Here is a 53,548-nt window from a genome sequence, read left to right as displayed (position 1 = left end):
CGTTTTATTATGCACACATGCGTGGGGCTGATATTCGCGTGGAATGCCTGCTAAACGGCGTCTACGACATGGCGGTGGTTTCTCGTCTGGCGGCGGAAAGTTACCTTGCTCAGGACGGGCTGCGCATCACGTTGGCGCTGGGACCGCATACCTACGTTGGCGAGCATCAGCTAATTTGTCGCAAGGGCGAATCTGCAGTTGTAAAACGTGTCGGGCTCGATAACCGTTCGGCGGATCAGAAAATCATGACCGAGGCCTGTTTTGGCAACCGTAACGTTGAATTGATCGATATGCCTTATCACGAAAGCTTGCAGCGCATCGCGAAAGGGGATGTGGATGCGGTTATCTGGAACGTGGTTGCAGAGGCCGAGCTGGCGGTACTGGGGTTAGAAGCCACGCCGCTCACCAACGACCCGCGATTTCTGCAGGCCACGGAGGCCGTGGTACTTACCCGCGCAGAGGATTATGCGATGCAGCAGCTACTGCGCGCCGTTGTTAACAAAGAGGCGCTGCTTGCCCACCAACAACGTGTGGCGAACGGTGAACAGGAACCCAGTTATTAAGTGAAGGCAAACGACATGGAAAACAGGCTTAACCTGCTGTGTGAAGCAGGCGTTATCGACAAGGATATTTGTAGCGGCATGCTGCAAGTGGTCAGGCGGTTGGATGAAGAGTGGCGTTTGCCGATTCACAGCGAGCAAGGAACCATGGCGATGACCCATATGGCGAGTGCGTTAATGCGCAGCCGCCAGGGCGAAGTGATTGAAGCGCTGGATGGCGAGTTGCTGGAGGAGTTGGCGCAATCTCATCTCTGGCCAACTATTTTGCTGGTACATCAGGCGCTGATGAAAGAGTTTACGGTGGCGCTGCACGCGAATGAAGAAGGCTATATGCTGGCGAACTTGTATGGATTGTGGATGGCGGCGAACGAAGGCGTCTGAAATCAATGGGGAATGAGCTTATTGCATCTTAAATATTCAAAAAAATGAATATTTAACTGAAGGATTAGAAACGAGGCAGAGAAATGTTTATAGACGCATTGAAACGCCAGAACCCCGCGCTAATCTCCGCCGCTATCGCGTTATGGCAGCAGGGAAAGATCGCCCCTGACAGTTGGGTCATTGATGTTGACCAGGTCATTGAGAATGGCAAACGTCTGCTGGATGTCGCGGGGCAACATGGTATCTCGCTGTATCTGATGACCAAACAGGTTGGACGTAACCCGTGGCTGGCGGAGAAACTGTTGCAGCTTGGCTATGAAGGCATCGTGGTTGTCGATTACAAGGAGAGTCGCGTCATGCGCCGTGCCGGGTTGCCGGTTGCGCATCAGGGACATCTGGTGCAGATCCCGTCGCGGCTGGTCAATGAGGCTGTAGCGCAAGGTACTGAAGTCATCACATTGTTCTCACTGGAGAAAGCGCGCGAAGTTTCCGCTGCTGCGGTGAAGGCCGGCTGTGAACAGAACGTGATGCTGAAGGTGTACGACAAAGATGATTTTCTCTACCCGGGGCAGGAAAGCGGATTTCCGCTGATGTATCTGACGGATGTGGTCAATGAAATCCGCAGGCTGCCGGGCCTGCGCCTGAGCGGCCTCACCCATTTCCCCTGCCTGTTATGGGATGAAAACTCCGCGCAGACGATGCCGACGCCTAATCTGCATACGCTGGTAAATGCCCGACGTCAGTTGGTTGAGGCCGGGATTGCCATTGAGCAGCTTAATGCGCCGTCAGCCAGTAGCTGTTCGTCACTCCCCCTGCTGGCGGAATATGGCGTCACCCATGCGGAGCCGGGTCATGCGTTGACCGGCACCATTCCTTCCAATCAAAAAGGCGACCAGCCGGAACGCATTGCGATGCTGTGGTTGAGCGAGATATCGCACAATTTTCGCGGAGACAGTTATTGCTACGGCGGGGGCTATTATCGTCGCGGCCATGCGCAAAATGCGCTGGTCTTTACGCCAGAAAATGACGCGCCTATAGCCGCGAAACTAAAACCCGTGGACGACAGCAGCATTGACTACTACCTGCCTGTGGCCGGTGAGTTTCCGGTGAGCAGCGTGGTGATCTTCTGTTTTCGCACCCAGATCTTCGTGACGCGTAGCGACGTGGTGCTGGTGTCGGGCATTCAGCGCGGCGTAGCTGAAATCGTCGCGCGATACGACAGTCTCGGCAATATTCTGGAGGACTAATGGCCCGATTTGTGGTGTTGGTAATCGACAGTTTTGGCGTTGGCGCAATGAAAGACGTCACGCGGGTCAGGCCGCAGGATGCCGGAGCGAATACCTGTGGTCATATCCTGGGCGAACTCCCGCATTTACGGCTGCCAACGCTTGAGAAGTTGGGGCTGATTAACGCTCTGGGCTTTGCGCCGGGCGTGATGAAACCTTCGGAATCGGCAGTCTGGGGCGTTGCGGAGCTGCAGCATGAAGGGGGAGATACCTTTATGGGCCATCAGGAAATTTTAGGCACGCGGCCTCAGGCACCGCTGCGGATGCCATTTAGCGACGTCATTGATCGCATTGAGCAAGCGCTGAAAGTCGCGGGCTGGCAGGTGGAACGTCGCGGTGGTGAGCTGGCGTTTCTGTGGGTCAACGATGCGGTTGCAGTGGGCGATAACCTCGAAGCGGATTTAGGTCAGGTCTACAACGTCACTGCCAACCTGTCCGCCATTGCGTTTGATGAGGTGCTAAAGATTGGCCGCGTAGTGCGTGAACAGGTTCAGGTCGGGCGCGTCATAACCTTTGGCGGCCAGCTTGCGAACAGCCAGCGCATTCTGGATGCCGCCGAAACGATGGAAGGGCGCTTTGTCGGCATTAATGCCCCACGCTCCGGCGCGTATGAAAGCGGTTTTCAGGTCAGGCATATGGGCTTTGGCGTAGATGAGCAGGTACAGGTACCGCAAAAACTGCATGACGCCGGAATCCCTACCGTGCTGGTCGGTAAAGTGGCGGACATCGTTGGCAATCCGCACGGGTGCAGCTGGCAAAACCTGGTAGATAGCCAGCAGATTATGGATATCACGCTTAACGAATTTAACGCGGAGTCGACGGTATTTATCTGTACCAACATTCAGGAAACCGATCTCGCCGGACACGCTGAAGACGTCGCACGTTATGCCGAACGGCTGCAGCTTGTTGATCTTAATCTTTCACGCCTTCTGACCGCTATGGAGCCAAATGACTGTCTGGTGGTCATGGCCGATCACGGCAACGATCCGACCATAGGGCACAGCCACCATACCCGGGAAGTTGTGCCGGTATTGGTGTATCAACAGGGGCTGGAGCCTGCGCAATTAGGTATCCGGGCGACGTTATCCGATGTTGGCGCTACGGTGTGTGAATTTTTCGGCGCGGCGGCGCCACAAAACGGCTGTTCTTTTCTCTCGGCATTGCGCCTTACAGGAGACACCTTATGAACTTTGATCCGACGGGCTACACCTGGGTCCACGAACATCTGCATATCGATCTCTCCGGATTTAAGAATAACCTCGACTGCCGGTTAGATCAGTACGATCTCATTTGTCAGGAAATGAAGGATCTCCGGGCGTTAGGCGTCAGCAACATTATTGAGATGACCAACCGCTATATGGGACGTAATCCGCAATTCATGCTCGACCTGATGCGCGATACCGGAATTAACGTCGTGGCCTGCACAGGCTATTACCAGGATGCGTTCTTCCCTGAACATGTTGCGGCCCGAAGCGTGGAACAGCTCGCGCAGGAGATGGTCGATGAGATAGTCATCGGTATTGATGGTACTGAATTGAAGGCCGGAATTATCGCGGAAATCGGCTCTAGTGAAGGCGTGATTACGCCGCTTGAAGAGAAGGTGTTTATCGCCGCGGCGCGGGCACACATCGAAACTGGACGCCCCATCTCAACCCATACCTCTTTTAGCACGATGGGAGTGGAACAGCTGGTGTTGCTACAGGCGCACGGCGTCGACCTTTCCCGCGTAACCGTTGGTCACTGCGACCTGAAAGATAATCTCGACAATATCTTACGCATGATCGAGCTCGGCGCGTATGTGCAATTCGATACCATCGGAAAAAACAACTATTACCCGGACGAGAAACGCATCGCCATGCTGCACGCGATACGCGATTGCGGACTGCTTAGCCACGTCATGCTCTCTATGGACATTACCCGCCGCTCGCATTTAAAAGCCAATGGCGGCAATGGCTACGACTATCTGTTAACCACCTTTATCCCACAGCTGCGCCAGTCAGGATTCAGTCAGGCCGATGTGGACACGATGTTACGTGATAACCCCTCAAAATTTTTCCAATAAGGACAGAATCATGAAAAAGATTGGCGTTGCTGGCTTACAGCGTGAGCAGATTAAAAAAACCATCGAAACCGCAGCACCGGGCTGCTTTGAAGTCTCCATTCATAACGATATGGAAGCGGCGATGAAGGTGAAATCCGGACAACTGGATTACTACATCGGCGCTTGTAACACCGGTGCGGGTGCAGCACTGTCGATTGCCATCGCGGTGATTGGCTACAACAAGAGTTGCACTATCGCCAAGCCGGGTATTAAGGCGAAAGACGAACATATCGCAAAAATGGTTGCGGAAGGGAAAGTGGCGTTTGGTCTCTCCGTCGAACATGTTGAACATGCGATTCCGATGCTGGTTAACCACCTGAAATAAAAGGCATGACTATGGATCTGTATATTCAGATTGTGGTGGTGGCCTGCCTGACCGGCATGACGTCACTTCTGGCACACCGCTCGGCGGCCGTCTTTCATGACGGCATCCGCCCGATTCTGCCGCAGCTGATCGAGGGGTACATGAACCGCCGGGAGGCGGGAAGTATCGCGTTTGGTCTGAGTATCGGCTTTGTCGCGTCAGTGGGGATCTCCTTTACCCTGAAAACTGGCTTGCTCAACGCCTGGCTGCTGTTCCTGCCGACGGATATTCTCGGCGTGCTGGCAATGAACAGCCTGCTGGCGTTCGGTCTGGGCGCTATCTGGGGCATATTGATTCTGACCTGCCTGCTTCCGGTGAACCATTTGCTCACGGCGCTGCCGGTTGATGTACTGGGCAGCCTCGGTGAGCTGAGTTCTCCGGTGGTTTCCGCATTCGCACTCTTCCCGCTGGTGGCGATTTTCTACCAGTTTGGCTGGAAGCACAGCATTATCGCGGCGGTGGTAGTACTGATGACCCGCGTGGTGGTGGTGCGTTACTTCCCGCATCTGAACCCGGAATCAATTGAGATTTTTGTGGGGATGATGATGCTGCTGGCGATCGCCATTACGCATGATATTCGCCATCGCGGTGATGAGGAGATGGATGCCAGCGGGCTATCGGTCTTTGAAGAACGAACCTCACGGATTATTAAAAACCTGCCGTACATCGCGATTGTCGGCTCGCTGATTGCCGCCGTTGCCAGTATGAAAATTTTTGCTGGTAGCGAGGTCTCAATTTTTACGCTGGAAAAAGCCTATTCAGCGGGGATTACGCCTGAGCAATCGCAGACGCTGGTTAACCAGGCGGCGCTGGCGGAATTTATGCGTGGGTTGGGTTTTGTGCCGTTGATTGCCACCACCGCGCTGGCAACCGGTGTATACGCGGTAGCGGGCTTCACCTTTGTTTATTCCGTTGGTTATCTGGCTCCGAACCCGTGGATAGCGGCAATCCTTGGCGCTATCGTGATTTCCGCGGAAGTGCTGCTGCTGCGCTCAATTGGCAAATGGCTTGGGCGTTATCCGTCAGTGCGTAACGCATCGGACAATATTCGTAATGCGATGAATATGCTGATGGAAATGGCGCTGCTGATAGGCTCGATTTTTGCCGCCATCAAGATGGCGGGCTACACCGGCTTCTCGATTGCGGTAGCGATTTACTTCCTTAACGAATCGATAGGGCGTCCGGTGCAGAAGATGGCGGCCCCGGTCGTGGCGGTGATGATTACGGGTATTGTGCTGAATATTCTCTACTGGTTTGGTCTGTTTGTTCCGGCCTGAGGAGGCGTAAAACATGAAGACGTTCCCTCTGCAAAGTCTTACGCTCGCGCAAGCACAACAAAAGCAGTTTGCGCTGGTGGATTCGCTCTGCCGTCACTTTCCTGGCGCTGACTTTCTGGCCGGTGGCGATTTGGGGCTGGCCCCTGGGCTGAATCAGCCCCGGGTCACGCAGCGTGTGGAAAAAGTGTTGGCAGATGTCTTTCATGCCGAGGCGGCTGTGCTGGTTCAGGGGGCTGGCACCGGGGCTATTCGCGCCGGGCTGGCCGCACTGCTCAAACCCGGGCAGCGGCTGCTGGTACACGACGCACCTGTGTATCCTACAACACAGGTGATCATTGAGCAGATGGGCATCACCCTTGTCAGAGCTGATTTCAACAGCGCCTCGGCAATCATGCGGGCTATTACGCAGTATCGCCCTGATGCCGCGCTGGTACAGCATACGCGGCAGCAACCGCAGGACCATTACGTTTTAGCGGATGTGTTGGCTGAATTAACACAATGCGGCGTACCGACATTAACCGATGATAACTACGCGGTGATGAAAGTAGAGGGTATCGGCTGCGAGTGTGGGGCGACGCTGTCCACCTTTTCCTGCTTTAAGCTCTTCGGCCCGGAAGGCGTAGGGGCGGTTGTCGGCAAGGCAGAGGTCATCGCTAAAATTCGTAGCACCCTCTATTCCGGCGGCAGCCAGATCCAGGGAGCGCAGGCGCTCGAGGTACTTCGCGGTCTGGTTTTCGCTCCGGTGATGCATGCGGTGCAGGCTGGCGTTTCTGAGCGTCTGCTGAATCTGCTCGATAGTGGAGCGATACCTGAGGTGAAAAAAGCGGTTATTGCTAATGCCCAGTCGAAGGTGCTGATCGTGGAGTTTCACCAGCCGATTGCCGCCCGTGTGCTGAAAGCGGCGCAAGAGAGAGGTGCGCTACCGTATCCGGTAGGAGCGGAGTCGAAATATGAAATCCCGCCGCTGTTTTATCGCCTCTCCGGGACCTTCCGTGAAGCGAATCCAGAGCTGAGCGACTATGCGATTCGTATTAATCCCAATCGCAGTGGCGAGGACACGGTGCTGCGGATTTTGCGGGAAAGCGTGAGTGCATGTGAGTGAGCGTAAATCTAAAATGAAAAAACCGGGAAATTCCCGGTTTTTTGTATCTGCGCAATCGCGTATATTATTGATTTGCAGCCGGGCCGCAGCCACCAATAATTTTAGAAATTGAAATCGCCGGATGGAATAAATAATCGTAGCTACAGTTGTTTTTTGTGTTTTCAATATGACCAGTACATGCGGTCAGCGTAGCCAGTACACCTGCCACGATGGTGATTTTTGCAAATTTAAACATGATAAAATCCTTGTAAGATATCTATTTTTTAAATGGATGAAATCCATTTCTCGGCGGTTAAGATATCAACTAAGGAAGATTTTAAATAGTCCGAATAAGGACGTGATAATGTTAGGGTAAATTATATTTTTAATGAATTAAAATGCTATGAAATGTATCTATTATTAATAAATTGATGAATGATATTTTATTTAGATTAAATATTAACTTTTGTGAATCATAAATAAATGCCCTGAATATCAGGGCATTTATTAGCATTCAATTAATGATTCGAGAACCAGTTCAGCTTATCGCGTAGTCCAACCACGCGACCGACGATAATCAGCGCCGGACTTTCAACCTGTTGCGCCAGTTCACCGAGTTGTGTAAGAACCCCGTTGACGACGCGTTGCTTCACGGAAGTCCCGTTTTCTACCAGCGCGACGGTCATATCAGGCTGCATGCCAAATTCAATCAGTTTTTCCTGGATGGTGGCTGCCTGATTCAGTCCCATGTAGAACACCAGCGTCTGTTTCTCGGCCGCCAGGTTTTCCCAGTCCAGCTCACCGCCGGTTTTCAGGTGTCCGGTAACCAGACGCACGCTCTGAGCGTAATCACGATGGGTCAGTGGAATGCCGGAATAGGCAGAACAACCGGATGCTGCGGTAATACCAGGCACTACAGAGAATGGAATACCGGCATGGCACAGCGTTTCCAGCTCTTCGCCACCACGGCCAAAGATGAACGGGTCGCCACCTTTCAGTCGTACCACGCGCTTGCCCTGTTGTGCTTCACGCAGCAGGATCTGATTGATCTCTTCCTGCGGTACGCAGTGATAGCCCGCACGTTTGCCGACGAACACCCGGTCTGCATCGCGGCGTACAAGGTTCATGATGTCGTCGGAAACCAGGCGGTCATAGACCACGACATCCGCTTGCTGGATCTGCTGTAGCCCTTTCAGCGTCAGCAGGCCGGCATCGCCAGGACCGGCGCCAACCAGCACCACTTCACCACGGTGATCCAGCGGTTCGCTGAGCATTTGCTCGGTGGTTTCCTCGACGGCTTTCAGGTCATTGTTCGCCAGCGACTGCGCCAGGCGGTCATTCACGAACAATTTTTCCCAGAAGCGGCGACGTTCACCCATGCTGGCAAACTGTTTCTTCACCCGGGAGCGCAACTTGCCGGCATATTGTGCGACCTGGCCCAAATGCTGAGGCAGTACGGATTCAAGCCTTTCACGCAGCAGACGGGCAAGCACCGGCGATGTCCCGCCGGAGGAGACCGCCACCATCAGCGGCGAGCGGTCGATAATGGAGGGCATGATAAAACTGGCTGCTTTTGGCGCGTCGACCACGTTGCAGAAGATACGACGTGACTCCGCGGCGGTGCTGACGCTTTGGTTGACGGCATCGTCATCGGTGGCGGCAATAGCCAGCCAGCAGGTGTTGAGCAGGGACTCATCGAACGGTCCCTCAACCAGCGTCAGCATGCCTTCATCTGCCCATACTTTGAACTGCGGAATAAACGCCAGTGCATTAACCGTTAAACGGGCGCCCGCTTCCAGCAGTAACCGCGCTTTGCGTTCTGCGACATCACCACCGCCGACGATCAAGCAGTCGCGGTCACGTAGTTGACAAAATATAGGCAAATGGTCCACGACATTACCCCTTAATTAATTATTAGCAGCCGCCTCTGGCTGGTTGATTTTTGCCGGAGCCGGACGCTCCGATTTTGGCGTAGCATACCAATAACCTAATCCCATGAATACGACACCGGACAAAGTATTACCGAGTGTCACCCACAGCAGGTTATGACCAATTCCTGACAGGGTATAAGCTTCGCTGTGATGACCGAACCAGGAGAGGGCAAACAGCGTCATGTTGGCCACCGAGTGCTCGTAGCCGGAAGCGATAAACGCCAGCAGACACCACCAGATAGCGAGGAATTTTGCCGCGCCTTCGGTACGGATTGCCATCCATATTGCCAGACAAACCAACCAGTTACACAGTGCGCCTTTAAAGAACAGCACCGTTGCAGGCGCGGTGGTTTTCGCCAGCGCGACCGAATGGACGATGCTGGTATCGACCGGCAGCAGACTGCCGCCTCCCCAGCTATAAAGCAGGGCGACAAACACGGATCCGACCAGATTTCCCAGCCAGGTTTGCGGCAGGATAGCCCACATTTGGCCGTGGCTGATGGTGCCCGCTTTGACGCCGAGCGTCAGGAACATGGTGTGACCGGTAAACAGTTCTGAACCGGCAATAATAACCAGCGTTAAGGCGATACCAAAGGTTGCACCCATCACCAGCGGACGTACGGACGGGTCGAGCAGGTTACCGAGGGTAAAAATAAGGATGATGCCGAGGCCAACGTAGGCCCCTGCCATTGCCGAACTGACCCAGAACCCGAGCGGGTTATTTGCCGACAGGCGTGCGATGCGCGCAGCGTTAGCCGCACACTTATTGATAGTGTCTGTGAACATGTGTTGATTATCCTTGAAGTACAAAAATAAAAAGAAATCGTAACCGTAGGCCGGATAAGGCATTTATGCCGCCATCCGGCAATGTGCTTTTGCAATTGCCTGATGGCGCTACGCTTATCAGGCCTACCAATAAAAGACCTACAAATACGTCAAAAAAGGGGAGGCGTTGCGCCTCCCAAAAATTTATTAACCGCGCAGTTGCACCGTGCCGTCTTTCACTCGCGCTTCGTAATGTTTCACGGAGAACTGTTCGTCTTCCATGCACAGTCCGTCACTTAAACGAAAACGCTGTTTTTTCAGCGGGCTGGCAACCCACAATTCGCCCTGATGTTCAGCAATAAGCCCACGAGAAAGCACGCTGGACTCAAAGAACGGGTCGATGTTGCTGATCGCAAACACCTGGTCGCTGTGATACGGGCGGAAAATTGCAACCTGCTCGTTACCTAACAGGGCGCAGACGCCTGTTGCAGGCAGAATGTCATCGATTTTGCAGATGTTTTTCCACTGGCTCATGCGTTTTCCTCCACCAGAGTCACCGGGATACGCTCATAAGGCGTGGCCGGACGATGTTGTTCACGTTCAGGCACAACCTGGACATTCGGATCGCGTTTATCGCTGTTGATAAAGTGTTTGAAGCGAACCTGCGCGGATGGAGTGTTAACGGTTTCTGTCCACTCGCAGACCACCGCTTCACGCAGACGGGCCATCTCTTCTTCAAGATGCTGGTTCAGGCCCAGCTTGTCGTCGATGATGACGGACTTCAGATACTCGATGCCGCCTTCCAGATTGTCTAACCACGGTGCGGTACGGGTCAGTTTGTCGGCGGTACGGATGTAGAACATCATGAAACGATCAAGGTACTTGAGCAGCGTTTCGCGATCGATATCTGCTGCCAGCAGGTCTGCATGGCGAGGTTTCATCCCGCCGTTACCGCAAACGTACAGGTTCCAGCCTTTCTCAGTGGCGATGATACCCACGTCTTTGCCCTGAGCTTCCGCACATTCGCGGGTACAACCGGAGACGCCGAATTTCATTTTGTGCGGGGTACGAATGCCTTTGTAGCGATTTTCCAGCTCCACGCCGAAGCCGACGCTATCGCCGACGCCATAACGACACCAGGTGCTACCTACGCAGGTTTTCGCCATACGCAGCGCTTTGGCATACGCGTGGCCAGTTTCAAAACCAGCTTCAATCAGCTGACGCCAGATTTCCGGCAGGTCATCTTTCTGCGCGCCGAACAGACCGATACGCTGAGAACCGGTAATTTTGGTGTACAGGTTAAATTCACGCGCGATACGGCCCACGGCCACCAGGCCTTCAGGGGTAATTTCGCCACCCGCAGAGCGCGGGATCACGGAGTAAGTACCGTCTTTCTGGATGTTAGCCAGGAAGTTGTCGTTGGTGTCCTGCAACGGCGTGTGCTGCGGTTTGAGGATGTACTCATTCCAGCAGGAAGCCAGCAGAGAACCCACGGTAGGTTTACACACTTCGCAGCCGTAGCCTTTCCCGTGTTTGGCCAGCAGCTCTTCGAAGGTTTTGATGCCTTCTACACGGATGAGATGGAACAGTTCCTGACGTGAGTACGGGAAGTGTTCGCACAGGTTGTTGTTAACTTCGATACCCTGTTTCGCCAGTTCGGCGTTCAGGACCTGCGTTACCAGCGGGATACACCCGCCACAGCCGGTACCGGCTTTGGTTTCCGCTTTCAGCGCCGCAACGGTATGGCAGCCTTTGTTGATAGCGGCAACCAGCATGCCTTTGGTGACGTCAAAGCAGGAGCAAATCTGCGCGCTGTCCGGCAGTTTGTCGACACCGATAGATGGCTTACCGCTGCCCGCGTGTGCTGGCAGAATCAGTGAATCTGGATTTTCCGGCAGTTCAATGGCGTTCAGCACCAACTGCAGCAGATTGCCGTAATCGCTGGTGTCGCCAACCAGAACCGCGCCGAGCAGGGTTTTGTTATCTTCGCTAACGATCAGGCGTTTGTAGACTTCTTTGCTTTCGTCGAGATAGACATAGCTACGTGCACCCGGCGTGCGAGCATGCGCGTCACCAATACCGCCGACGTCAACGCCGAGCAGCTTCAGCTTGGCGCTCAGGTCCGCACCTTCAAAGGCGTTTTCAGTTTCGAGAATATGGTCAACGGCAACCTGCGCCATTTTGTAGCCAGGAGCGACCAGACCATACACGCGGTTGTTCCAGCTTGCGCATTCGCCGATGGCATAGATGTCCGGGTCAGAAGTCTGGCAGGTGTCGTTAATGACGATACCGCCGCGTGGCGCGACGTCAAGGCCGCACTGGGTAGCCAGTTTGTCGCGTGGACGAATACCGGTAGAGAAGACGATGAAATCGACTTCCAGTTCGCTACCGTCGGCAAAACGCATGGTTTTGCGCGCTTCGGTGCCTTCCTGAACGATCTCTTTAGTGTTTTTGCTGGTGTGCACACGCACGCCCATGCTTTCAATTTTGCGACGTAACTGCTCGCCACCCATATGATCCAGCTGTTCAGCCATCAGCATTGGGGCGAATTCAATCACGTGGGTTTCAACGCCGAGGCTTTTCAGCGCACCAGCGGCTTCCAGGCCCAGCAGGCCACCGCCTACCACGGCACCGCGTTTGCTACGGCGCGCGCAAGACTCAATCGCGTTGAGGTCTTCGATGGTGCGGTAAACGAAGCAGTCCTGGGTTTCCGAACCTTTAATCGGTGGGATCCACGGGTAAGAGCCCGTCGCCATGATTAGCTTATCGTAGTAAACCGTACGACCTGCGCTGGAGTGGATTACTTTCTCCTGGCGGTTAATGGTAATTGCGCGCTCGCCCACTAACACCTTAACGCCATGCTTCTCGTAGAATCCTTCACGCACCAGAGAAAGCTCTTCGGCGGTGTGGTGGGAGAAGTAGGAAGACAGGTGTACGCGGTCGTATGCTTTGCGGGGTTCTTCACAGAAGACGGTAATATCAAAATTGGCAGCGTCGGATTTATCAAGAAGATCCTCAATAAAGCGATGGCCGACCATACCATTACCGATAATAGCGAGTCTGACTTTGCTCATTTTTGCCTCGATTTCTTTTCTATTACTGCCTACCTTAACGATTCAGCAACCGCACTTATTGATGCAAATCAAATTCGCCCTTATATACTCCTTAAGAGGTATATAACTGATTTGTCAGCATTTTTATAAGTGACGGAATTATTTGAGTTTTCGTGTTTGTATAAATAGCGTACAAATTAAGGGGTTTTTGTAAGAATTGGCCTACATGACCAGTGAAAGAAGAGAGGAGGCGAAAATATGCCGGATGATGTGGATACCATCCGGCAGTGTGTAGACCGGGCTAGCGAAGCGCCCCCAGCACTGAGATTAATGCGTTGCTGGCGCGTTATGCTGGCGATGACGCGTGACGAAGCCAAGAATAAAGCACATTACGAATACAACCGCATACAAGCCGTTAGCCGTCTGCAATGCCGCCTGCGGGCCGCTATGTGCCACAATAGGGCCGGTTACCACGAAGGTGAGCATAGTACCAATGGTGCCGCAGGTCAGAACGAAGTTAACTAGTTTGGGTGAGGCGACCTTCGTCTGCTGGGAGCCAAGGGTAATGATGGTGGTATAAATCGCGCTGGAGAAGAAGCCCAGCGTCAGAATGAACCACGGCATATGTTCCGGCGTACCCGTGATAAACAGATACATCAGTACGGTGGCCAGACCCGCCAGTACGGTCAGGATGCGTTGCAAATCGAAGAAGCGCAGAATGAAGCTAAACGCCCACATGCCAACCATGTAAGACATCCAGAAGTCGCTGACCAGTTTACCTGCGTCGTTCAGGCTCATACCCAGGCTTTTGGCGTATTCCGGAACCCAGGAGATAAAGCCCAACTGACCGAGGATGTAGCACAGCGCGGCGATCGCCAGAAACAGCACGCCAATCCCCCATTTTTCTTTTACTACCGGCGCGTCTGACTGCTGAGCGTGTTTACCCAGTGCCGGAAATTCACAACCAAAGGTCAGCAGGAAAATAGCGACGTATACCAGGCCGATGCAGGCATAGACCCAATACCATTCGATGCTGCGCGCTAACAGGAACGCGGCAACCATCGGGAAAATCATACCGGCCATGCTGAAGAAGGAGTCAGTAAACAGCAGGCGGGAACCGCGCTGGCGACCTTCGTACATTTGAGTTACCAGGAACGTACCAATCGACATGGTTATACCGCTCACAAGACCCAATACAAACATGGCGGCAGAGAACAAGGCCAGGCTATGGCTGAGCATCAGTCCGGCGACTGCCAGTACCATCAGGATAAAGCCAAAGCGCAACTGGGTTTTCAGGGGCACGATTTCCATTAACCATGCATTCAGAAAGATAGAGATCAGAATGCCGGCATTCAGGAAGGTGAAGGTGTTACTCATGCTGGAAACGGGCAAATGGAAGTAATCTGCGATGTTTCCCATCACCATCCCGGTGACAATTACCAACGCACCTGTCAGGGCGTAGGAGAGAAAGCTAATCCATGTGAGCTTGATGCGATTGCTGTTAGTCATGACTGGCCTGTATAGAAGTGTAAGGCGCATTGACTGCGCCGTGAGCGGGCAGATTTTAGGCGCTTTTGTGATGTATTTAAATATTTATTGGTAATGAGTTTGTTTATTACATTTTTGGATGTGATCTAAATCACATTGATCCATGCGGCAGTAAGGTTACATTTGTTTCAAGTACGTAAAATTAGGTAAAGGGATGGCCTTGTCCTTGAAGGCTCTTTAGAATCAATTCACTTGCTTCATTTCTGCTCTTGTTAAGGAATTCTCATGCTCAAATCGACTCTGGCGGCTGTTGCAGCTGTTCTCGCTCTTTCTGCTCTCTCTCCCGCAGCACTGGCAGCAAAAGGTGACCCTCATGTTCTGCTGACAACCTCTGCTGGTAACATTGAGCTGGAGCTGAACAGTCAGAAAGCCCCGGTTTCAGTGCAAAACTTTGTCGATTATGTCAACAGCGGTTTCTATAACAACACTACGTTCCACCGTGTGATCCCTGGCTTCATGGTGCAGGGCGGCGGTTTTACCGAGCAGATGCAGCAGAAGAAACCTAACCCGCCAATCAAGAATGAAGCCGATAACGGACTGCGTAACACCCGCGGCACGATTGCTATGGCGCGTACAGCGGATAAAGACAGCGCGACCAGCCAGTTCTTTATCAACATTGCAGACAACGCTTTCCTCGATCACGGCCAGCGCGACTTTGGCTATGCTGTCTTCGGAAAAGTTGTGAAAGGTATGGATGTCGCGGATAAGATCTCTCAGGTACAGACCCATGATGTCGGTCCATACCAGAATGTTCCGTCAAAACCGATTGTTATCCTTTCTGCTAAAGTTCTGCCGTAATCGTATCTAGCGCGGGTAGTTCTTGCCCGCGTTCCCCCCTCTCTCTGCGTAACCCGAAATTGCTGCTTATACTTGTGGCAAGTGTCGGCTCATTCAGGGAGGTCACGTGAAAAAACTCACCGATAAACAAAAGTCCAGGCTGTGGGAACAGCGGCGAAACGCCAATTTCCAGGCCAGTCGACGGCTGGAAGGCGTAGATATTCTACGGGTTACTCTGAGTGCTGAAGACGCTCTGGCGCGTCTTGAAGAGCTGAGGAGGCACTATGAGCGATAAATTCGGTGATGGTCGAGACCCGTATTTATATCCGGGCCTGAATGTCATGCGTAACCGTCTGGGGATTCATCAGGCGCAGCGTTTGGCGCAGGCGGCTTATGAACTGACGGCGCTGCGTGCGGCGACTATCGAATTGGGGCCGCTTAAACGAGGCTTACCGCACCTGTGCGCCATTCATCGCCAGCTGTATCAAGATATTTTTGACTGGGCGGGACACCTGCGCGAAGTCGATATTTACCAGGGCGATACTCGCTTTTGCCATTTCGCCTATATCGAGAAAGAGGGCAATGCACTGATGCAGGACCTGGAAGATGAGTCCTGGCTGGTGGGATTACCGGAAGACAAGTTTGTCGATCGTCTTGCGCACTATTATTGCGAAATCAATGTGCTGCATCCGTTTCGCATTGGTAGCGGTCTGGCGCAGCGTATTTTCTTCGAACAGTTAGCGATTCATGCAGGGTATGTGCTGAGCTGGGATGGCATTCCGGTTGAGGAGTGGAATCAGGCTAATCAGAGCGGGGCGATGGGTGACCTGTCTGCACTGCGGGCGATATTTCGTAAAGTGGTAAGCGAAGCACCGGAAACTGAGTAGAATAGCGCGGTTCTTATGTACCGGAGCCGCCATGATCCTGCTTATCGATAACTATGATTCTTTCACCTGGAACCTGTACCAATACTTCTGCGAACTGGGGGCAGATGTCCTTGTCAGGCGCAACGACGAGTTGACGCTGGCGCAAATTGACGCGCTGAGCCCGCAAAAAATCGTCATTTCCCCGGGACCCTGTACGCCGGATGACGCCGGTATTTCGCTGGAGGTTATTCGCTATTTCTCAGGGAAGATCCCACTGCTGGGCGTTTGTCTGGGGCACCAGGCGATGGCGCAGGCCTTTGGCGCGACCGTGGTTCGGGCGGCGAAAGTGATGCATGGTAAAACGTCGCCGATTACGCATAACGGGCAGGGCGTTTTTCAGGGGCTCGCCAATCCATTAACGGTAACGCGCTACCATTCTCTGGTGGTCGCTCCCGAAACCCTTCCTGACTGCTTTGAGGTGACCGCCTGGAGTGAAACACAGGAGATCATGGGTATTCGCCACCGGGAGTGGGATATGGAAGGGGTGCAGTTTCACCCGGAGAGCATTCTCAGCGAACAGGGGCATCAGCTGCTGGCTAATTTCCTCAACCGGTGATTTGTGGTTGCTATTCAGTGATTTTTTATTCATATTTTGTGATTATAATTTCACTAGCATTTCTGCTTAACAGGGTGGTAATGACATGGCAACTGAACAAACTGCAATTACACGCGCGACATTCGATGAAGTGATTCTGCCGATTTATGCACCGGCTGAGTTTATCCCGGTAAAAGGGAAAGGGAGTCGAGTATGGGATCAACAGGGTAAAGAGTATGTTGATTTCGCGGGCGGCATTGCAGTTACCGCGTTAGGGCATTGCCATCCTGCGCTGGTTGAGGCGTTAAAAACCCAGGGTGAAACCCTGTGGCATACCAGCAACGTTTTCACCAACGAACCGGCGTTACGCTTAGGTCGTAAACTCATTGATGCGACTTTCGCCGAGCGCGTACTGTTCATGAACTCCGGTACCGAAGCTAACGAAACCGCCTTTAAACTGGCGCGCCACTATGCCTGCGTGCGTCATAGCCCGTTCAAAACCAAAATCATTGCCTTCCATAACGCGTTTCATGGTCGCTCGCTGTTTACCGTATCCGTCGGCGGGCAGCCGAAATATTCCGACGGCTTTGGACCAAAGCCGGCAGATATCATCCATGTCCCGTTTAACGATCTGCATGCGGTCAAAGCGGTGATGGACGATCACACCTGCGCGGTGGTGATCGAGCCTATTCAGGGCGAGGGTGGTGTTACTGCGGCAACGCCGGCATTCCTGCATGGCTTGCGTGAACTTTGTGATCAGCACCAGGCGCTGTTGGTATTTGATGAAGTACAGAGCGGGATGGGGCGTACTGGCTCACTGTTTGCCTATATGCACTACGGCGTGACGCCGGATATCCTCACCAGCGCCAAGGCGCTCGGTGGCGGTTTCCCGGTGAGCGCGGTGCTGACCACCCAGGAGATTGCCTCCGCGTTCCACGTGGGTTCACACGGCTCCACATACGGCGGTAACCCGCTGGCCTGCGCGGTTGCGGGAGCTGCGTTTGATATCATCAACACGCCGGAAGTGCTGGAAGGTATTCAGGCCAAACGCCAGGCGTTTGTTCAGCATTTGCAGAAAATTGACCAGCAGTTTGACATTTTCAGCGACATTCGCGGTATGGGACTGCTGATTGGCGCCGAACTGAAGCCGCAATTTAAAGGCCGGGCGCGTGATTTCTTGTACGCCGCGGCGAATGAAGGCGTGATGGTATTGAACGCCGGACCGGACGTGATGCGTTTCGCGCCGTCGCTGGTGGTGGAGCAGACTGATATCGATGAAGGGATGCAGCGCTTCGCGCAGGCCGTGGCGAAAGTGATGGGTTGACGGATTGCCGGATGGCGCTACGCTTATCCGGCCTACGAATCACACCTTACTCTGTAGGCCGGATAAGGCGTTTACGCCGCCATCCGGCAACTCTCTTAACCTTTCATGTCCCGCAACCGGCGGCTCAGCCAGATCCCATGGTGCGGTCGCTGACGCCACGCTACCGACGAAATGGTGTGCATGGTGTTCAGATGCCCCAAAACCCGCTGCAGATGCTGCTCAAGGGTGCTTAAAGGCCCATGGGACAGCATCTCTGGCGCTTCGAGAATATTCACATCGCCGGAGCTTCCGGGACCGTCATATTCTAGCCGCTGCTGACAGCGCTGGATCGCAATTTCACAGGACTCCAGATACCGCTGCGCCAAATCCGGCGTCAGCATCGTATGTTCCCTTGCCAGCGTAGTCATTGCGTTGATGTGTTCGACGATGAACTGGCTATGCGTAACCCACAGTTTCATGTCCGCCAGGTAGTGCGAGTTGAACCCTGGCTCCTGCATCGCCTGGTTCAGCGAGTTGAACAGCGTGTTATGCGCCTGGTTGACCCGCATGCGTTGATACGCCAGCGGTGTGGCCTGGGGATCGTGGCTAAGAATCAGGCGAATGGCCTCCTGATCGGCTTCTAACGCATCGTGGGCGTTTTTACGCAGTAAACCGCTCTGCCACTGCGGCCACAGCCAGAGCATCCCGCCAAAAGCGATCAGGCAGCCAGTGATCGTATCGATAAACCGCGGCACGATAAACTGTTCCCCGTTCAGCGTCAGCAGTTGCAGGGTATATACCGCGGTGACCGTAAAGCCGACGGTAGCCCAGCCGTAGTTTTTGCGGATGGTCAGATAACTCACCAGGGTTATCAGCAGCATGCCTGCCAGCGTGTAACCTTCCTGGATATGAAAGTGCAGCGTGACGCCAGCGATCACCAGACCGACGAGCGTCCCTACTGAACGGTGTAAAATACGTACCCGGGTTGCCCCGTAGCCATTTTGCGTGACGAACAGGATTGTCATCAAAATCCAGTAAGGTTTTGGCAGGTGTAAGGCGCTGCCCATCAGGCTGGCAATGCTCAACATGACGCTGATGCGTCCGGCATTACGCAGCGCCGGGGATTTCAACGACAGATAGCTTTTCAGGGCAGGGATCAGCGGCAGCCGACGCTGCTTGTCAGCCATTAAATCACGGGCATACAGTGGTCGCTGGGTGCGTAGCACACGGGCAATACGGCTGAAGTGCCAGTAGCAAAATTGACCTACCGGATTGTCCGGATGCTGGTTGGCGATTTTCTCCAGCGTGCCAATCTGCTTTTCCATTGAGAAACGGGTCGGTAAGCGGTGATACAAAATATCATCGGCCAGTACGCGAAGGCGTTCGGCGACAGTGCGCGCGTTCCAGCGAATCACTTGTTCGGCGTGGCTACGTTCGACCAGCTTTTGCACCTCTTCCGGCTGGTGGAGGCTAACGGAAATATGTTCCTGTAAATCGAGCGCCTCCTGAAAGGCACGTAGCAGGCGCTTATAATCGTTGTTGCGATGCGCCGACAACATATGCATTTGCTGATAGCACTGGGTAATTAAATCCACCGCTTTTTGCTGGCGCACCAGCAGGGGAGGCAGCGCTTTTTCTGGATCGGCATGCTGGGTCAGCATGCTGTACTTGGCCTCACAGTAATCGGCTAATTCGCGGTACAACAAGCTGAGCGACTCACGCAGCGGCTGCTCGCGCCACATCCAGAACCAGAACCAGTTGAACAGACCGTACCACAATGTGCCCAGCGCGTAGATTAGCAGCGGCTCCCAGACGGGCATGTTACCTGCCAGACTGAGTGTGAAAATTGCCGCAATAAGCGAGGCAGGTAGTAGTCGCGCATGCAGAGGGCCTAATTCTGCGGTTACACCAAGAATCAGCGTCAGGCCGGTGAGGATCAGCGGTAGCGGTATAGTCTGTGCCAGCAGTAATTGCATGATCAGACTGCATCCGGCAAACAAAGACGCGCCAATCACTAAGCGTTTGAAAAAGCGCTTATGCGGGGTATCAAGACCGGCAATATTGCAGCAGGCAGGGACGAGGGAAAAGAGGAGTCCCAGATGAAGCTGACCGATGATCAGACCGACGGCCACAGGTAAACATAGCACCAGCGTTTGTCGTAGTGCGTAGTTGATCTCTGGGTGGTATATCAGTCTTCGCCACATCGGAGCAAACAAAAGTGGCGCATTACGGGGTAACGCGCCACTTCGATGGGGTTAACGTGTGCCGTAGACGACGATGGTCTTACCGTGTGCGGAGATCAGGTTCTGATCTTCCAGCATCTTCAGAATACGACCGACGGTCTCACGGGAGCAGCCAACGATCTGGCCGATTTCCTGACGGGTGATTTTAATCTGCATGCCGTCCGGGTGGGTCATCGCATCAGGCTGTTTCGCCAGATTCAGCAGAGTCTGCGCGATACGACCGGTAACGTCGAGGAAGGCAAGGTTGCCCACTTTTTCAGACGTGACCTGCAGACGGCGAGCCATCTGAGAGGACAGGCGCATCAGAATATCTGGATTGACCTGGATTAATTGGCGAAATTTTTTGTAGGAAATTTCAGCGACTTCACATGCAGTTTTAGCACGGACCCAGGCGCTGCGTTCCTGACCTTCTTCGAAGAGGCCTAATTCACCAATAAAATCGCCCTGATTCAGATAAGAAAGGATCATTTCTTTCCCTTCTTCATCTTTGATCAGCACTGCCACTGAGCCTTTAACGATGTAGTACAACGTTTCCGCTTTTTCACCCTGGTGAATCAGCGTGCTCTTCGATGGGTACTTATGAATATGGCAATGAGACAAGAACCATTCGAGAGTCGGGTCTGTTTGCGGTTTGCCAAGCACCATGCGCGGTTATCCTCTGTTATAAGCTGTCTCCAGAGCCAAAAAACATCCTGTCTCTGGGTTTGCAAAAATGTGCTTCCCGCTACCTGGGAAGGGGGCTGTCAATACGTGCGACGGCCTGTAATGTGATGTCCTCTGCATACATGCAGTACGTCAATGTATTACTGTAGCATCCCGACTGTTTTAGCATAGCTTTCGCCGTGTGTCTCCTGGTGTCTCGCTTCAGCATGACGCAGGTCGCCTTCCGTTGCGAGATTTGTTGTGTGCGCGTAATCTGTCAGGAAAATTGATGCATCGGAGTAATAAAATATGCAAGCACGTGTTAAGTGGGTTGAAGGGCTGACCTTCCTCGGTGAGTCCGCCTCTGGCCACCAGATTTTGATGGACGGTAACTCCGGTGATAAAGCGCCGAGCCCGATGGAAATGGTCTTAATGGCTGCGGGTGGTTGCAGCGCAATTGATGTGGTGTCGATCCTGCAAAAGGGTCGTCAGGATGTGACCAACTGCGAAGTGAAGCTGACCTCCGAGCGTCGTGATGAAGCGCCGCGCCTGTTTACCCATATCAACCTGCATTTCATCGTAACGGGTAACGATCTGAAAGATGCGTCCGTCGCACGTGCGGTCGATCTTTCGGCGGAAAAATATTGCTCCGTGGCGCTGATGCTGGAAAAGGCGGTGAATATTACCCACTCCTATGAAGTGGTTGCCGCGTAATTGCTGATGCCGGATGGCGGCGTTGCCTTATCCGGCCTATAGGGTGATGTTGAGTCGTAGGCCCGATAAGCGAAGCGCCATCGGGCGCTTTCCACATATCACTCTATCTTTTTGCCTTCCATCAGTCGCTGCACCAGCGGCAGCATAATCAATTCCATCGCCAGACCCATTTTTCCGCCCGGTACGACCAACGTATTGATATGAGAAATGAATGAGCCCTGCAGCATGGCCAGCAGCCACGGGAAGTCGATCCCTTCCAGATTACGAAAATGAATCACGACAAAGCTTTCATCGAGTGACGGAATGCTCTTGGCGGCAAAGGGATTAGAGGTATCGACGGTTGGTACGCGTTGGAAGTTGATATGCGTACGGGAAAACTGTGGTGTGATGTAATTGATGTAATCGTCCATTGAGCGCACCACCGAGTCCATCACCGCTTCACGCGAGTGTCCACGCTCGCTGGTATCGCGGGTCAGCTTCTGGATCCACTCCAGGTTCACGATCGGCACCACGCCAACCAGCAGATCGACATGCCGGGCCACATTTTGCTGAGGGGTGACAACGCCGCCGTGAAGTCCCTCATAGAACAGGACATCCGTCGGTTCAGGCAGCGGCTGCCAGGGCGTAAATGTCCCCGGAACCTGATTCCACGGTACGGCCTCATCGTAGGTGTGCAGGTATTTACGCGACTGACCTTTGCCCGTCTGGCCGTATTCAATGAAGGTTTGCTCCAGCAGACCAAAGTCGTTAGCTTCGGGGCCGAAATAGCTGATATGCCGCCCGGCATCGCGTGCTTTGCGAATCGCCATGTCCATTTCCGGACGGGTATAGCGGTGAAAACTGTCACCTTCCACCTCGGCGGCGCGCAGGTTTAACTGCGCGAAAATTTTACGAAACGCGAGGCTGGTGGTGGTGGTCCCCGCGCCGCTGGATCCTGTTACCGCAATCACCGGATGTTTGGCAGACATAACAACTCCATGAAATGGTTGTAATTATAGTAAAGTCGGCCGGCGGCTACGGATTACTCGTGAATCTGCTTCCTCGGCATAATGTTGACCGTTTCATGCAGTTCGGACCACACCAGCACGGCTTCACCTGATTGTAGTTGGCGTTTGACGTCGGCGACTTTTTGTTCGAGCGAGCGTTCATGTTCACCGTAATCGGTGCCTTCACGCAAGACAAAGCTTTCAATCAGATTGTCCAGCGCGTCCGGAGAGATATCTTGCCATGGGATAATCATGATGACGCCTCCAGATACGTTGTCAGCCAGTCCGGGATTCTTGATTCCAGCCACATCTCAGGACGGCGCACTGTGCCACCAATAAATCCGACGTGGCCGCCATGTTCAGTCAGCTGATATTCCACCTGCGAAGGCAGATTTTCCGGTTTCGGGATCACGTGATGATCCATAAACGGATCGTCTTTAGCATGGATAATCAGCGTTGGTTTGGCGATCCGATTGAGCAACGGCATGGCGCTGCACTGGCGGTAATAGTCTATAGCATCGGCGAAACCGTGGATTTTGGCGGTGATCAGATCGTCAAAATCGCGAATGCGGCGCAAAGATTTCAACTGGGCCAGGCTTACCGGCAGCGAACCGGGATACGCCTCAAGCTTACGCGAGGCGTTGGCTTTCAATAAATTGAGCAGGTAGCGCTGATAGACACGGGAAAAGCCCTTGTCCATATGGTAGCTACAGGCTTCGAGCACGAAAGGCGCAGAAACGATAACCGCTGCATCTATCGGAATATTGTTGCCTTCTTTTGCCAGCAGACAAGCCAGCATGTTTCCACCGAGTGAATAACCTACCGCGGCGGTCGGTGCGCGACCGAACTCACGTTCCAGCCAGTGTAAAAACCAGGTGCCATCTTCTGTTTCACCGGAGTGATAAATACGGTTCAAACGATTGGGCTCACCACTGCAACCGCGAAAATGCATTACCACGCCCAGCCAGCCGCGCTTTTGTGCTGCTTCAATCAGGCCATGTGCGTAGGGGCTGTTCAGACTACCTTCCAGACCGTGAAAAACCACCAGGCGCGGTTTGTGTTTCGCCTGTTGTGGATCTTCACTCCACGCCAGATCGACGAAATCACCGTCGGGCAATTCCAGACGCTGCCAGTGGGCGTCGAACTTCACCTTACGGCGAATTAATCGCGGCAGCATCGTCTGCAGATGGCGGTTACTGATACCGCGCATCGGGCGGAATTCTCGCGAATCGTCGGTAGGTGGGGTCATTTCTGTGGACGTGATTTCAACCATAACACCGGAGCAATTAATAATCGGAAAGAATAACTATACCGCGCACAGCGCGTGCGGGTTAGCCAATATGTGATTTTGTCGCTAGTCAGTCAGCAGGTTACGCGAGAAAAAATGAAAATCGACGTTAGGTTTACGTCGCCACAGGCGGGCTTTACGCGTCCCTGTCGCCACGCTTTCTCCAGTATCTTCAAACATTCCTGACGCTTCAAAGCGACGAATCAGACTTTTACGCTGGATCGACTGACCGAGGATCACCTCAGTGGCTTCGAGTAGTTGCCCATGGGTAAATGTTTCCGGCAAGCAGTACACTGGCAGGAGCGAGTACATCGTTTTTTGCCGCAAGCGATGCAGCGCCGCTGTAATGATTTTCTCGTGATCAAACGCGAGTGAATAGTTTTTCAACTCATCAACCGGCACCCAACGGGCATTGCTGACGCTGGCGATATGGGGCGCGCAGTCTACCCAGGCGATTAGTGCAAACCAGGTGACCGTCAGGCTCCAGCCGCGCGGGTCACGATCAGGCCCGGAAAAGGTATCCATTTGTTCCAGCCACGAAGGCGAAACACCCGTTTTTTCAGTGAGCTTGCGCAGCGCGGTGGCACGGGTTGAATCATCGTTTTCGATATCAATAAAGCCGCCGGGTAATCCCCAACGTCCTTTTTGCGGCTGCATTGCCCGCTCGACCAGTAATACGCACAGCGTCTGCTGATGCAGGGTAAATAACGCACTATCTACCGTCACCAGAGGTGAAGGGAAGCGGCTGGCGTCGTACTGATTCAGGTAGTCGGCTTCGGTGGTCATAAGGTACTCACGATGATTTGTAACGCTGATAAGTGTACCAGCCCGGCACCGGGGGGCAAGGTTCGTTTTTTCTCATTACTTATCAGTGGATTAACTAACAGCTTAAAAATAATTCATTTTCTGCTTGCTTAATATGTGTCTTAGGGACATTATTAATTGTGTCGAAGGGACATAATTAAGGGGTGAGCGCGATGAACATAAAATTGACACTAACTTTGGACGACCAGGTCTATGCCGTTGCCAGCGGTGTTTTTCCTGATGGTGCTGTCTGGTTAAAAGTCACCGATGCGTTGCCAACCTTTGCTCGCCTGATGCGCATCCGTGCCACGGCTATGCGCGATATGAACGATTTTATGCTGCTGGCGCAACTGGTTGAGGCGGTCCGTCATCAGACCGATGTACTGGTCAGCCATCTCGACCTTCCCTGGCTGCCGTGGGCGCGTCAGGACAGACATATGGTATCGGGTGACAGCTTTGCGCTGAAAGTCTTCGCCAGTCAGCTCAATACGTTGAAATTTGACAAGGTCAACGTGCTCGACCCGCACAGTGACGCGGCGGCGGCGGCAATCGACAACTTTGTGGCGATCCCCCAGGAGGTTTGCCTGATGCAAAGCGCGTCATTATCGCGGCTGTTTCAGCAAAACGCGCTGATGTTGGTTGCTCCCGATGCAGGATCGCTGAAGAAGATTGATGCCGTAGCCAGAGCGGCCGGTGTGGAGCAGTACGCCATCCTGAGCAAAAAACGTGATGTGGCAAGCGGCAGCCTGACGGGATTTACGTTATTGGCCGGAGACGTCAGGGGGAGGGATCTGCTGATTGTCGACGACCTGTGTGATGCTGGCGGCACCTTCATAGGTTCTGCGCAGGTGCTACGTGATGCCGGTGCCCGCAGCGTTAGCCTGTACGTCACCCACGGGATCTTTTCTAAGGGCGTTGAACACCTGTTTGCTAACGGTATTGACGCCATCTACACCACCACTTCTTTAGCTGCCCCGACGCTGGAACATCCGCAGCTTGAACTTATCGATATTGACGCGATTTACCGCGCCTGAGGGAGAGACCTGTTATGAAAATGAATCCAATTTTAGCTATCGACGGCTACAAAGTGTCTCACCGCGTTCAGTATCCGCAGGGCACCCGTCGCGTATATTCCAACTTTACCCCACGCAGCGATCGCTTTTTCTCCTCGCCGTTGGCGGATGGCAAACTGGTATTTTTCGGCCTGCAGGGGTTTATGCAGTGGTTTTTAGTCGACCTGTTTAATGAGGCGTTCTTTGCCCGCCCGGAAGATGAGGTTGTGAGTGAATACAAACAGGTCATGGATAGCTATCTCGGCAAAGATGCAGTGGCGGTGGACCATATTCGTGCATTGCATCAGTTGGGCTATCTGCCGCTGCACATCAAGGCGCTGGATGAAGGTAGCAAAGTCCCAATGACTGTGCCGGTTTTAACCATTATCAACACCAAACCCGAATTTTTCTGGCTGGTGAATTACCTGGAGACCGTCCTGTCGGCGGAATTGTGGAAAGCGTCGACAAACGCCACGATTGCTCACCATTACCGCAAAATCTGCGCACGCTGGGCACAGAAAACCTGTAGCGACCAGACGCATCTTGACTTCCAGTGCCATGACTTTTCATTTCGCGGTATGTCCGGATTACAGGACACCATGCAGGCGGGCAGTGGGCATTTGTTGAGCTTTAAAGGGACCGACAGTATTCCATCTCTGTTGTACGCCCGCGATTACTACACCGACGGCGAGCCCTATTTTATCGGCGCCAGCATTCCAGCTACTGAACACAGCGTGATGTGTATGGGCGAGCGCGAGCATGAGATTGAAACCTTCCGCCGCCTGATTGCCGATCTCTACCCGCAAGGATTTGTATCGATAGTATCTGATACCTGGGACTACTGGCAGGTGCTGACGGAATATACCCGCGAACTGAAGAGCATCATTCTGGCGCGTGAAGGTCGTGTGGTATTCCGTCCGGATAGCGGCAACCCGGTAGAGATTCTGTGCGGTACTGGCGAAGATAACGATACAAGCAGCGATCGTACCGCTCAGGAGAAAGGGTCCGTGGAAGTGCTGTGGGAGATTTTTGGCGGCACGATTAACGCCAAAGGTTACAAGGTGCTCGACCCGCATGTTGGACTGATTTATGGCGACTCTATCACCCTTGAGCGGGCGAATGAGATCCTGCGTCGTCTGGAAGCGAAAGGATTTGCCAGTTCAAACGTCGTGTTTGGCGTCGGTTCCTTTACCTATCAGTACAACACGCGTGACACCTTCGGTTTTGCGATGAAAGCGACGTGGGGAGAAGTCGACGGCAAAGGCCGGACGATTTTCAAAGAGCCGAAAACCGATAATGGCCTGAAGCGTTCAGCCCGTGGTCTGCTTCGCGTCACGCGTGATGAGCAAGGGGAACTGCGTCTGCATGATGAACAAACCTGGAAACAAGAGCAGGAAGGGGAGCTGAAAACTCGTTTTCTCAACGGCAAGCTGTTTAACCGCGAGCATTTCGAAGAAATCCGCCAGCGTCTGGCGATGCAACGCTAAGCTGGGCTTTTGCCGGATGGCGGCTTTGCCTTATCCGGCCTACGGGCAGCAGGCCGCACGCTTTATGTAGGCCGGATCAGACGCGCCAGCGTCGCCATCCGGCAAAACCTTACTCACCCAACATCTGCTCAAGTTGTTCCTGAGCGTCCAGCCAGGCCATTTCACACTCTTCCAGCCCGGATTTCGCACTGGCCTGCTGCTGCAGACAAGCGGTGAGTTCGGCTTTGCGGCTTTGGTCGTACAGTTCGCTGTCGCCGAGTTTCTCTTCCGCCTGAGCTAACTGCGCGTGCAGTTTCTCCATCTCTTTTTCCAGACGGATGATCTCTTTGCGCAGCGGTTGCGTCAGAGTGCGCAGTTCCGCTTCACGACGCTTCTGGTCTTTACGTGCCTGGGCGCTGTTAACGCTCTCTTTCGCTGGTTCGTCGCTCTGATTTTCCTGTTTCTGGACATCGCTCAGCCACTGCTGATAATCCTCCAGATCGCCATCAAACGGCTCGACTTTCTTGTCGTGTACCAGATAGAGGTCGTCGGTGGTGGAGCGGATCAGGTGACGGTCGTGCGAGACGACAACCAGCGCGCCTTCAAAATCGATCAGCGCTTCGGTCAGCGCCTGACGCATATCTAAGTCCAGGTGGTTGGTCGGTTCATCGAGCAGCAGCAGGTTCGGGCGCTGCCAGACGATCAATGCAAGCACCAGACGCGCTTTTTCGCCACCGGAGAAGCGGCGAGTCTCTTCGCTGACTTTATCGCCCTGGAAGCCGAATCCACCCAGGTAGTCTCGCAGTTTCTGCTCCAGCTCCTGCGGCGCCATGCGCGCCAGATGTTGAATTGGTGATTCATCAGCGCGTAAAAACTCCAGCTGGTGCTGCGCGAAGTAGCCCAGCTTGATGCCTTTCGCCAGGCCAATCTCGCCGCTGATGGGGGCCAGTTCGCCGGCCAGCAGCTTAATCAGCGTCGATTTACCCGCGCCGTTGCGACCGAGCAGACCGATGCGGGAACCCGGCACCAGGTTCAGTTTGATCGAATCGAGAATGACGCGATCGCCGTAGCCAGCGCTGACCTTTTCCATCTTCAGCAGCGGGTTTGGCAGGCTTTCCGGTTCACGGAAGCTGAAGTGGAACGGGTTGTCCACGTGCGCTGGGGCAATCAGCTCCATGCGTTCCAGCATTTTGATACGACTCTGCGCCTGTTTTGCTTTCGTTGCTTTAGCGCGGAAACGATCGATATAGCTTTGCAGATGTGCCACGCGCTCCTGCTGGCTTTCGTACATGGCCTGTTGCTGCGCGAGGCGGGTCGCACGCTGGATTTCAAACGCGCTGTAGTTGCCGGTGTACTCGAACATGGTTTGCTGTTCGATATGAATAATTTTATCCACCACCGGATCGAGGAAGTCGCGGTCGTGGGAGATCAAGATCAGCGTGCCCTGATAGCTTTTCAACCATCTTTCCAGCCAGATCACCGCGTCGAGATCGAGGTGGTTGGTAGGTTCATCGAGCAGTAGTAGGTCTGAACGGCAAATCAGCGCCTGGGCCAGGTTGAGGCGCATACGCCAGCCACCGGAGAAGTCGCTGACCGGCCGTTCAAGCTGTTCGTTGGAGAAACCGAGGCCATGCAGCAGGCTGGCGGCGCGTGAACGCACGGTCCAGGCGTCGATGGCATCCAGCTTGCCATGGACAGTGGCAATGGCATGTCCATCGTTACGTTCGTTGGCGTCGTTCAACTGCGCTTCCAGTTGACGATATTCGCGGTCACCGTCAATGACGTACTCCAGCGCGGGCTGTGGCAACGCAGGCGTTTCCTGATTCACCCACGCGAGCTGCCAGTTTCCCGGATAGGTAAATCCTCCAGCGTCGGCGCTGAGTTCATTTTTCAGCAATGCCAGCAGGGTAGATTTACCGCAGCCATTTTTACCTACCAGGCCAACCTTCTGCCCTGGATTAATGGTGGCCGTGGCATTGTCCAGCAAGACGCGCACGCCGCGACGAATTTGTAACGATGAGAAAACAATCATAAGGCGCCGTATGTTCAGACTATGTTAATTTATCATAATGATAATGTAATGTGCGGGCCGTTTGCCGCACCGAGGCGCAATGGTAGCCCAAAACGTCGAAAATAGACAAAAGACAAAACCGGGAGGGGGATGATGTTCCAGCCAGCGAAAGTCTTGCTGCTGTATGCCCATCCGGAATCTCAGGACTCGGTCGCGAACCGTGTTCTGCTTAAACCGGCCATGCAGCTCAGCAATGTTACCGTGCACGACCTTTACGCGCACTATCCTGATTTTTTTATCGATATTCCGCATGAACAGGCGCTGCTGCGTGAGCATGATGTGATCGTTTTTCAGCATCCGCTTTACACCTATAGCTGTCCGGCGCTGTTAAAGGAGTGGCTTGACCGCGTACTGAGCCGCGGATTTGCCAGCGGTCCCGGAGGGAATCAACTGGCGGGAAAGTACTGGCGTAGCGTTATCACTACCGGAGAACCGGAAAGTGCCTACCGCTATGACGCGCTAAACCGTTATCCAATGAGCGATGTGCTGCGCCCTTTCGAGCTGACGGCCGGTATGTGCCGCATGCACTGGATGAGCCCTATTATCGTTTACTGGGCCAGAAGGCAAACGAAGCAGGAGCTGGACAGCCATGCGAAAGCGTATGGTGACTGGCTGGCGAATCCGATCCCTGTGGGAGGCCGCTGATGGAAGGTTCAGATTTGTTGACAGCCGGAGTGTTGTTTCTCTTCGCGGCGGTGGCGGCGGTACCGTTGGCGTCCAGGTTGGGTATCGGTCCGGTGTTGGGTTACTTGCTGGCGGGTATTGCCATCGGCCCGTGGGGATTAGGGTTCATCAGCGATGTGGATGAAATCCTGCACTTTTCCGAGCTGGGCGTGGTTTTTCTGATGTTCATCATTGGGTTGGAACTTAATCCGGCCAAGCTGTGGCAACTGCGGCGTTCAATTTTTGGCGTCGGCGCCGCGCAGGTGATGCTGAGCGCGGTGGTGCTGGCCGGATTATTGATACTCACTGCGTTCTCCTGGCAGGCGGCAGTGGTTGGGGGCATTGGTCTGGCGATGTCATCGACCGCGATGGCGCTGCAGTTGATGCGCGAAAAAGGCATGAACCGCAGTGAATCCGGGCAGTTGGGTTTTTCGGTGCTGCTGTTTCAGGATCTGGCGGTGATCCCTGCGCTGGCGCTGGTTCCGCTGCTGGCGGGGTCTGCTGACGAACATTTTGACTGGATTAAAGTGGGAATGAAGGTGCTGGCCTTTGCCGGCATGCTGATTGGCGGGCGCTATTTGCTGCGTCCGGTTTTCCGCTTCATTGCGGATTCTGGCGTGCGGGAAGTGTTCACCGCTGCCACGCTGCTATTGGTGCTGGGTTCTGCTTTATTTATGGATGCGCTGGGGCTGTCGATGGCGCTGGGAACGTTTATCGCGGGTGTGCTGCTGGCGGAAAGTGAATACCGACATGAGCTGGAAACGGCAATCGATCCGTTCAAGGGACTGTTGCTCGGGCTGTTTTTTATCTCCGTTGGCATGTCGCTCAATCTCGGCGTGCTCTACACCCATATTCTGTGGGTGGCAGCGAGCGTGATCGTGCTGGTGGTCGTTAAAATGCTGGTGCTGTATGTACTGGCGCGTCTTAACGGCATGAGAAGCTCTGAACGGATGCAATTTGCCGGGGTTTTAAGTCAGGGCGGTGAATTCGCTTTCGTGCTGTTTTCAACGGCATCCTCGCAACGGCTGTTTCAGGGCGACCAAATGGCGTTGCTGCTGGTGACCGTCACGCTGTCGATGATGACCACGCCGCTGGTGATGAAGCTGATTGATAAATGGCTCTCCCGCCAGTTTAACGGCACGGATGAGGAAGACGAAAAACCCTGGGTGGAAGATGATAAACCGCAGGTGATTGTGGTGGGGTTTGGGCGTTTTGGTCAGGTTATTGGTCGCCTGTTGATGGCCAATAAAATGCGTATTACCGTCCTGGAGCGAGATATCAGCGCGGTGAATCTGATGCGCAAATATGGCTATAAGGTCTACTACGGTGACGCCACTCAGGTGGAACTGTTGCGCTCCGCAGGGGCAGAGGCGGCACAGTCTATTGTTATTACCTGTAATGAGCCTGAAGACACAATGAAACTGGTGGAACTGTGCCAACAGTATTTTCCGCATTTGCATATTCTTGCGCGAGCGCGCGGACGTGTAGAGGCGCATGAGTTATTACAGGCCGGTGTGACGCAGTTTTCCCGCGAAACGTTCTCCAGTGCGCTGGAGTTGGGGCGTAAAACGCTGGTTACACTGGGGATGCATCCGCACCAGGCCCAGCGTGCTCAGCTGCATTTCCGTCGGCTGGATATGCGCATGCTGCGGGAACTGATCCCCATGCATACAGATACGGTACAAATCTCTCGAGCAAGGGAAGCACGGCGCGAGCTGGAGGAAATTTTCCAACGAGAGATGCAGCAAGAGCGACGTCAGCTGGATGGCTGGGATGAATTTGAGTAGAGGATAATCATGGCAATTCGTAAACGTTTTATCGCAGGCGCAAAATGTCCGTCCTGCCAGTCGCAGGATACGCTGGCGATGTGGCGTGAAAATAATATCGATATTGTTGAGTGTGTTAAGTGCGGTCATCAGATGCGGGAAGCCGATAAAGAGGCGCGCGAGCACGTTCGCAAAGAAGAGCAAGTGATAGGGATTTTTCATCCGGACTAGCGATATGGCGCAGCTTTTTTTAAGCTAGAGGGTACACGGGTGCAGAATTCCGCTACAATCTGCGCCACTATTCTTTCCATGCTCAGGAGATATCATGAAAGTAGCAAAGGACCTGGTGGTCAGCCTGGCCTATCAGGTACGTACAGAAGACGGTGTGTTGGTTGATGAGTCTCCGGTGAGTGCACCGCTGGACTACCTGCATGGTCACGGTTCCCTGATTTCTGGCCTGGAAACAGCGCTGGACGGTCATGAAGTTGGCGACAAATTCGATGTTGCTGTTGGCGCAAACGACGCATACGGCCAGTACGACGAAAACCTGGTGCAGCGCGTTCCTAAAGACGTCTTCATGGGCGTTGACGAACTGCAGGTTGGCATGCGTTTCCTGGCTGAAACTGACCAGGGTCCAGTACCGGTAGAAATTACCGAAGTGGAAGACGACCACGTTGTGGTTGACGGTAACCACATGCTGGCTGGCCAGAATCTGAAATTCAACGTAGAAGTTGTTGCTATCCGCGAAGCGACCGAAGAAGAACTGGCTCACGGCCACGTTCACGGTGCGCACGGTCACGACCACGATCATGACCACGGTCATGACGGTTGCTGCGGTGGACACGGCCACGACCATGGTCACGAGCACGGCGGCGAAGGCTGCTGCGGCGGTGGCGGTAAAGGTAACGGCGGCGGCTGCGGTTGCCACTAATACCCTTCGTCTTTCAACCCACAGCGGTGTTGGCTGCGCTTTCGAATCCTGGTCACATAGTTATCTATGCTCCCAGGACTTCCTCAAGCTTGCCGCCTTGCTGTGATTTGAAATCCTTTGGGTATATGTGAGTAGATCCGATAAGCGTTAGCGCTTTCGGACACAAAAAAAGCGGGGATATCCCCGCTTTTTTTACGTCTCAATAATGTGGCGGAGGGGTCTCTTCAGACTGCGACGCGATGTGGGACGGTTGCGTTGCTTTGAGCTTTTCCGTCAGCAGACGCAGATGGTCGCGCAGTTTGGCCATTTCCAGTTCATGCGCGGTCACCGTCACGTTGAGCTCTTCAATGGTTATCTCCTGAAATGCCAGGCGACTTTCCAGTTCAGCCAGGCGAGTTTCCATTGTTGTATCCTGCATGATTCACCTCTTTCTTTTTTCTCCGGCAGATCGCGGACTGCGGCGAATTCTACTTAACTTTGCCTGTTTGCACAGCACTCAATCTTCGGTAACGAAACTAATTTAAACAAAAAGAGTCTGAAAAGTGGTGATAATAGGGCGTGCCTGTATGTTGATTTGTTCTGCAACGCTTTATAGTACATTTTTATGTTAGTTAACCCTGGGGTGAGATGCCCCGGCCCTGGAGATATGGATGAAATCACTGTTTAAAGTAACGCTGCTGGCGACCACAATGGCTGTTGCTCTGCATGCCCCGATCACCTTCGCTGCTGATGCTGCGAAACCAGCCGCTACTGCTGACAGCAAAGCAGCATTCAAGAATGACGACCAAAAAGCCGCTTACGCGCTGGGCGCGTCCCTGGGTCGTTATATGGAAAACTCTCTGAAAGAGCAGGAAAAGCTGGGCATCAAACTGGATAAAGATCAGCTGATCGCTGGTGTTCAGGATGCGTTTGCAGACAAGAGCAAACTGTCTGATCAGGAAATCGAACAAACTCTGCAGGCGTTTGAAGCGCGCGTGAAGAGCTCCGCTCAGGCAAAAATGGAAAAAGACGCGGCTGACAACGAAGCCAAAGGTAAAGTTTACCGCGAGAAATTTGCTAAAGAGAAAGGCGTTAAAACCTCGGCTACTGGCCTGGTCTACAAAGTAGAGAAAGAAGGTACCGGCGCAGCACCGAAAGACAGCGATACCGTGGTTGTTAACTACAAAGGTACGCTGATCGATGGTAAAGAGTTTGATAACTCTTATACCCGTGGTGAGCCGCTCTCTTTCCGTCTTGACGGCGTGATCCCGGGTTGGACTGAAGGCCTGAAAAACATCAAGAAAGGCGGCAAAATCCAGCTGGTTATCCCACCGGATCTGGCTTACGGCAAAACGGGCGTTCCGGGCATTCCGGCCAACTCTACGCTGGTCTTTGATGTTGAACTGTTAGACATCAAACCGGCACCGAAAGCTGACGCGCAGCCAGATGCTGCACCGGCAGATAAAGCTGCAGACAGCAGCAAAAAATAAGCTAACAGAAACCGCCGCCCACAGGGCGGCGGTTTTTTATTATCGACAGGATATAATTAATACTGGAAAGCGCCTTGTGCGCTGTATTACTTTAGATGCCCCTATAATAGTGATGAGCCTGCCCTGACAACATAACGACAGGCTCCTGAAAAGGAGTGCTTTTTTTCATGTCCAGGTCGCTTTTAACCAACGAAACCAGTGAGCTAGATTTGCTGGATCAACGTCCTTTCGATCAAACCGACTTCGATATCCTCAAATCCTACGAAGCGGTAGTGGACGGGTTGGCGATGCTCATTGGTTCCCATTGTGAAATCGTATTGCACTCTTTGCAGGATTTGAAATGCTCGGCCATCCGCATTGCTAACGGTGAACACACGGGCCGTAAAATTGGCTCACCGATTACCGACCTTGCGTTGCGTATGCTGCATGATATGACGGGTGCGGATAGCAGCGTGTCGAAGTGTTACTTCACACGAGCGAAAAGCGGTGTCTTGATGAAGTCGGTGACGATTGCCATTCGCAACCGTGAGCATCGCGTGATTGGTCTGCTGTGCATCAACATGAACCTTGATGTCCCTTTCTCGCAGATAATGAATACCTTTATCCCACCGGAAACTCCGGAAGTGGGCTCTGCCGTCAACTTCGCTTCTTCGGTGGAAGATCTGGTTACCCAGACGCTGGAATTCACAATCGAAGAAGTGAATGCCGATCGTAATGTTTCCAACAACGCGAAGAACCGCCAGATCGTCCTGAATTTGTATGAGAAAGGCATCTTCGATATTAAAGATGCCATCAACCAGGTCGCCGATCGGCTGAACATCTCCAAACATACGGTCTACCTCTATATTCGTCAGTTCAAAAGTGGCGATTTCCAGGGGCAAGATAAGTAATGCGTTTTGCCATCATGGTGACGGGGCCAGCCTACGGCACGCAGCAGGCGAGCAGCGCGTTGCAATTTGCTCATGCGCTACTCAAAGAAGGGCATGAGCTAAGCAGCGTCTTTTTCTATCGTGAAGGTGTGTATAACGCCAACCTACTCACTTCGCCTGCCAGTGATGAATACGATCTGGTACGGGCCTGGCAACAGCTGAACCAACAGCATGGTGTAACACTGAATATTTGCGTGGCTGCGGCGTTGCGACGCGGCGTGGTTGATGAGACTGAGGCAAAGCGGCTGGGGCTGGCAGGAGCTAATTTACAATCAGGTTTTAACCTCAGCGGGCTTGGATCGCTGGCTGAGGCATCCCTGACCTGCGATCGCGTGGTGCAATTCTGATGAAACGTGTTGCTTTTGTCTTTTCTACCGTGCCGCACGGCAGCGCATCTGGCCGTGAAGGTTTAGATGCATTGCTGGCGACCTCTGCATTAACGGAAGACCTCGGCGTGTTTTTTATCGGTGATGGCGTCTTTCAAATCCTTCAGGGACAGCAACCGGATGCCGTGCTGGTGCGAGACTATATCGCGACCTTCAAGCTGTTAGGGTTGTACGATATCGATCAATGTTGGCTCTGCGCTGCCTCATTACGCGAGCGGGGCCTTCAGCAGGGGAGTAATTTTGTGATCGATGCGACAGCGCTTGAACCGGAAGATTTACGCCGTGAGTTAGGCAACTATGACGTCATTTTAAGGTTTTGAGACTCTCATGCTGCACACACTACATCGCTCCGCGTGGCTTACCGATTTCTCCTCTCTTCTTCGTCTGATTGATAAAGACGATGAGCTTTTATTGCTCCAGGATGGCGTGACGGCAGCAATCGAAGGAAGCCGTTTCCTTGAAAGTCTGCAAAATGCCTCCATTAAGGTCTATGTACTGGAAGAAGACATTAAGGCTCGCGGGTTGAGCGGTCAAATTTCAGACAGTGTCGTCAGGGTTAGCTATACTGACTTCGTCAGACTTACGGTGAAGCATCCCAGCCAGATGTCCTGGTAATTGTGGGATCGTTGTATATTTCTTGACACCTTTTCGACACCGACCTAAAATTCTGCGTCCTCATATTGTATGAGGTCGTTTTATTACGTGTTTACGAAGCAAAAGCTAAAACCAGGAGCTATTTAATGGCAACAGTTAACCAGCTGGTACGCAAACCACGTGCACGCAAAGTTGCAAAAAGCAACGTGCCTGCGCTGGAAGCATGCCCGCAGAAACGTGGCGTATGTACTCGTGTATATACTACCACTCCTAAAAAACCGAACTCCGCACTGCGTAAAGTTTGCCGTGTTCGTCTGACTAACGGTTTTGAAGTGACTTCCTACATCGGTGGTGAAGGTCACAACCTGCAGGAGCACTCCGTGATCCTGATCCGTGGCGGTCGTGTAAAAGACCTCCCGGGTGTTCGTTACCACACCGTTCGTGGTGCGCTTGACTGCTCCGGCGTTAAAGACCGTAAGCAATCACGCTCCAAGTATGGCGTGAAACGTCCTAAGGCTTAATGGTTCTCCGTTAAGTAAGGCCAAACGTTTTATATTAATGTCAAACTAAACTCTTAGAGTTTTGGACAATCCTGAATTAACAACGGAGTATTTCCATGCCACGTCGTCGCGTCATTGGTCAGCGTAAAATTCTGCCGGATCCGAAGTTCGGATCAGAACTGCTGGCTAAATTTGTAAATATCCTGATGGTAGATGGTAAAAAATCTACTGCCGAAACTATCGTATACAGCGCGCTGGAGACCCTGGCTCAGCGTTCTGGTAAAAACGAACTGGAAGCTTTCGAAGTAGCTCTCGAAAACGTGCGCCCGACTGTCGAAGTTAAGTCTCGCCGCGTTGGTGGTTCTACTTATCAGGTACCAGTTGAAGTCCGTCCGGTCCGTCGTAATGCTCTGGCAATGCGTTGGATCGTTGAAGCTGCTCGTAAACGCGGTGATAAATCCATGGCTCTGCGCCTGGCGAACGAACTTTCTGATGCTGCAGAAAACAAAGGTACTGCAGTTAAGAAACGTGAAGACGTTCACCGTATGGCAGAAGCCAACAAGGCGTTCGCACACTACCGTTGGTAATCCCTTCGGAGTTTTAGTCACCAGGCGGGCGCTTCTAGTAAGCAGCCCGCTTTGGGCTACTTAAATTGAACGCCTAAAAGATAAACGAGGAATCAAATGGCTCGTACAACACCCATCGCGCGCTACCGTAACATCGGTATCAGTGCGCACATCGACGCCGGTAAAACCACTACTACCGAACGTATTCTGTTCTACACCGGTGTAAACCATAAAATCGGTGAAGTTCATGACGGCGCAGCCACCATGGACTGGATGGAGCAGGAGCAGGAACGTGGTATTACTATCACCTCCGCAGCGACTACTGCATTCTGGTCTGGTATGGCTAAGCAGTATGAACCGCATCGCGTAAACATCATCGACACCCCGGGGCACGTTGACTTCACTATCGAAGTAGAACGTTCCATGCGTGTGCTTGATGGTGCAGTAATGGTTTACTGCGCAGTTGGTGGTGTTCAGCCTCAGTCTGAAACCGTATGGCGTCAGGCAAACAAATATAAAGTTCCGCGCATTGCGTTCGTTAACAAAATGGACCGTATGGGTGCGAACTTCCTGAAAGTTGTTGGTCAGATCAAAACCCGTCTGGGCGCGAACCCTGTTCCGCTGCAGCTGGCAATTGGCGCTGAAGAAGCGTTCACCGGTGTTGTTGACCTGGTGAAAATGAAAGCCATCAACTGGAACGAAGAAGATGCAGGCGTAACCTTCACTTATGAAGATATCCCGGCTGACATGCAGGAACTGGCTGAAGAATGGCACCAGAACCTGATCGAGTCCGCTGCAGAAGCTTCAGAAGAGCTGATGGAGAAATACCTGGGTGGTGAAGAACTGACTGAAGAAGAGATCAAAAAAGCTCTGCGTCAGCGTGTTCTGAACAACGAAATCATCCTGGTAACCTGTGGTTCTGCGTTCAAGAACAAAGGTGTTCAGGCGATGCTGGATGCGGTAATTGATTACCTGCCATCCCCAGTAGACGTACCTGCGATCAACGGTATTCTGGACGACGGTAAAGATACTCCTGCTGAGCGTCATGCTAGCGATGACGAGCCGTTTGCTGCTCTGGCATTCAAAATCGCTACCGACCCGTTCGTGGGTAACCTGACCTTCTTCCGCGTGTACTCTGGTGTGGTTAACTCCGGTGACACCATCCTGAACTCCGTGAAAACTGCACGTGAACGTTTCGGCCGTATCGTACAGATGCACGCTAACAAACGTGAAGAGATCAAAGAAGTTCGCGCGGGCGATATCGCTGCTGCTATCGGTCTGAAAGACGTGACCACTGGTGACACTCTGTGTGACCCGGATCACCCGATCATTCTGGAACGTATGGAATTCCCTGAGCCGGTAATTTCCATCGCGGTAGAACCGAAAACCAAAGCTGACCAGGAAAAAATGGGTCTGGCTCTGGGCCGTCTGGCTAAAGAAGACCCGTCATTCCGCGTATGGACTGACGAAGAATCTAACCAGACCATTATCGCTGGTATGGGTGAGCTGCACCTCGACATCATCGTTGACCGTATGAAGCGTGAATTCAACGTTGAAGCGAACGTCGGTAAACCTCAGGTTGCTTACCGTGAAGCGATTCGCGCGAAAGTTACCGATATCGAAGGTAAACACGCTAAGCAGTCTGGTGGTCGCGGTCAGTACGGTCATGTTGTTATCGACATGTACCCGCTGGAGCCGGGTTCAAACCCGAAAGGCTACGAGTTCATCAACGACATCAAAGGTGGTGTAATTCCTGGCGAATACATCCCGGCCGTTGATAAAGGCATCCAGGAACAGCTGAAATCTGGCCCGCTGGCTGGTTACCCGGTTGTTGATCTGGGCGTGCGTCTGCACTTCGGTTCTTACCATGACGTTGACTCCTCTGAGCTGGCGTTTAAACTGGCCGCTTCTATCGCCTTCAAAGATGGCTTTAAGAAAGCGAAACCAGTTCTGCTTGAGCCTATCATGAAGGTTGAAGTAGAGACTCCGGAAGAGAACACCGGTGACGTAATCGGTGACTTGAGCCGCCGTCGTGGTATGCTTCGTGGTCAGGAATCCAACGTCACTGGCGTTGTTATCCATGCTGAAGTTCCGCTGTCTGAAATGTTCGGATATGCAACCCAGCTGCGTTCTCTGACCAAAGGCCGTGCTTCTTACTCCATGGAGTTCCTGAAGTACGACGATGCGCCGAACAACGTTGCTCAGGCCGTTATTGAAGCCCGTGGTAAATAATCCACAGGATTAAAACCTAAGTCCCGTGCTCTCTCCATAGGGGAGAGCACTATAGTAAGGAATATAGCCGTGTCTAAAGAAAAATTTGAACGTACAAAACCGCACGTTAACGTCGGCACCATCGGCCACGTTGACCACGGTAAAACTACCCTGACCGCTGCAATCACTACCGTACTGGCTAAAACCTACGGCGGTGCTGCTCGTGCATTCGACCAGATCGATAACGCGCCGGAAGAAAAAGCTCGTGGTATCACCATCAACACTTCTCACGTTGAATATGACACCCCGACTCGCCACTACGCACACGTAGACTGCCCGGGCCACGCCGACTATGTTAAAAACATGATCACCGGTGCTGCGCAGATGGACGGCGCGATCCTGGTTGTTGCTGCGACTGACGGCCCGATGCCGCAGACTCGTGAGCACATCCTGCTGGGTCGTCAGGTAGGCGTTCCGTACATCATCGTGTTCCTGAACAAATGCGACATGGTTGATGACGAAGAGCTGCTGGAACTGGTAGAAATGGAAGTTCGTGAACTTCTGTCTCAGTACGATTTCCCGGGCGACGACACTCCGATCGTTCGTGGTTCTGCTCTGAAAGCGCTGGAAGGCGAAGCAGAGTGGGAAGCGAAAATCATCGAACTGGCTGGCTTCCTGGATTCTTACATCCCAGAACCAGAGCGTGCGATTGACAAGCCGTTCCTGCTGCCTATCGAAGACGTATTCTCCATCTCCGGTCGTGGTACCGTTGTTACCGGTCGTGTAGAGCGCGGTATCATCAAAGTTGGTGAAGAAGTTGAAATCGTTGGTATCAAAGAGACTGCTAAGTCTACCTGTACTGGCGTTGAAATGTTCCGCAAACTGCTGGACGAAGGCCGTGCTGGTGAGAACGTTGGTGTTCTGCTGCGTGGTATCAAACGTGAAGAAATCGAACGTGGTCAGGTACTGGCTAAGCCGGGCTCTATCAAGCCGCACACCAAGTTCGAATCTGAAGTGTACATTCTGTCCAAAGACGAAGGCGGCCGTCATACTCCGTTCTTCAAAGGCTACCGTCCGCAGTTCTACTTCCGTACTACTGACGTGACTGGTACCATCGAACTGCCGGAAGGCGTAGAGATGGTAATGCCGGGCGACAACATCAAAATGGTTGTTACCCTGATCCACCCGATCGCGATGGACGACGGTCTGCGTTTCGCAATCCGTGAAGGCGGCCGTACTGTTGGTGCGGGCGTTGTTGCTAAAGTAATGAGCTAATTATTGATTAATTAGCTTTGAGCTTAAAAAGGGCGCTTCGGCGCCCTTTTTGCTGCCTGCAATTTAGTAGCTGTCATATTTATTCGCATTTTTTATTCATTCTCCCGCCGCGTAAATAGCGCTGTGCTATTGTAATTATAACTATTCTCATTTACACTTTGCGCAGAAATTGAACGGGAGCGATCATGTACGTTTGTTTGTGTAATGCGATAAGTGATAAAAAAATACGTCAGGCTGTTCGCCAGTTTCACCCTCAGTCCTTTCAGCAATTACGTAAATTTATTCCTGTAGGAAATCAATGCGGTAAGTGCATTCGTGCTGCCCGTGAAGTCATGCAGGATGAATTAACGCAAATGCCAGAATTTAAAGAGATCGCCTAAGTCACACTCTTTTTTTTGACATCCCTGTAGCCCCATCTACGCTCTAAGAGTGGAAGCGGAGGGACTATAAAATGAAAGGTGATGTTAAAATCATAAATTATCTCAATAAACTATTGGGAAATGAGCTTGTCGCGATCAACCAGTATTTTCTCCATGCTCGTATGTTTAAAAACTGGGGACTGACTCGCCTCAATGATGTTGAGTACCATGAATCTATCGATGAGATGAAACACGCTGATAAATATATCGAGCGTATTTTATTCTTAGAAGGGCTCCCGAACTTGCAGGATCTTGGCAAGTTGGGTATTGGCGAAGACGTTGAAGAGATGCTGCAATCCGATCTTCGACTCGAGTTGGATGGGGCGAAAGATCTGCGTGAAGCCATTGCCTATGCCGATAGCGTTCATGATTATGTCAGTCGGGACATGATGATCGAGATCCTGACTGAAGAAGAAGGGCATATTGACTGGCTCGAAACTGAGCTGGACCTGATTGCAAAACTTGGCTTGCAAAATTATCTGCAATCGCAAATTAAAGTCAGTGACTAACCGCCCTGTATCAGATTTACCCAGCCAATAACGAAACCCGCAGCCGCCAGATATGGCCCAAAAGGCAGCGGGTTTTTTAGCATCTGTCTTCCGTAACGGACGCAAGAAATCCCGGTGAGACAACATGCCATGCCCGCGGCAAGTAAAACCAACAGTGGTAATGATTCCCAGCGATGCCATGCGCCCAGTGCGGCAAGAAATTTGACATCACCAAAGCCTAATCCTTCCTGTCGGCATATCAAACGATACCCCCAGTAGAACAAAGCAAATACCCCATAGCCCGCTACGGCACCCCAAAGCGCGTCGGATAACTGTGCAGGTCTGCAGCACTGATGATAAATAAGACCGCCCCACAAAAGAGGGCAGGTAAATTTGTCGGGCAGCAACCCGGTACGCAGGTCATGGACTAAGAGCAACCCTGATAGCGAAACATAAATCAGCAGAAAGGGGAGGTCGATGTACATGGGCAAATCTCATTTGGTAAAGAGTTTACCTTCGGGTAAGCACGCCGGCCCTACAAGTCCGGGATGTGAGTTATGGATGCTCTCTTCCACGGAAAACGCGTTGCATCACAGGACATACAATCAGAGTGGAAGGAGGCCCGCATTTATGAACGAGTGATTAATTTCTACGCGGCACTTGCTTAAGACTGAGATTTACGTATAATGCGCGGGCTTGTCTAATATTGACAGCGGTTCGATATGAGCCACCGGTACTGCGAAAGCAATACCAGACAATGTTCCCAATCGGGGAACTCTGTAAGAACGGTTACACTCTCCCATCAATCGTAATGGGTTTGAGGAGTAACTATTTCGTCTATAAAATAATTGGAGCTCTGGTCTCATGCAGAACCAAAGAATCCGTATCCGTTTGAAAGCGTTTGATCATCGTCTGATCGATCAATCAACCGCGGAAATCGTCGAGACTGCCAAGCGCACTGGTGCGCAGGTTCGTGGTCCGATCCCGCTGCCGACCCGCAAAGAGCGTTTCACCGTTCTGATCTCCCCGCACGTCAACAAAGACGCGCGTGATCAGTACGAGATCCGTACTCACAAGCGTCTGGTTGACATCGTTGAGCCAACTGAAAAAACCGTTGATGCTCTGATGCGTCTGGACCTGGCTGCCGGTGTAGACGTGCAGATCAGCCTGGGTTAATCAGGTCATCGAGCGATTGAGAGGTTGATACAATGATTGGTTTAGTCGGTAAAAAAGTGGGTATGACCCGCATCTTCACTGAAGATGGCGTATCTATCCCAGTAACCGTTATCGAAGTTGAAGCAAACCGCGTTACTCAGGTTAAAGATCTGGCTAACGATGGCTATCGCGCTGTTCAGGTTACCACCGGTGCTAAAAAAGCTAACCGCGTAACTAAGCCGGAAGCTGGCCACTTTGCTAAAGCTGGCGTAGAAGCTGGCCGCGGCCTGTGGGAGTTCCGTCTGGCAGATGGTGAAGAATACACCGTTGGTCAGAACATTAGCGTTGAACTGTTTGCTGACGTTAAAAAAGTTGACGTAACCGGTACCTCTAAAGGTAAAGGTTTCGCTGGTACCGTTAAGCGCTGGAACTTCCGTACCCAGGACGCTACTCACGGTAACTCCTTGTCTCACCGCGTTCCGGGTTCTATCGGTCAGAACCAGACTCCGGGCAAAGTGTTCAAAGGCAAGAAAATGGCAGGTCAGCTGGGCAACGAACGTGTAACCGTTCAGAGCCTGGACGTAGTACGTGTTGACGCTGAGCGCAACCTGCTGCTGGTTAAAGGTGGTGTTCCGGGTGCGACCGGTTGCGACCTGATCGTTAAACCAGCTGTGAAGGCGTAAGGGGATAGCAATGGAATTAGTATTGAAAGACGCGCAGAGCGCGCTGACTGTTTCCGAAACTACCTTCGGTCGTGATTTCAACGAAGCGCTGGTTCACCAGGTTGTTGTTGCTTATGCAGCTGGTGCTCGTCAGGGTACTCGTGCTCAGAAGACTCGTGCTGAAGTAACTGGTTCAGGCAAAAAGCCGTGGCGCCAGAAAGGTACCGGCCGTGCGCGTTCAGGTTCTATCAAGAGCCCGATCTGGCGTTCAGGTGGCGTGACCTTCGCTGCTCGTCCACAGGACCACAGTCAAAAAGTTAACAAAAAGATGTACCGCGGCGCGCTGAAAAGCATTCTGTCCGAACTGGTACGTCAGGATCGTCTGATCGTTGTCGAATCATTCTCTGTAGAAGCGCCTAAAACTAAGCTGCTGGCACAGAAACTGAAAGACATGGCTCTGGAAGATGTGCTGATCATCACCGGTGAGCTGGACGAAAACCTGTTCCTGGCTGCGCGCAACCTGCACAAGGTTGACGTACGCGATGCAACTGGTATCGACCCGGTTAGCCTGATCGCCTTCGACAAAGTCGTAATGACTGCTGATGCTGTTAAGCAAGTTGAGGAGATGCTGGCATGATTCGTGAAGAACGTCTGCTGAAAGTGCTGCGCGCACCGCACGTTTCTGAAAAAGCGTCTACTGCGATGGAAAAAACTAACACCATCGTTCTCAAAGTTGCTAAAGACGCGACCAAAGCAGAAATCAAAGCTGCTGTGCAGAAACTGTTTGAAGTCGAAGTCGAAGTCGTTAACACCCTGGTAGTTAAAGGGAAAGTTAAACGTCACGGACAGCGTATCGGTCGTCGTAGCGACTGGAAAAAAGCTTACGTCACCCTGAAGGAAGGCCAGAATCTGGACTTCGTCGGCGGCGCTGAGTAAGTCGGAGGAGTAATACAATGGCAGTTGTTAAATGTAAACCGACATCTCCGGGTCGTCGCCACGTTGTTAAAGTGGTCAACCCAGAGCTGCACAAGGGCAAACCTTTTGCTCCGCTGGTTGAAAAAAACAGCAAATCCGGTGGTCGTAACAACAATGGCCGTATCACCACTCGTCACATCGGTGGTGGTCACAAGCAGGCTTATCGTATTGTTGACTTCAAACGCAACAAAGACGGTATCCCGGCAGTTGTTGAACGTCTTGAGTACGATCCGAACCGCTCCGCGAACATCGCGCTGGTTCTGTACAAAGACGGTGAACGCCGTTACATCCTGGCCCCTAAAGGCCTGAAAGCTGGCGACCAGATTCAGTCTGGCGTTGATGCTGCAATCAAAGCAGGTAACACCCTGCCGATGCGCAATATCCCGGTTGGTTCTACCGTTCATAACGTAGAAATGAAACCAGGTAAAGGCGGTCAGCTGGCACGTTCCGCTGGTACTTACGTTCAGATCGTTGCTCGTGATGGTGCTTATGTCACCCTGCGTCTGCGTTCTGGTGAAATGCGTAAAGTCGAAGCAGACTGCCGTGCAACTCTGGGCGAAGTTGGCAATGCTGAGCATATGCTGCGCGTTCTGGGTAAAGCAGGTGCTGCACGCTGGCGTGGTGTTCGTCCTACCGTTCGCGGTACTGCGATGAACCCAGTCGACCACCCACATGGTGGTGGTGAAGGTCGTAACTTTGGTAAGCACCCGGTAACTCCGTGGGGCGTTCAGACCAAAGGTAAGAAGACCCGCAGCAACAAGCGTACTGATAAATTCATCGTACGTCGCCGTAGCAAATAATTTTAGAGGATAAGCCATGCCACGTTCTCTCAAGAAAGGTCCTTTTATTGACCTGCACTTGCTGAAGAAGGTAGAGAAAGCGGTGGAAAGCGGAGACAAGAAGCCCCTGCGCACTTGGTCCCGTCGTTCAACGATCTTTCCTAACATGATCGGTTTGACCATCGCTGTCCATAATGGTCGTCAGCACGTTCCGGTATTTGTTTCCGACGAAATGGTCGGTCACAAACTGGGTGAATTCGCACCGACTCGTACTTATCGCGGCCATGCTGCTGATAAAAAAGCGAAGAAGAAATAAGGTAGGAGGAAGAGATGGAAACTTTAGCTCAACATCGCCATGCTCGTTCTTCTGCTCAGAAGGTTCGCCTTGTTGCAGACCTGATTCGCGGTAAGAAAGTGTCGCAGGCTCTGGATATTCTGACCTACACCAATAAGAAAGCGGCTGTACTGGTTAAGAAAGTCCTGGAATCTGCCATTGCTAACGCTGAACACAACGATGGCGCTGACATTGACGATCTGAAAGTTACGAAAATTTTCGTAGACGAAGGCCCGAGCATGAAGCGCATTATGCCGCGTGCAAAAGGTCGTGCAGATCGCATCCTGAAGCGCACCAGCCACATTACTGTGGTTGTGTCCGATCGCTGAGACTCTGGAGACTAGCAATGGGTCAGAAAGTACATCCTAATGGTATTCGCCTGGGTATTGTAAAACCATGGAACTCAACCTGGTTTGCGAACACCAAAGAATTCGCTGACAACCTGGACAGCGATTTTAAAGTACGTCAGTACCTGACTAAGGAACTGGCTAAAGCGTCTGTATCTCGTATCGTTATCGAGCGTCCGGCTAAGAGCATCCGTGTGACCATTCACACCGCTCGCCCGGGTATCGTTATCGGTAAGAAAGGCGAAGACGTAGAAAAACTGCGCAAAGTCGTAGCGGATATTGCTGGCGTTCCTGCTCAGATCAATATCGCCGAAGTGCGTAAGCCTGAACTGGACGCAAAATTGGTTGCTGACAGCATCACTTCTCAGCTGGAACGTCGCGTTATGTTCCGTCGTGCTATGAAGCGTGCTGTACAGAACGCAATGCGTCTGGGCGCTAAAGGTATCAAAGTTGAAGTTAGCGGCCGTCTGGGCGGCGCGGAAATCGCACGTACCGAATGGTACCGCGAAGGTCGCGTACCGCTGCACACTCTGCGTGCTGACATCGACTACAACACCTCTGAAGCGCACACCACTTACGGTGTAATCGGCGTTAAGGTATGGATCTTCAAAGGCGAGATCCTGGGTGGTATGGCTGCTGTTGAACAACCGGAAAAACCGGCTGCACAACCTAAAAAGCAGCAGCGTAAAGGCCGTAAATAAGGAGCGTCGCTGATGTTACAACCAAAGCGTACAAAATTCCGTAAAATGCACAAAGGCCGTAACCGCGGTCTGGCTGCTGGCGCGGATGTTAGCTTCGGCAGCTTCGGTCTGAAAGCTGTTGGCCGTGGTCGTCTGACTGCCCGTCAGATCGAAGCAGCACGTCGTGCTATGACCCGTGCAGTTAAGCGTCAAGGTAAGATCTGGATCCGTGTATTCCCGGACAAACCGATCACTGAAAAGCCGCTGGCAGTGCGTATGGGTAAAGGTAAAGGTAACGTGGAGTATTGGGTTGCCTTGATTCAGCCGGGTAAAGTCCTGTATGAAATGGACGGCGTACCGGAAGAGCTGGCCCGTGAAGCATTCAAGCTGGCAGCAGCGAAACTGCCGATTAAAACCACCTTTGTAACTAAGACGGTGATGTAATGAAAGCAAAAGAGCTGCGTGAGAAGAGTGTTGAAGAGCTGAACACCGAGCTGCTGAATCTGCTGCGTGAGCAGTTCAACCTGCGTATGCAGGCTGCAAGTGGCCAGCTGCAACAGTCTCACCTGTTGAAGCAAGTGCGTCGTGACGTCGCACGCGTTAAGACTTTACTGACTGAGAAGGCGGGTGCGTAATGACCGATAAAATCCGTACTCTGCAAGGTCGCGTTGTTAGCGATAAAATGGAGAAATCCATCGTTGTTGCTATCGAACGTTTTGTGAAACACCCGATCTACGGTAAATTCATTAAGCGTACGACCAAACTGCACGTACATGACGAGAACAACGAATGCGGTACTGGTGACGTGGTTGAAATCCGCGAATGCCGTCCGCTGTCCAAGACTAAGTCCTGGACGCTGGTTCGCGTTGTAGAGAAAGCCGTTCTGTAATACAGTAGGCATTCTCAACGAATAAACGGCTCAGCGATGAGCCGTTTATTTTTTCTACCCATATCGTTGAAGCGGTGTTATAATGCCGCGCCCCCGATATGGGGCTTTTTTAACGACCTGATTTTCGGGTCTCAGTAGTAGTTGACATTAGCGGAGCACTAAAATGATCCAAGAACAGACTATGCTGAACGTCGCCGACAACTCCGGTGCACGTCGCGTAATGTGTATCAAGGTTCTGGGTGGCTCGCACCGTCGCTACGCAGGCGTCGGCGATATCATCAAGATCACCATCAAGGAAGCAATTCCGCGTGGTAAGGTCAAAAAAGGTGATGTGCTGAAGGCGGTAGTGGTGCGCACCAAGAAGGGTGTTCGTCGCCCGGACGGTTCTGTCATTCGCTTCGATGGTAATGCATGCGTTATTTTAAACAATAACAGCGAGCAACCTATCGGTACGCGTATTTTTGGGCCGGTAACTCGTGAACTTCGTAACGAGAAGTTCATGAAAATTATCTCTCTGGCACCAGAAGTACTCTAAGGAGCGAATCATGGCAGCGAAGATCCGTCGTGATGACGAAGTTATCGTGTTAACCGGTAAAGATAAAGGTAAACGCGGTAAAGTTAAGAATGTCCTGTCTTCCGGCAAGGTCATTGTTGAAGGTATCAACCTGGTTAAAAAACATCAGAAGCCGGTTCCGGCCCTGAACCAACCAGGCGGCATCGTAGAGAAAGAAGCAGCTATTCAGATCTCTAACCTTGCTATCTTCAACGCGGCAACCGGCAAGGCTGACCGTGTAGGCTTTAGATTCGAAGACGGCAAAAAAGTCCGTTTCTTCAAATCTAACAGCGAAACTATCAAGTAATTTGGAGTAGTACGATGGCGAAACTGCATGATTACTACAAAGACGAAGTAGTCGCTAAACTCATGACTGAGTTTAACTACAATTCTGTCATGCAAGTCCCTCGGGTCGAGAAGATCACCCTGAACATGGGTGTTGGTGAAGCGATCGCTGACAAGAAACTGCTGGATAACGCAGCAGCTGACCTGACAGCAATCTCCGGTCAAAAACCGCTGATCACCAAAGCACGCAAATCAGTTGCAGGCTTCAAAATCCGTCAGGGCTATCCGATCGGCTGTAAAGTAACTCTGCGTGGCGAACGCATGTGGGAGTTCTTTGAGCGCCTGATCACTATTGCTGTTCCACGTATCCGTGACTTCCGTGGCTTGTCCGCTAAGTCTTTCGACGGTCGTGGTAACTACAGCATGGGTGTCCGTGAGCAGATCATCTTCCCAGAAATCGACTACGATAAAGTCGACCGCGTGCGTGGTTTGGATATTACCATTACCACTACTGCGAAATCTGACGAAGAAGGCCGTGCTCTGTTGGCTGCCTTTGACTTCCCGTTCCGCAAGTAAGGTAGGGTTACTGAATGGCTAAGCAATCAATGAAAGCACGCGAAGTAAAGCGCGTAGCTTTAGCTGATAAGTACTTCGCAAAACGCGCTGAACTGAAAGCTATTATCTCTGATGTGAACGCGACCGACGAAGATCGTTGGAACGCAGTTCTCAAGCTGCAGTCTCTGCCGCGTGATTCCAGCCCGTCCCGTCAGCGTAACCGCTGCCGTCAAACAGGTCGTCCGCATGGCTATGTGGGCAAGTTCGGGTTGAGCCGTATCAAACTGCGTGAAGCCGCCATGCGCGGTGAAGTACCAGGCTTGAAAAAGGCTAGCTGGTAATTACCAATTGAATCACGGGAGTAAAGACAGATGAGCATGCAAGATCCGATCGCGGATATGCTGACCCGTATCCGTAACGGTCAGGCCGCGAATAAAGCTGCGGTCACCATGCCTTCCTCCAAGCTGAAAGTGGCAATTGCCAACGTGCTGAAGGAAGAAGGTTTTATTGAAGATTTTAAAGTTGAAGGCGACACCAAGCCGGAACTGGAACTTACTCTCAAGTATTTCCAGGGTAAAGCTGTTGTAGAAAGCATTCAGCGTGTCAGTCGCCCAGGTCTGCGCATTTATAAGCGTAAAGACGAGCTGCCGAAAGTTATGGCTGGCATGGGTATCGCAGTTGTTTCTACCTCTAAAGGTGTTATGACTGATCGTGCAGCGCGCCAGGCTGGTCTTGGTGGCGAAATTATCTGCTACGTAGCCTAATCGGAGGAAAAAATGTCTCGTGTTGCTAAAGCACCGGTCGTTATTCCTGCCGGCGTTGATGTAAAAATCAACGGTCAGGTTATTACGATCAAAGGTAAAAACGGCGAGCTGACTCGTACTCTCAACGATGCTGTTGCAGTAAATCATGCAGATAATGCACTGACCTTCGGTCCGCGTGATGGTTACGCAGATGGATGGGCTCAGGCTGGTACCGCGCGTGCCCTGCTGAATGCAATGGTTGTCGGTGTTACCGAAGGCTTCACTAAGAAGCTTCAGCTGGTTGGTGTAGGTTATCGTGCAGCGGTTAAAGGGAATGTAGTAAACCTGGCTTTAGGTTTCTCTCACCCAGTTGACCATCAGCTGCCTGCGGGAATCACTGCAGAATGTCCGTCTCAGACTGAAATCGTGCTGAAAGGCGCTGATAAACAGCTGATCGGTCAGGTTGCAGCAGATCTGCGCGCCTACCGTCGTCCTGAGCCTTATAAAGGCAAGGGTGTTCGTTACGCCGACGAAGTCGTGCGTACCAAAGAGGCTAAGAAGAAGTAAGGTAACACTATGGATAAGAAATCTGCTCGTATCCGTCGTGCGACCCGCGCACGCCGCAAGCTCCAGGAGCTGGGTGCAACTCGCCTGGTGGTACATCGTACCCCGCGTCATATTTACGCACAGGTAATTGCACCGAACGGTTCTGAAGTTCTGGTAGCTGCTTCTACTGTAGAAAAAGCTATCGCTGAACAATTGAAGTACACCGGTAACAAAGACGCTGCTGCAGCTGTAGGTAAAGCTGTTGCTGAACGCGCTCTGGAAAAAGGCATCAAAGATGTTTCTTTTGACCGTTCCGGGTTCCAATATCATGGTCGTGTCCAGGCACTGGCAGATGCTGCCCGTGAAGCTGGCCTTCAGTTCTAAGGTAGAGGTGTAAGATGGCTCACATCGAAAAACAAGCTGGCGAACTGCAGGAAAAGCTGATCGCGGTTAACCGCGTATCTAAAACCGTTAAAGGTGGTCGTATTTTCTCCTTCACAGCTCTGACTGTAGTTGGTGATGGTAACGGTCGCGTTGGTTTTGGTTACGGTAAAGCGCGTGAAGTTCCAGCAGCGATCCAGAAAGCGATGGAAAAAGCCCGTCGCAATATGATTAACGTCGCGCTGAACCACGGCACCCTGCAGCACCCGGTTAAGGGTACTCACACGGGTTCTCGTGTATTCATGCAGCCGGCTTCCGAAGGTACCGGTATCATCGCCGGTGGTGCAATGCGCGCCGTTCTGGAAGTCGCTGGAGTTCGTAACGTTCTGGCTAAAGCGTATGGTTCTACTAACCCGATTAACGTGGTTCGTGCAACTATCGATGGCCTGGAAAATATGAAATCTCCGGAAATGGTCGCTGCCAAGCGTGGTAAATCCGTTGAAGAAATTCTGGGGAAATAAACCATGGCAAAGACTATTAAAATTACTCAAACCCGCAGTGCAATCGGTCGTCTGCCGAAACACAAGGCAACGCTGCTTGGCCTGGGTCTGCGTCGTATTGGTCACACCGTAGAGCGCGAGGATACTCCTGCTGTTCGTGGTATGGTCAACGCGGTTTCCTTCATGGTTAAAGTTGAGGAGTAAGAGATGCGTTTAAATACTCTGTCTCCGGCCGAAGGCTCTAAAAAAGCGGCTCGCCGCCTGGGTCGTGGTATCGGTTCTGGCCTCGGTAAAACCGGTGGTCGTGGTCACAAAGGTCAGAAGTCTCGTTCTGGCGGTGGCGTACGTCGCGGTTTCGAGGGTGGTCAGATGCCTCTGTACCGTCGTCTGCCGAAATTCGGCTTCACTTCACGTAAAGCAGCGATTACAGCCGAAGTTCGTCTGTCTGACCTGGCTAAAGTTGAAGGCGGTGTTGTAGACCTGAACACGCTGAAAGCAGCTAACATTATCGGTATCCAGATCGAGTTCGCGAAAGTGATCCTGGCTGGTGAAGTCACTACTCCGGTAACTGTTCGTGGCCTGCGTGTTACTAAAGGCGCTCGTGCTGCTATCGAAGCTGCTGGCGGTAAAATCGAGGAATAAGTAGCAGATGGCTAAACAACCGGGATTAGATTTTCAAAGTGCCAAAGGTGGCTTAGGCGAGCTGAAACGCAGACTGCTGTTTGTAATCGGCGCGCTGATTGTGTTCCGTATTGGCTCTTTCATTCCGATCCCTGGTATTGATGCCGCTGTACTTGCCAAACTGCTTGAGCAACAGCGAGGCACCATCATTGAAATGTTTAACATGTTCTCTGGTGGTGCTCTCAGCCGTGCTTCTATCTTTGCTCTGGGGATCATGCCGTATATTTCGGCGTCGATCATTATCCAGCTGCTGACGGTGGTTCATCCAACGCTGGCAGAAATTAAGAAAGAAGGGGAGTCTGGTCGTCGTAAGATCAGCCAGTACACCCGCTACGGTACTCTGGTGCTGGCAATATTCCAGTCGATCGGTATTGCTACCGGTCTGCCGAATATGCCTGGTATGCAGGGCCTGGTGATGAACCCAGGCTTTGCATTCTATTTCACCGCTGTTGTAAGTCTGGTTACAGGGACGATGTTCCTGATGTGGTTGGGTGAACAGATTACTGAACGTGGTATCGGCAACGGTATCTCAATCATTATCTTCGCCGGTATTGTAGCGGGACTCCCGCCAGCCATTGCCCATACTATCGAGCAAGCGCGTCAAGGCGACCTGCACTTCCTCGTGTTGCTGTTGGTTGCAGTATTAGTATTCGCAGTGACGTTCTTTGTTGTATTTGTTGAGCGTGGTCAACGCCGCATTGTGGTAAACTACGCGAAACGTCAGCAAGGTCGTCGTGTCTATGCTGCACAGAGCACACATTTACCGCTGAAAGTGAATATGGCGGGGGTAATCCCGGCAATCTTCGCTTCCAGTATTATTCTGTTCCCGGCGACCATCGCGTCATGGTTCGGGGGCGGGACTGGTTGGAACTGGCTGACAACAATTTCGCTGTATTTGCAGCCTGGGCAACCGCTTTATGTGTTACTCTATGCGTCTGCAATCATATTCTTCTGTTTCTTCTACACGGCGTTGGTTTTCAACCCGCGTGAAACAGCAGATAACCTGAAGAAGTCCGGTGCATTTGTACCAGGAATTCGTCCGGGAGAGCAAACGGCGAAGTATATCGATAAAGTAATGACCCGCCTGACTTTGGTTGGTGCGCTCTACATTACCTTTATCTGCCTGATCCCGGAGTTCATGCGTGATGCAATGAAAGTACCGTTCTACTTCGGTGGGACCTCACTGCTTATCGTTGTTGTCGTGATTATGGACTTTATGGCTCAAGTGCAAACTCTGATGATGTCAAGTCAGTACGAGTCTGCATTGAAGAAGGCGAATCTGAAAGGCTACGGCCGTTAACAGTCGCCCGAGAAGTTACGGAGAGTAAAAATGAAAGTTCGTGCTTCCGTCAAGAAATTATGCCGTAACTGCAAAATCGTTAAGCGTGATGGTGTCATCCGTGTGATTTGCAGTGCCGAGCCGAAGCATAAACAGCGCCAAGGCTGATTTATTCGCATATTTTTCTTGCAAAGTTGGGTTGAGCTGGCTAGATTAGCCAGCCAATCTTTTGTATGTCTGTGCGTTTCCATTTGAGTATCCTGAAAACGGGCTTTTCAGCATGGTGCGTACATATTAAATAGTAGGAGTGCATAGTGGCCCGTATAGCAGGCATTAACATTCCTGATCAGAAACATGCTGTGATCGCATTAACTTCGATCTACGGCGTCGGCAAGACCCGTTCTAAAGCCATTCTGGCTGCCGCGGGTATCGCTGAAGATGTTAAGATCAGTGAGCTGTCTGAAGAACAAATCGACACGCTGCGTGACGAAGTTGCCAAATTTGTCGTTGAAGGTGATCTGCGCCGTGAAGTTAGCATGAGCATCAAGCGCCTTATGGACCTTGGTTGCTATCGCGGTTTGCGTCATCGTCGTGGTCTCCCGGTTCGCGGTCAGCGTACCAAGACCAACGCACGTACCCGTAAGGGTCCGCGCAAACCGATCAAGAAATAATCGGGGTGATTGAATAATGGCAAAGGCACCAATTCGTGCACGTAAACGTGTAAGAAAACAAGTCTCTGACGGCGTGGCTCATATCCATGCTTCTTTTAACAACACCATCGTTACCATTACTGATCGTCAGGGTAACGCACTGGGTTGGGCAACAGCCGGTGGTTCCGGTTTCCGTGGTTCTC

General features: G+C 52.3%; 70 protein-coding genes and 2 pseudogenes (2 of these 72 running past the window's edge). 57 read left to right on the top strand and 15 right to left on the bottom strand.

Features of this window, described 5'->3' with window-relative positions:
* The 8 genes from yhfZ to C2U41_RS20595 form a co-directional block, all read left to right on the top strand.
* Positions 1-563, top strand: the 3' portion of a protein-coding gene (gene yhfZ / locus C2U41_RS20630) for a GntR family transcriptional regulator YhfZ (protein WP_003847977.1). Its footprint begins 343 nt before the window's first position; only the last 563 of its 906 coding nucleotides appear in the window; the start codon falls outside the window, past its left edge; its stop codon occupies positions 561-563.
* A gap of 15 nt (positions 564-578) precedes the next feature.
* A complete protein-coding gene (locus tag C2U41_RS20625) occupies positions 579-941 on the top strand; it encodes a hypothetical protein (RefSeq protein WP_003023568.1) in 363 nt (120 codons plus the stop codon).
* Positions 942-1,024: 83 nt separating this feature from the next.
* Positions 1,025-2,188 (top strand): YhfX family PLP-dependent enzyme, encoded by a 1,164-nt coding sequence (locus tag C2U41_RS20620; protein ID WP_048217085.1) that lies wholly within the window; start codon positions 1,025-1,027, stop codon positions 2,186-2,188.
* Positions 2,188-3,414, top strand: coding sequence for a phosphopentomutase (locus tag C2U41_RS20615; RefSeq protein ID WP_103848261.1), 1,227 nt, complete (start codon positions 2,188-2,190; stop codon positions 3,412-3,414). Before C2U41_RS20620 ends, C2U41_RS20615 begins: the two co-directional genes overlap by 1 nt.
* Positions 3,411-4,289, top strand: a complete 879-nt coding sequence (locus tag C2U41_RS20610) for a phosphotriesterase-related protein (protein WP_103848262.1) — start codon at positions 3,411-3,413, stop codon at positions 4,287-4,289. The genes C2U41_RS20615 and C2U41_RS20610 overlap by 4 nt, the downstream gene beginning before the upstream one ends.
* A 10-nt stretch (positions 4,290-4,299) precedes the next feature.
* The gene (locus C2U41_RS20605; protein WP_003023576.1) at positions 4,300-4,653 is read left to right on the top strand and encodes a DUF2620 domain-containing protein; all 354 of its coding nucleotides are present in this window, start codon (positions 4,300-4,302) and stop codon (positions 4,651-4,653) included.
* Between the two features lie 11 nt (positions 4,654-4,664).
* Positions 4,665-5,969 (top strand): YhfT family protein, encoded by a 1,305-nt coding sequence (locus C2U41_RS20600; RefSeq protein ID WP_103848263.1) that lies wholly within the window; start codon positions 4,665-4,667, stop codon positions 5,967-5,969.
* A gap of 13 nt (positions 5,970-5,982) precedes the next feature.
* On the top strand, positions 5,983-7,071 hold the full coding sequence (locus C2U41_RS20595; RefSeq protein ID WP_103848264.1) for an aminotransferase class I/II-fold pyridoxal phosphate-dependent enzyme: 1,089 nt from the start codon (positions 5,983-5,985) through the stop codon (positions 7,069-7,071).
* Positions 7,072-7,135: 64 nt separating this feature from the next.
* On the opposite strand, the gene C2U41_RS20590 is transcribed toward C2U41_RS20595, so the two are convergent.
* The 6 genes from C2U41_RS20590 to tsgA all read right to left on the bottom strand — a co-directional run bounded on the left by C2U41_RS20590 (position 7,136) and on the right by tsgA (position 14,308).
* On the bottom strand, positions 7,136-7,306 hold the full coding sequence (locus C2U41_RS20590; protein ID WP_003837939.1) for a YhfL family protein: 171 nt from the start codon (positions 7,304-7,306) through the stop codon (positions 7,136-7,138).
* Positions 7,307-7,568: 262 nt separating this feature from the next.
* Positions 7,569-8,942, bottom strand: a complete 1,374-nt coding sequence (gene cysG, locus C2U41_RS20585; RefSeq protein ID WP_016151091.1) for a siroheme synthase CysG — start codon at positions 8,940-8,942, stop codon at positions 7,569-7,571.
* A gap of 15 nt (positions 8,943-8,957) precedes the next feature.
* Positions 8,958-9,767 (bottom strand): nitrite transporter NirC, encoded by an 810-nt coding sequence (gene nirC, locus C2U41_RS20580; protein WP_003023587.1) that lies wholly within the window; start codon positions 9,765-9,767, stop codon positions 8,958-8,960.
* A 186-nt stretch (positions 9,768-9,953) separates the two neighbouring features.
* Positions 9,954-10,280, bottom strand: a complete 327-nt coding sequence (nirD, locus tag C2U41_RS20575) for a nitrite reductase small subunit NirD (RefSeq protein WP_003023590.1) — start codon at positions 10,278-10,280, stop codon at positions 9,954-9,956.
* Positions 10,277-12,820 carry an NADPH-nitrite reductase large subunit gene (nirB, locus tag C2U41_RS20570; protein ID WP_003023592.1) on the bottom strand — a complete coding sequence of 848 codons (2,544 nt, stop codon included), beginning with the start codon at positions 12,818-12,820 and terminating at the stop codon, positions 10,277-10,279. The genes nirD and nirB overlap by 4 nt, the downstream gene beginning before the upstream one ends.
* A 306-nt stretch (positions 12,821-13,126) precedes the next feature.
* Complete coding sequence (tsgA, locus tag C2U41_RS20565; protein ID WP_003023593.1) at positions 13,127-14,308, bottom strand: MFS transporter TsgA; 1,182 nt, start codon at positions 14,306-14,308, stop codon at positions 13,127-13,129.
* A 264-nt stretch (positions 14,309-14,572) separates the two neighbouring features.
* On the opposite strand from tsgA, the gene ppiA reads away from it, so the two are divergent.
* The 6 genes and pseudogenes from ppiA to C2U41_RS30190 form a co-directional block, all read left to right on the top strand.
* Complete coding sequence (gene ppiA / locus C2U41_RS20560; protein WP_003023595.1) at positions 14,573-15,145, top strand: peptidylprolyl isomerase A; 573 nt, start codon at positions 14,573-14,575, stop codon at positions 15,143-15,145.
* 106 nt (positions 15,146-15,251) lie between these two features.
* Positions 15,252-15,419, top strand: coding sequence for a YhfG family protein (locus C2U41_RS20555; protein WP_003023597.1), 168 nt, complete (start codon positions 15,252-15,254; stop codon positions 15,417-15,419).
* Positions 15,409-16,011, top strand: a complete 603-nt coding sequence (locus C2U41_RS20550; protein ID WP_103848265.1) for a putative adenosine monophosphate-protein transferase Fic — start codon at positions 15,409-15,411, stop codon at positions 16,009-16,011. The genes C2U41_RS20555 and C2U41_RS20550 overlap by 11 nt, the downstream gene beginning before the upstream one ends.
* Positions 16,012-16,042: 31 nt before the next feature.
* The gene (pabA, locus tag C2U41_RS20545) at positions 16,043-16,606 is read left to right on the top strand and encodes an aminodeoxychorismate synthase component 2 (protein WP_003837945.1); all 564 of its coding nucleotides are present in this window, start codon (positions 16,043-16,045) and stop codon (positions 16,604-16,606) included.
* Positions 16,607-16,691: 85 nt separating this feature from the next.
* Positions 16,692-17,909: a bifunctional acetylornithine/succinyldiaminopimelate transaminase gene (gene argD, locus C2U41_RS20540; protein ID WP_003837946.1), complete on the top strand. Its 1,218-nt coding sequence runs from the start codon at positions 16,692-16,694 to the stop codon at positions 17,907-17,909.
* Positions 17,910-17,913: 4 nt separating this feature from the next.
* Positions 17,914-18,012 (top strand): annotated as a pseudogene (locus tag C2U41_RS30190) (hypothetical protein); the annotation flags it as partial.
* Here C2U41_RS30190 and C2U41_RS20535 read toward each other — a convergent pair.
* Positions 18,005-20,092, bottom strand: a complete 2,088-nt coding sequence (locus tag C2U41_RS20535) for a YccS/YhfK family putative transporter (RefSeq protein WP_016151089.1) — start codon at positions 20,090-20,092, stop codon at positions 18,005-18,007. The pseudogene C2U41_RS30190 and the gene C2U41_RS20535 sit on opposite strands and share 8 nt — an antisense overlap.
* 51 nt (positions 20,093-20,143) lie before the next feature.
* Complete coding sequence (gene crp, locus C2U41_RS20530) at positions 20,144-20,776, bottom strand: cAMP-activated global transcriptional regulator CRP (RefSeq protein WP_000242758.1); 633 nt, start codon at positions 20,774-20,776, stop codon at positions 20,144-20,146.
* Positions 20,777-21,082: 306 nt separating this feature from the next.
* Between crp and C2U41_RS20525 the strand changes: the two genes are divergently transcribed.
* On the top strand, positions 21,083-21,487 hold the full coding sequence (locus C2U41_RS20525; RefSeq protein WP_003023611.1) for an OsmC family protein: 405 nt from the start codon (positions 21,083-21,085) through the stop codon (positions 21,485-21,487).
* A gap of 98 nt (positions 21,488-21,585) precedes the next feature.
* Here the strand turns inward: C2U41_RS20525 and C2U41_RS20520 are convergent, their stop codons facing one another.
* The 4 genes and pseudogenes from C2U41_RS20520 to C2U41_RS20505 all read right to left on the bottom strand — a co-directional run bounded on the left by C2U41_RS20520 (position 21,586) and on the right by C2U41_RS20505 (position 24,547).
* The gene (locus C2U41_RS20520; protein WP_003827751.1) at positions 21,586-22,455 is read right to left on the bottom strand and encodes a phosphoribulokinase; all 870 of its coding nucleotides are present in this window, start codon (positions 22,453-22,455) and stop codon (positions 21,586-21,588) included.
* Between the two features lie 53 nt (positions 22,456-22,508).
* Positions 22,509-22,727: a YheU family protein gene (locus C2U41_RS20515; protein WP_003023615.1), complete on the bottom strand. Its 219-nt coding sequence runs from the start codon at positions 22,725-22,727 to the stop codon at positions 22,509-22,511.
* Positions 22,724-23,792: pseudogene (locus C2U41_RS20510) on the bottom strand (hydrolase). The gene C2U41_RS20515 and the pseudogene C2U41_RS20510 overlap by 4 nt, the downstream one beginning before the upstream one ends.
* Before the next feature lie 35 nt (positions 23,793-23,827).
* The gene (locus C2U41_RS20505; RefSeq protein ID WP_103848266.1) at positions 23,828-24,547 is read right to left on the bottom strand and encodes an NUDIX hydrolase; all 720 of its coding nucleotides are present in this window, start codon (positions 24,545-24,547) and stop codon (positions 23,828-23,830) included.
* A 191-nt stretch (positions 24,548-24,738) separates the two neighbouring features.
* On the opposite strand from C2U41_RS20505, the gene prs reads away from it, so the two are divergent.
* Positions 24,739-25,599, top strand: coding sequence for a ribose-phosphate diphosphokinase (prs, locus tag C2U41_RS20500; RefSeq protein WP_032937275.1), 861 nt, complete (start codon positions 24,739-24,741; stop codon positions 25,597-25,599).
* 14 nt (positions 25,600-25,613) lie between these two features.
* Positions 25,614-27,104: a nicotinate phosphoribosyltransferase gene (locus C2U41_RS20495; protein WP_103848267.1), complete on the top strand. Its 1,491-nt coding sequence runs from the start codon at positions 25,614-25,616 to the stop codon at positions 27,102-27,104.
* 109 nt (positions 27,105-27,213) lie between these two features.
* Here C2U41_RS20495 and C2U41_RS20490 read toward each other — a convergent pair whose 3' ends face one another.
* On the bottom strand, positions 27,214-29,115 hold the full coding sequence (locus C2U41_RS20490; protein WP_044701446.1) for an ABC transporter ATP-binding protein: 1,902 nt from the start codon (positions 29,113-29,115) through the stop codon (positions 27,214-27,216).
* A 132-nt stretch (positions 29,116-29,247) separates the two neighbouring features.
* Here C2U41_RS20490 and kefG point away from each other — a divergent pair, with 132 nt between their 5' ends.
* The 4 genes from kefG to slyD all read left to right on the top strand — a co-directional run bounded on the left by kefG (position 29,248) and on the right by slyD (position 32,514).
* Positions 29,248-29,799 (top strand): glutathione-regulated potassium-efflux system ancillary protein KefG, encoded by a 552-nt coding sequence (kefG, locus tag C2U41_RS20480; RefSeq protein WP_003023629.1) that lies wholly within the window; start codon positions 29,248-29,250, stop codon positions 29,797-29,799.
* Positions 29,799-31,604 carry a glutathione-regulated potassium-efflux system protein KefB gene (gene kefB / locus C2U41_RS20475; RefSeq protein WP_032937277.1) on the top strand — a complete coding sequence of 602 codons (1,806 nt, stop codon included), beginning with the start codon at positions 29,799-29,801 and terminating at the stop codon, positions 31,602-31,604. Before kefG ends, kefB begins: the two co-directional genes overlap by 1 nt.
* Before the next feature lie 9 nt (positions 31,605-31,613).
* The gene (locus tag C2U41_RS20470; RefSeq protein WP_003023632.1) at positions 31,614-31,814 is read left to right on the top strand and encodes a YheV family putative zinc ribbon protein; all 201 of its coding nucleotides are present in this window, start codon (positions 31,614-31,616) and stop codon (positions 31,812-31,814) included.
* A 94-nt stretch (positions 31,815-31,908) separates the two neighbouring features.
* Positions 31,909-32,514: a peptidylprolyl isomerase gene (gene slyD, locus C2U41_RS20465; protein ID WP_003023634.1), complete on the top strand. Its 606-nt coding sequence runs from the start codon at positions 31,909-31,911 to the stop codon at positions 32,512-32,514.
* 199 nt (positions 32,515-32,713) lie between these two features.
* On the opposite strand, the gene C2U41_RS20460 is transcribed toward slyD, so the two are convergent.
* Positions 32,714-32,932, bottom strand: a complete 219-nt coding sequence (locus C2U41_RS20460; RefSeq protein ID WP_003023639.1) for a protein SlyX — start codon at positions 32,930-32,932, stop codon at positions 32,714-32,716.
* A gap of 232 nt (positions 32,933-33,164) precedes the next feature.
* Here C2U41_RS20460 and fkpA point away from each other — a divergent pair, with 232 nt between their 5' ends.
* From fkpA to bfr, 11 genes are all read left to right on the top strand, one after another.
* Entirely contained in the window at positions 33,165-33,983 is an 819-nt protein-coding gene (fkpA, locus tag C2U41_RS20455) for an FKBP-type peptidyl-prolyl cis-trans isomerase (protein ID WP_003023641.1), read from the top strand.
* A 167-nt stretch (positions 33,984-34,150) separates the two neighbouring features.
* Positions 34,151-34,873, top strand: coding sequence for a helix-turn-helix transcriptional regulator (locus tag C2U41_RS20450; RefSeq protein ID WP_003023643.1), 723 nt, complete (start codon positions 34,151-34,153; stop codon positions 34,871-34,873).
* Positions 34,873-35,259, top strand: coding sequence for a sulfurtransferase complex subunit TusD (gene tusD, locus C2U41_RS20445; protein WP_003023646.1), 387 nt, complete (start codon positions 34,873-34,875; stop codon positions 35,257-35,259). Before C2U41_RS20450 ends, tusD begins: the two co-directional genes overlap by 1 nt.
* Positions 35,259-35,618 carry a sulfurtransferase complex subunit TusC gene (gene tusC / locus C2U41_RS20440; RefSeq protein ID WP_096878547.1) on the top strand — a complete coding sequence of 120 codons (360 nt, stop codon included), beginning with the start codon at positions 35,259-35,261 and terminating at the stop codon, positions 35,616-35,618. Before tusD ends, tusC begins: the two co-directional genes overlap by 1 nt.
* A 7-nt stretch (positions 35,619-35,625) precedes the next feature.
* Entirely contained in the window at positions 35,626-35,913 is a 288-nt protein-coding gene (gene tusB / locus C2U41_RS20435; protein WP_003023651.1) for a sulfurtransferase complex subunit TusB, read from the top strand.
* A gap of 125 nt (positions 35,914-36,038) precedes the next feature.
* On the top strand, positions 36,039-36,413 hold the full coding sequence (gene rpsL, locus C2U41_RS20430) for a 30S ribosomal protein S12 (protein WP_003023654.1): 375 nt from the start codon (positions 36,039-36,041) through the stop codon (positions 36,411-36,413).
* A 95-nt stretch (positions 36,414-36,508) separates the two neighbouring features.
* On the top strand, positions 36,509-36,979 hold the full coding sequence (rpsG, locus tag C2U41_RS20425; RefSeq protein ID WP_003023657.1) for a 30S ribosomal protein S7: 471 nt from the start codon (positions 36,509-36,511) through the stop codon (positions 36,977-36,979).
* Positions 36,980-37,075: 96 nt separating this feature from the next.
* On the top strand, positions 37,076-39,190 hold the full coding sequence (gene fusA, locus C2U41_RS20420; RefSeq protein WP_003023659.1) for an elongation factor G: 2,115 nt from the start codon (positions 37,076-37,078) through the stop codon (positions 39,188-39,190).
* Between the two features lie 69 nt (positions 39,191-39,259).
* The gene (gene tuf / locus C2U41_RS20415) at positions 39,260-40,444 is read left to right on the top strand and encodes an elongation factor Tu (protein WP_003031109.1); all 1,185 of its coding nucleotides are present in this window, start codon (positions 39,260-39,262) and stop codon (positions 40,442-40,444) included.
* Positions 40,445-40,629: 185 nt separating this feature from the next.
* On the top strand, positions 40,630-40,824 hold the full coding sequence (bfd, locus tag C2U41_RS20405) for a bacterioferritin-associated ferredoxin (protein ID WP_003031111.1): 195 nt from the start codon (positions 40,630-40,632) through the stop codon (positions 40,822-40,824).
* A 71-nt stretch (positions 40,825-40,895) separates the two neighbouring features.
* Positions 40,896-41,372 carry a bacterioferritin gene (gene bfr / locus C2U41_RS20400; RefSeq protein ID WP_003031113.1) on the top strand — a complete coding sequence of 159 codons (477 nt, stop codon included), beginning with the start codon at positions 40,896-40,898 and terminating at the stop codon, positions 41,370-41,372.
* On the opposite strand, the gene C2U41_RS20395 is transcribed toward bfr, so the two are convergent.
* Positions 41,369-41,836 (bottom strand): prepilin peptidase, encoded by a 468-nt coding sequence (locus tag C2U41_RS20395; RefSeq protein ID WP_049016389.1) that lies wholly within the window; start codon positions 41,834-41,836, stop codon positions 41,369-41,371. The two genes, bfr and C2U41_RS20395, sit on opposite strands and share 4 nt — an antisense overlap.
* A 379-nt stretch (positions 41,837-42,215) precedes the next feature.
* Between C2U41_RS20395 and rpsJ the strand changes: the two genes are divergently transcribed.
* The 25 genes from rpsJ to rpsK form a co-directional block, all read left to right on the top strand.
* Positions 42,216-42,527 carry a 30S ribosomal protein S10 gene (rpsJ, locus tag C2U41_RS20390; RefSeq protein WP_001181005.1) on the top strand — a complete coding sequence of 104 codons (312 nt, stop codon included), beginning with the start codon at positions 42,216-42,218 and terminating at the stop codon, positions 42,525-42,527.
* A gap of 32 nt (positions 42,528-42,559) precedes the next feature.
* Positions 42,560-43,189: a 50S ribosomal protein L3 gene (rplC, locus tag C2U41_RS20385; RefSeq protein ID WP_003031117.1), complete on the top strand. Its 630-nt coding sequence runs from the start codon at positions 42,560-42,562 to the stop codon at positions 43,187-43,189.
* 10 nt (positions 43,190-43,199) lie between these two features.
* Positions 43,200-43,805, top strand: coding sequence for a 50S ribosomal protein L4 (gene rplD / locus C2U41_RS20380; RefSeq protein WP_003031119.1), 606 nt, complete (start codon positions 43,200-43,202; stop codon positions 43,803-43,805).
* Positions 43,802-44,104 (top strand): 50S ribosomal protein L23, encoded by a 303-nt coding sequence (gene rplW / locus C2U41_RS20375; RefSeq protein WP_000617546.1) that lies wholly within the window; start codon positions 43,802-43,804, stop codon positions 44,102-44,104. Before rplD ends, rplW begins: the two co-directional genes overlap by 4 nt.
* 17 nt (positions 44,105-44,121) lie before the next feature.
* A complete protein-coding gene (gene rplB, locus C2U41_RS20370) occupies positions 44,122-44,943 on the top strand; it encodes a 50S ribosomal protein L2 (RefSeq protein WP_000301869.1) in 822 nt (273 codons plus the stop codon).
* A 16-nt stretch (positions 44,944-44,959) separates the two neighbouring features.
* Positions 44,960-45,238, top strand: a complete 279-nt coding sequence (rpsS, locus tag C2U41_RS20365) for a 30S ribosomal protein S19 (RefSeq protein ID WP_001138115.1) — start codon at positions 44,960-44,962, stop codon at positions 45,236-45,238.
* 14 nt (positions 45,239-45,252) lie between these two features.
* Positions 45,253-45,585, top strand: a complete 333-nt coding sequence (gene rplV / locus C2U41_RS20360) for a 50S ribosomal protein L22 (RefSeq protein ID WP_000448832.1) — start codon at positions 45,253-45,255, stop codon at positions 45,583-45,585.
* Positions 45,586-45,602: 17 nt separating this feature from the next.
* Positions 45,603-46,304 carry a 30S ribosomal protein S3 gene (gene rpsC / locus C2U41_RS20355; protein ID WP_000529945.1) on the top strand — a complete coding sequence of 234 codons (702 nt, stop codon included), beginning with the start codon at positions 45,603-45,605 and terminating at the stop codon, positions 46,302-46,304.
* Between the two features lie 12 nt (positions 46,305-46,316).
* Entirely contained in the window at positions 46,317-46,727 is a 411-nt protein-coding gene (gene rplP / locus C2U41_RS20350) for a 50S ribosomal protein L16 (RefSeq protein ID WP_000941208.1), read from the top strand.
* Positions 46,727-46,918, top strand: a complete 192-nt coding sequence (rpmC, locus tag C2U41_RS20345) for a 50S ribosomal protein L29 (protein ID WP_000644742.1) — start codon at positions 46,727-46,729, stop codon at positions 46,916-46,918. The genes rplP and rpmC overlap by 1 nt, the downstream gene beginning before the upstream one ends.
* The gene (gene rpsQ / locus C2U41_RS20340; protein ID WP_003031120.1) at positions 46,918-47,172 is read left to right on the top strand and encodes a 30S ribosomal protein S17; all 255 of its coding nucleotides are present in this window, start codon (positions 46,918-46,920) and stop codon (positions 47,170-47,172) included. Before rpmC ends, rpsQ begins: the two co-directional genes overlap by 1 nt.
* 163 nt (positions 47,173-47,335) lie before the next feature.
* A complete protein-coding gene (gene rplN / locus C2U41_RS20335) occupies positions 47,336-47,707 on the top strand; it encodes a 50S ribosomal protein L14 (protein ID WP_000613954.1) in 372 nt (123 codons plus the stop codon).
* Between the two features lie 10 nt (positions 47,708-47,717).
* Positions 47,718-48,032 carry a 50S ribosomal protein L24 gene (gene rplX / locus C2U41_RS20330; RefSeq protein WP_003031122.1) on the top strand — a complete coding sequence of 105 codons (315 nt, stop codon included), beginning with the start codon at positions 47,718-47,720 and terminating at the stop codon, positions 48,030-48,032.
* A 14-nt stretch (positions 48,033-48,046) separates the two neighbouring features.
* A complete protein-coding gene (gene rplE, locus C2U41_RS20325; RefSeq protein WP_003031123.1) occupies positions 48,047-48,586 on the top strand; it encodes a 50S ribosomal protein L5 in 540 nt (179 codons plus the stop codon).
* Positions 48,587-48,600: 14 nt separating this feature from the next.
* Entirely contained in the window at positions 48,601-48,906 is a 306-nt protein-coding gene (rpsN, locus tag C2U41_RS20320; protein WP_003031125.1) for a 30S ribosomal protein S14, read from the top strand.
* Positions 48,907-48,936: 30 nt separating this feature from the next.
* Positions 48,937-49,329 (top strand): 30S ribosomal protein S8, encoded by a 393-nt coding sequence (gene rpsH, locus C2U41_RS20315; protein ID WP_003031127.1) that lies wholly within the window; start codon positions 48,937-48,939, stop codon positions 49,327-49,329.
* A gap of 12 nt (positions 49,330-49,341) precedes the next feature.
* Positions 49,342-49,875, top strand: a complete 534-nt coding sequence (gene rplF / locus C2U41_RS20310; protein ID WP_003031129.1) for a 50S ribosomal protein L6 — start codon at positions 49,342-49,344, stop codon at positions 49,873-49,875.
* A 9-nt stretch (positions 49,876-49,884) separates the two neighbouring features.
* The gene (gene rplR / locus C2U41_RS20305; protein WP_000358960.1) at positions 49,885-50,238 is read left to right on the top strand and encodes a 50S ribosomal protein L18; all 354 of its coding nucleotides are present in this window, start codon (positions 49,885-49,887) and stop codon (positions 50,236-50,238) included.
* Positions 50,239-50,252: 14 nt separating this feature from the next.
* Complete coding sequence (rpsE, locus tag C2U41_RS20300; RefSeq protein WP_003031131.1) at positions 50,253-50,756, top strand: 30S ribosomal protein S5; 504 nt, start codon at positions 50,253-50,255, stop codon at positions 50,754-50,756.
* Positions 50,757-50,759: 3 nt separating this feature from the next.
* On the top strand, positions 50,760-50,939 hold the full coding sequence (rpmD, locus tag C2U41_RS20295) for a 50S ribosomal protein L30 (protein WP_001140434.1): 180 nt from the start codon (positions 50,760-50,762) through the stop codon (positions 50,937-50,939).
* Between the two features lie 3 nt (positions 50,940-50,942).
* Positions 50,943-51,377 carry a 50S ribosomal protein L15 gene (gene rplO / locus C2U41_RS20290; protein ID WP_003031132.1) on the top strand — a complete coding sequence of 145 codons (435 nt, stop codon included), beginning with the start codon at positions 50,943-50,945 and terminating at the stop codon, positions 51,375-51,377.
* 7 nt (positions 51,378-51,384) lie between these two features.
* Entirely contained in the window at positions 51,385-52,716 is a 1,332-nt protein-coding gene (gene secY, locus C2U41_RS20285) for a preprotein translocase subunit SecY (RefSeq protein WP_001118864.1), read from the top strand.
* A 30-nt stretch (positions 52,717-52,746) separates the two neighbouring features.
* Positions 52,747-52,863 carry a 50S ribosomal protein L36 gene (rpmJ, locus tag C2U41_RS20280; protein ID WP_000868187.1) on the top strand — a complete coding sequence of 39 codons (117 nt, stop codon included), beginning with the start codon at positions 52,747-52,749 and terminating at the stop codon, positions 52,861-52,863.
* Between the two features lie 146 nt (positions 52,864-53,009).
* Positions 53,010-53,366 carry a 30S ribosomal protein S13 gene (gene rpsM, locus C2U41_RS20275; RefSeq protein ID WP_003031135.1) on the top strand — a complete coding sequence of 119 codons (357 nt, stop codon included), beginning with the start codon at positions 53,010-53,012 and terminating at the stop codon, positions 53,364-53,366.
* Positions 53,367-53,382: 16 nt separating this feature from the next.
* Positions 53,383-53,548: the 5' end (the start) of a 30S ribosomal protein S11 gene (rpsK, locus tag C2U41_RS20270; protein ID WP_003031137.1), read on the top strand. Its footprint extends 224 nt past the window's final position; only the first 166 of its 390 coding nucleotides appear in the window; its start codon is at positions 53,383-53,385; its stop codon lies off the right edge, out of view.

The sequence above is a fragment of the Citrobacter freundii complex sp. CFNIH4 genome (assembly GCF_002934505.1).
GTDB lineage: Bacteria > Pseudomonadota > Gammaproteobacteria > Enterobacterales > Enterobacteriaceae > Citrobacter > Citrobacter freundii.
Note: the sequence above shows the minus strand (reverse complement) of the source record. Positions and strands in the feature narration are given on the sequence as shown.

Excerpts from the sequence above, each read along its gene's own strand:
- C2U41_RS20625 (WP_003023568.1), top strand. The coding sequence starts at position 579 with ATGGAAAACAGGCTTAACCTGCTGTGTGAAGCAGGCGTTATCGACAAG.
- C2U41_RS20620 (WP_048217085.1), top strand. The coding sequence starts at position 1,025 with ATGTTTATAGACGCATTGAAACGCCAGAACCCCGCGCTAATCTCCGCC.
- C2U41_RS20615 (WP_103848261.1), top strand. The coding sequence starts at position 2,188 with ATGGCCCGATTTGTGGTGTTGGTAATCGACAGTTTTGGCGTTGGCGCA.
- C2U41_RS20610 (WP_103848262.1), top strand. The coding sequence starts at position 3,411 with ATGAACTTTGATCCGACGGGCTACACCTGGGTCCACGAACATCTGCAT.
- C2U41_RS20605 (WP_003023576.1), top strand. The coding sequence starts at position 4,300 with ATGAAAAAGATTGGCGTTGCTGGCTTACAGCGTGAGCAGATTAAAAAA.
- C2U41_RS20600 (WP_103848263.1), top strand. The coding sequence starts at position 4,665 with ATGGATCTGTATATTCAGATTGTGGTGGTGGCCTGCCTGACCGGCATG.
- C2U41_RS20595 (WP_103848264.1), top strand. The coding sequence starts at position 5,983 with ATGAAGACGTTCCCTCTGCAAAGTCTTACGCTCGCGCAAGCACAACAA.
- C2U41_RS20590 (WP_003837939.1), bottom strand. The coding sequence starts at position 7,306 with ATGTTTAAATTTGCAAAAATCACCATCGTGGCAGGTGTACTGGCTACG.
- nirC (WP_003023587.1), bottom strand. The coding sequence starts at position 9,767 with ATGTTCACAGACACTATCAATAAGTGTGCGGCTAACGCTGCGCGCATC.
- nirD (WP_003023590.1), bottom strand. The coding sequence starts at position 10,280 with ATGAGCCAGTGGAAAAACATCTGCAAAATCGATGACATTCTGCCTGCA.
- nirB (WP_003023592.1), bottom strand. The coding sequence starts at position 12,820 with ATGAGCAAAGTCAGACTCGCTATTATCGGTAATGGTATGGTCGGCCAT.
- tsgA (WP_003023593.1), bottom strand. The coding sequence starts at position 14,308 with ATGACTAACAGCAATCGCATCAAGCTCACATGGATTAGCTTTCTCTCC.
- ppiA (WP_003023595.1), top strand. The coding sequence starts at position 14,573 with ATGCTCAAATCGACTCTGGCGGCTGTTGCAGCTGTTCTCGCTCTTTCT.
- C2U41_RS20550 (WP_103848265.1), top strand. The coding sequence starts at position 15,409 with ATGAGCGATAAATTCGGTGATGGTCGAGACCCGTATTTATATCCGGGC.
- pabA (WP_003837945.1), top strand. The coding sequence starts at position 16,043 with ATGATCCTGCTTATCGATAACTATGATTCTTTCACCTGGAACCTGTAC.
- argD (WP_003837946.1), top strand. The coding sequence starts at position 16,692 with ATGGCAACTGAACAAACTGCAATTACACGCGCGACATTCGATGAAGTG.
- C2U41_RS20535 (WP_016151089.1), bottom strand. The coding sequence starts at position 20,092 with ATGTGGCGAAGACTGATATACCACCCAGAGATCAACTACGCACTACGA.
- crp (WP_000242758.1), bottom strand. The coding sequence starts at position 20,776 with ATGGTGCTTGGCAAACCGCAAACAGACCCGACTCTCGAATGGTTCTTG.
- C2U41_RS20525 (WP_003023611.1), top strand. The coding sequence starts at position 21,083 with ATGCAAGCACGTGTTAAGTGGGTTGAAGGGCTGACCTTCCTCGGTGAG.
- C2U41_RS20520 (WP_003827751.1), bottom strand. The coding sequence starts at position 22,455 with ATGTCTGCCAAACATCCGGTGATTGCGGTAACAGGATCCAGCGGCGCG.
- C2U41_RS20515 (WP_003023615.1), bottom strand. The coding sequence starts at position 22,727 with ATGATTATCCCATGGCAAGATATCTCTCCGGACGCGCTGGACAATCTG.
- C2U41_RS20505 (WP_103848266.1), bottom strand. The coding sequence starts at position 24,547 with ATGACCACCGAAGCCGACTACCTGAATCAGTACGACGCCAGCCGCTTC.
- prs (WP_032937275.1), top strand. The coding sequence starts at position 24,739 with ATGAACATAAAATTGACACTAACTTTGGACGACCAGGTCTATGCCGTT.
- C2U41_RS20495 (WP_103848267.1), top strand. The coding sequence starts at position 25,614 with ATGAAAATGAATCCAATTTTAGCTATCGACGGCTACAAAGTGTCTCAC.
- C2U41_RS20490 (WP_044701446.1), bottom strand. The coding sequence starts at position 29,115 with ATGATTGTTTTCTCATCGTTACAAATTCGTCGCGGCGTGCGCGTCTTG.
- kefG (WP_003023629.1), top strand. The coding sequence starts at position 29,248 with ATGTTCCAGCCAGCGAAAGTCTTGCTGCTGTATGCCCATCCGGAATCT.
- kefB (WP_032937277.1), top strand. The coding sequence starts at position 29,799 with ATGGAAGGTTCAGATTTGTTGACAGCCGGAGTGTTGTTTCTCTTCGCG.
- C2U41_RS20470 (WP_003023632.1), top strand. The coding sequence starts at position 31,614 with ATGGCAATTCGTAAACGTTTTATCGCAGGCGCAAAATGTCCGTCCTGC.
- slyD (WP_003023634.1), top strand. The coding sequence starts at position 31,909 with ATGAAAGTAGCAAAGGACCTGGTGGTCAGCCTGGCCTATCAGGTACGT.
- C2U41_RS20460 (WP_003023639.1), bottom strand. The coding sequence starts at position 32,932 with ATGCAGGATACAACAATGGAAACTCGCCTGGCTGAACTGGAAAGTCGC.
- fkpA (WP_003023641.1), top strand. The coding sequence starts at position 33,165 with ATGAAATCACTGTTTAAAGTAACGCTGCTGGCGACCACAATGGCTGTT.
- C2U41_RS20450 (WP_003023643.1), top strand. The coding sequence starts at position 34,151 with ATGTCCAGGTCGCTTTTAACCAACGAAACCAGTGAGCTAGATTTGCTG.
- tusD (WP_003023646.1), top strand. The coding sequence starts at position 34,873 with ATGCGTTTTGCCATCATGGTGACGGGGCCAGCCTACGGCACGCAGCAG.
- tusC (WP_096878547.1), top strand. The coding sequence starts at position 35,259 with ATGAAACGTGTTGCTTTTGTCTTTTCTACCGTGCCGCACGGCAGCGCA.
- tusB (WP_003023651.1), top strand. The coding sequence starts at position 35,626 with ATGCTGCACACACTACATCGCTCCGCGTGGCTTACCGATTTCTCCTCT.
- rpsL (WP_003023654.1), top strand. The coding sequence starts at position 36,039 with ATGGCAACAGTTAACCAGCTGGTACGCAAACCACGTGCACGCAAAGTT.
- rpsG (WP_003023657.1), top strand. The coding sequence starts at position 36,509 with ATGCCACGTCGTCGCGTCATTGGTCAGCGTAAAATTCTGCCGGATCCG.
- fusA (WP_003023659.1), top strand. The coding sequence starts at position 37,076 with ATGGCTCGTACAACACCCATCGCGCGCTACCGTAACATCGGTATCAGT.
- bfd (WP_003031111.1), top strand. The coding sequence starts at position 40,630 with ATGTACGTTTGTTTGTGTAATGCGATAAGTGATAAAAAAATACGTCAG.
- bfr (WP_003031113.1), top strand. The coding sequence starts at position 40,896 with ATGAAAGGTGATGTTAAAATCATAAATTATCTCAATAAACTATTGGGA.
- C2U41_RS20395 (WP_049016389.1), bottom strand. The coding sequence starts at position 41,836 with ATGTACATCGACCTCCCCTTTCTGCTGATTTATGTTTCGCTATCAGGG.
- rpsJ (WP_001181005.1), top strand. The coding sequence starts at position 42,216 with ATGCAGAACCAAAGAATCCGTATCCGTTTGAAAGCGTTTGATCATCGT.
- rplC (WP_003031117.1), top strand. The coding sequence starts at position 42,560 with ATGATTGGTTTAGTCGGTAAAAAAGTGGGTATGACCCGCATCTTCACT.
- rplD (WP_003031119.1), top strand. The coding sequence starts at position 43,200 with ATGGAATTAGTATTGAAAGACGCGCAGAGCGCGCTGACTGTTTCCGAA.
- rplW (WP_000617546.1), top strand. The coding sequence starts at position 43,802 with ATGATTCGTGAAGAACGTCTGCTGAAAGTGCTGCGCGCACCGCACGTT.
- rplB (WP_000301869.1), top strand. The coding sequence starts at position 44,122 with ATGGCAGTTGTTAAATGTAAACCGACATCTCCGGGTCGTCGCCACGTT.
- rpsS (WP_001138115.1), top strand. The coding sequence starts at position 44,960 with ATGCCACGTTCTCTCAAGAAAGGTCCTTTTATTGACCTGCACTTGCTG.
- rplV (WP_000448832.1), top strand. The coding sequence starts at position 45,253 with ATGGAAACTTTAGCTCAACATCGCCATGCTCGTTCTTCTGCTCAGAAG.
- rpsC (WP_000529945.1), top strand. The coding sequence starts at position 45,603 with ATGGGTCAGAAAGTACATCCTAATGGTATTCGCCTGGGTATTGTAAAA.
- rplP (WP_000941208.1), top strand. The coding sequence starts at position 46,317 with ATGTTACAACCAAAGCGTACAAAATTCCGTAAAATGCACAAAGGCCGT.
- rpmC (WP_000644742.1), top strand. The coding sequence starts at position 46,727 with ATGAAAGCAAAAGAGCTGCGTGAGAAGAGTGTTGAAGAGCTGAACACC.
- rpsQ (WP_003031120.1), top strand. The coding sequence starts at position 46,918 with ATGACCGATAAAATCCGTACTCTGCAAGGTCGCGTTGTTAGCGATAAA.
- rplN (WP_000613954.1), top strand. The coding sequence starts at position 47,336 with ATGATCCAAGAACAGACTATGCTGAACGTCGCCGACAACTCCGGTGCA.
- rplX (WP_003031122.1), top strand. The coding sequence starts at position 47,718 with ATGGCAGCGAAGATCCGTCGTGATGACGAAGTTATCGTGTTAACCGGT.
- rplE (WP_003031123.1), top strand. The coding sequence starts at position 48,047 with ATGGCGAAACTGCATGATTACTACAAAGACGAAGTAGTCGCTAAACTC.
- rpsN (WP_003031125.1), top strand. The coding sequence starts at position 48,601 with ATGGCTAAGCAATCAATGAAAGCACGCGAAGTAAAGCGCGTAGCTTTA.
- rpsH (WP_003031127.1), top strand. The coding sequence starts at position 48,937 with ATGAGCATGCAAGATCCGATCGCGGATATGCTGACCCGTATCCGTAAC.
- rplF (WP_003031129.1), top strand. The coding sequence starts at position 49,342 with ATGTCTCGTGTTGCTAAAGCACCGGTCGTTATTCCTGCCGGCGTTGAT.
- rplR (WP_000358960.1), top strand. The coding sequence starts at position 49,885 with ATGGATAAGAAATCTGCTCGTATCCGTCGTGCGACCCGCGCACGCCGC.
- rpsE (WP_003031131.1), top strand. The coding sequence starts at position 50,253 with ATGGCTCACATCGAAAAACAAGCTGGCGAACTGCAGGAAAAGCTGATC.
- rpmD (WP_001140434.1), top strand. The coding sequence starts at position 50,760 with ATGGCAAAGACTATTAAAATTACTCAAACCCGCAGTGCAATCGGTCGT.
- rplO (WP_003031132.1), top strand. The coding sequence starts at position 50,943 with ATGCGTTTAAATACTCTGTCTCCGGCCGAAGGCTCTAAAAAAGCGGCT.
- secY (WP_001118864.1), top strand. The coding sequence starts at position 51,385 with ATGGCTAAACAACCGGGATTAGATTTTCAAAGTGCCAAAGGTGGCTTA.
- rpmJ (WP_000868187.1), top strand. The coding sequence starts at position 52,747 with ATGAAAGTTCGTGCTTCCGTCAAGAAATTATGCCGTAACTGCAAAATC.